This window comes from Pseudomonas sp. 2822-17, from assembly GCF_002742485.1.
Classification (GTDB): Bacteria; Pseudomonadota; Gammaproteobacteria; order Pseudomonadales; family Pseudomonadaceae; genus Aquipseudomonas; species Aquipseudomonas cyclaminis.
The window spans coordinates 228081-284818 of record NZ_LJRZ01000738.1; the positions used below are offsets into that span (position 1 = coordinate 228081).

Below are 56738 nucleotides of genomic sequence, written 5' to 3' on the forward strand. Positions count from 1 at the left end.
GGCGCTGATGGCCGTGGGCTCGGTGATGGACAGTTTCTCCAGCAACCTGACCCGGCCCCAGAACCTGTATGTCAGCCAGTTCCTGCTGGGCTTTGGCGGCACGTTTTTCCTGGGGCCGACCATGGTGCTGGGCACCAAGAACGTACTGACCAACCCACGCAACCTGGTGAGTTTTTCGGTGATGTTCGGTATTTGCCAGAACCTCGGCGGCCTGATTGGCGCGGCGCTGCTGGGCACGTTCCAGATCGTGCGCGAGAAGTTCCACTCCAGCATGATTGTCGAACACCTGACCTTGCTTGACCCGCGTGTGGCCGCGCGGGTGCAGAGCGGTGGTTCGGCCTACGGCGGCGTTGTGGCCGACCCGGAACTGCGCAACCTCATGGGCATTCGCAGCCTGGCCACGGCGGCGACGCGCGAAGCGAATGTCATGGCCTACAACGATGTCTTCATGCTGATCGCGATCATCGCGATCCTGACCATGCTCTGGATCTTTATCCGCAGTCTGTGGCTGATGAGTACTACTCAAGCAGCCCCTCCCGTTCAACCCAGCGGCGCACCTTCATGACCGAACCATCAACGACCACCACCACCGCCATCGCCTCCACCCCGGAAGGCAGCACGCCGCCCGGCGCCGTACCCACCGAGCTGCGGCCACTGCGGGTGCGCATCCTGTCGTCCCTGGGGTTTGCCGCGATTGCCATCGTCGGCGTGTTGATCGTGCTCTACGCCTGGCAATTGCCGCCGTTCAGCAGCGCGGTGGAAACCACTGAAAACGCCCTGGTACGCGGCCAGGTGACGATCATCGGCCCGCAACTCAGCGGCTATGTGTTCGAAGTGCCGGTGCAGGACTTCCAGTACGTCAAGGCTGGCGACCTGTTGGTGCGCCTGGATGATCGTATCTACAAACAGCGCCTGGACCAGGCCCTGGCGCAACTGGCGGTGCAGAAAGCCGCGCTGGCCAATGTGGTGCAGCAGCGCAACAGTGCCGAAGCGACCATCAAGTTGCGCCAGGCTGCGCTGGTGGATAGCCAGGCCCAGGCGCGTAAAAGCACGGCGGATCTGCGACGCAACGAGGAGCTGATCAGCGACGGTTCGGTGTCCCGGCGCGAGCTGGACGTGACCCGTGCGGCCAATGCACAGACGGTTGCCGCCGTAGCCCAAGCCCAGGCCAGCCTGGAAATCGCGCGCCAGGATTTGCAGACGGTGATCGTCAATCGCGGTTCTTTGGAGGCGGCGGTGGCGAGTGCCGATGCGGCGGTCGAGTTGGCGCGCATCGACCTCTCCAACACGCGCATTACGGCGCCCCGCGACGGCCAGTTGGGCCAGATTGGCGTACGTCTGGGGGCCTACGTCAACTCCGGCGCGCAACTGATGGCCCTGGTGCCGAAACAGCTGTGGGTAATCGCCAATATGAAAGAAACCCAGATGGACAACGTGCAGGTCGGCCAACCGGTGACCTTCACCGTGGATGCGCTGAACCACCGCAGGTTTCACGGCACGGTGCAGCATATTTCCCCGGCGACAGGGTCGGAGTTCAGCCTGTTGCAGGCGGACAACGCGACGGGCAACTTTGTGAAGATTGCCCAGCGCGTGCCGGTGAGGATTACCGTGGACCCGGATCAGGCCGAGAGTGAGCGGCTGCGGCCTGGGTTGTCGGTGGTGGTGAGTATTGATACGGCTGGGCGTCTGAAAAACTCTCCACCGTGACATCACTGACACAACACCAATCAAAACTGTGGGAGGGGGCTGTCAGGCCGCCATCGGGGGCAAGCCCCCTCCCACATTTTGAATGTATTTCAGGTTGAAATTGAGTTGGACCGACTGATTGTGTTCCAGCAGTTTCAGGCCCGGTCGCCCCGGCAGGTGATGAGCATTCACCGGGTGACTCACCGGTTCAATGCAAAAGAACCCCAACCCCGGCGGGCAATACAGCAGGAAGTAATCGGCGCCGGTGGCCTGGCATTCCAGCGTATAGCCCAGCTCTGGCTGTTCAATTCGGCAGTGCCCGTCCCACTGGCAAAAGCCGTTGTCCACGAGGCTTTCAGGCAACTCGTTCAATACCCGAAAATCCCACTCGGGCGGCACTGCCGCCAAGCCTGTCGGCAACTTTGTGCCGTCACTCAACCACACCTGCGCCGCCGTAGCCTGTAACCGTGTGTCAGGCCGGCGCGGGAAGTAGGGATGCAGCCCAAGCCCATGCCACGCCGCTTTTTCGGCCAGATGGGTCACGCGCAATGCGATGCTCAGTTCGCCGTTGCTCAACCGGATCCGCTGCTCGGCGCGGTAGGCGAACGGCGTTTCACACCGCAGCTCCAACACCACTTCCTGCGCCGTTTGACTGACGACGTGCCACGGCTGCTGCCAGGCCGAGCCGTGAATCGGAAAGGGATCTTTGGGGCTGTTGGGCGCCAGGGCCAGCCAGCCGTCGGGGGTCTCGAACCCTCCATTGGCAATGCGGTTGGACCAAGGCACCAACGGGTAACACCCCAGCTTGCCAGGCAGCTCGCTGTGCGGGTCGTTAGGCCGCAACAACGGTTGCCCGCTGGCGCGCACGGTCCAGTTGACGAGGCTGCCGCCCACGGCCGGGTCAAGGCTGAGGTGGGTCAGGTCATCTTCAAGCTCAATCATTACAGCACCACGCTCGGCAGCCACAGCGACAACGCCGGGATGTAAGTAACGGCGATCAGCACCAGGAACAGCACCGCATAGAACGGCAGCAGCGCCTTCACGGTTTTCTCGATCGTGGTCTTGCCCACTGCCGCGCCGACAAACAGCACCGCGCCCACCGGCGGGGTGATCAGGCCGATGCCCAGGTTCACCAGCATGATCATGCCGAAGTGCACAGGGTCGACGCCGATATTGAGCACCACCGGCAGCAGGATCGGCGTGAGGATCAGGATCAGTGGCGCCATGTCCATCACCGTGCCGAGCAACAGCAGCATGGCGTTGATGCACATCAGGATCACATAGCGGTTGTCCGACAGGGTCAGGAACAGCGTGGTGATTTTCGCCGGGATCTGCATCAGGGTCATGATGTAGCCGAAGCTGGCGGCGAAGGCGATCAGGATCATCACGATGGAAATCGTGCGCACCGTGCGGTGCATCAGCTTGGGCAGTTCATTCCACTTGTAGTCGCGGTAGATGAACATGGTCACGAAGAATGCCCACAGCACCGCAATCGCGGCGGACTCGGTGGCCGTGAAGATGCCCGACAGGATGCCGCCGAGGATGATCACCATGGCCATCATGCCCCAGAGCGCTTCGCCGGCGATCTTCAGCGCTTGCTTCAACGGGATGACTTCGCCTTTGGGGTAGTTGCGTTTCTTCGCGAAAATCAGGCACAGCACCATCAGGCACGCGCTCATCAGCAGCCCCGGCACCACGCCGGCCATGAACAGCGAGGCGATGGACACGGTGCCGCCTGCCGCCAGGGAGTAGAGCACCGAGTTGTGGCTGGGCGGGGTGAGCAAGGCCTGCACCGAGCCGCTGACGGTCACCGCCGTGGCAAATTCCCGTGGGTAGCCACGGCGTTCCATTTCCGGAATCAGCACCGAGCCCACCGAGGCGGTGTCCGCCACCGACGAACCGGAGATCGCGCCGAAAAATGTTGAGGCCATGATGTTGACCAAGGACAGGCCGCCGCGCACAAAGCCCACCAGCACCCCGGCAAACGCCACCAGCCGGCGCGACATGCCGCCCCCCGCCATGATCGCCCCCGCCAGCACGAAGAACGGAATGGCCATCAGCGAAAATTTGTTCACGCCGCCGGCCACCTGAATCATCAGGGCCTGGAACGGGATGTCGATCCACCACGCGCCGATCAGCGCCGACAAGCCCAGGGCGTAGGCCACCGGCATACCGATCAGGATCAAGGCGATAAAGCTGCCCAGCAGAATCAATGCGTCCATATCAGGCAGCCCCTTCGCTTTCTTCAACCAGGTCAAAACGCACCACGCGCCGGTTGCTCTGGTCACCGAGCAGGAGTTTTTCCAGCACAAAAACCAGGGTCAGCACGCCACCGATGGGGATCGGCATATAGGTGATGCCCACGCGCAGGGTGGGGATGGCGCTCATGAACTGGTTCCAGGTGGACAGGCACAGCTTGGTGCCCCAAATGGTCATGAACAGGCAGATGGTCGCCATCAGCAGTTGCGAAAAAATGCCGACGATTCGGCGTTGGGTGGGCGGCAGGCGGTCAGTGACCATCGCCACCGACATGTGCGCACCGGCACGGTAACTGGCGGCCGCGCCGATAAAAGTGAACACCAGCATCAACAGGATGGCGGTGGGCTCCGGCCAGCTTGAGCCGGTGCCAAGGATGTAGCGGGCGAAGATGCCCCAAGGGATGATCAGTGCGACCCCGAGGACCGCGAGGCCGGCGACCCAGATGCAGGTCATGTAGATGCGGTCGTTGATGCGCAGCAGCAGATTCTTCATGGCGTTCACCGTAACCGGGCGCGTCGATGCCGACCGCGCCAGGCCTTGTCAGGGAGGAGGGCGTTACTGAACGGCGTCGATACGCTTGATGATGTCGGCGTACGACGCGCCGTACTTGGCACGTACCTCTGCGGTGGCGTCATAGAAGGGCTTTTTGTCGACGGTGATGAACTCGACACCGGCCTTCTTGAGTTTTTCCTCACTGCTGGCGGACTTGGCGTCCCACAGCACGCGCTCATCGGCCTGGGCGGCCTTGGCGGCTTTTTTCACCATGTCCTGCTGGGCGGGGGTGAGTTTGTTCCAGGTGATTTTCGACATCACGATGGGCTCGGGCAGGATCAGGTGTTCGGTGAGAGTGTAGTACTTGGCGTTCTGGAAGTGGTTGTGCTCAAGCATGGTCGGCGGGTTGTTCTCCGCGCCGTCGATGACCCCGGTCTGCAAGGCGCTGAAGATCTCGCCGGTGTCCATGGCAATGCCGTTGGCGCCCATCGCGTTGAACGCGTCGATGAACAATGGGTTGCCCTGCACGCGGATTTTCATGCCCTTGAGGTCTTCGATCTTGCGCACGGGTTTCTTGGTGTAGAGGTTGCGCGTGCCGCCGTCCATCCAAGCCAGGGCCACCAGGCCGAACTCGGAGTCGGTGATCTTCGCGAGGATCTCATCGCCGATCTCGCCGTCGATGACCTTGCGCATATGCGCCTGGTCACGGAACACGAACGGCAGGTTGAACACGTTCACGTCCGGCACCACCGGCCCGACGATGCCGAGGCTGACGCGGGTCATCTGCACGGCGCCGACCTGGGCCTGTTCGACCACTTCTTTCTCGGAGCCCAGCACGCCGCCGGGGAAATATTTGAAGGTCAGTTCGCCGTTGCTTTCCTTGGTCAGGGCCTTGCCCATGTTCTCTTCGGCGACCACGGTGGGGTAGCCGGCGGGGTGGATGTCGGCGAATTTGATTTCCAGCGCGTGGGCGGCGCTGCTGAGGGTGAACACTGCGGCGGCGAGCAAGGTGCGTTTGAAGTCCATGGGGGTCACTCCTGTCTTGTTATTTTATTGTTGTATTCAAGGCACAGCGATGCAGCTAGAGGGTGAAGCTGGGCTCCGGCAAACCGGTGACGCCGGGGTTGAGGGCGAACACACCGCCGGCCACCGACTGTTCACTTTGATCATCACGGATCGAGGTGACGAACAACGTGTCCAGGCGACTGCCGCCGAAGGCGCACATGGTGGGTTTTTTCACCGGAACGCTCAGGGAGCGATCCAGGCGACCGTCCGGGGTGAAGCGGTGGATCAAGCCGGCGTCGTTGGCGCAGATCCAGTAGCAGCCATCTGCATCCACCGCTGCGCCGTCCGGGCGGCCGAGGTGGTTGTGCATGTCCACAAACACGCGGCGATTGGACGGCGTGCCGGTGTCGATGTCGTAGTCGAAGGCCCAGATCTGTTGCACCAGCGGGTGCGAGTCCGAGGCGTACATCGTGCGGCCATCGGGGCTGAAGGCCAGGCCGTTGAGGGTGATAAACCCATCCAATTGAGCATGAGGCGCTGAGCCTGACGCGTAGCGGTAGAGGATGCCCTCGGCCGCATTCAGGCCCATGTTCAACACCATGCTGCCGGCCCAGAAGCGGCCCTGGCGGTCACAGCGGCCGTCGTTGAGGCGCATGTCCGGGCGCGGGTGTTCGACACTGGCCAGAGGCATGGTGTCGAGGCTGCCGTCATTGTGTGCGGTAAGTTGGAAAAAGCCGGTTTCCATGCCCGCGACCCAATTGCCCGCCGTGGTGCGGGCGATACAGGCGAGCATCTGCGGGGCTTTCCACGCCGCGACATGGCCGCTGCTGGCGCTCCAGCGCTGCAGGCCGCCGTTGGGAATGTCCACCCAGTACAGCGCGTTTTCTTCAGGCACCCACACCGGGCATTCGCCCACGGCATTGCGGGCGTCGACGATCAAATCAGCAGTCATGGCAACTCATTCCCTTGGGTTGATGTGAACTCAGTCACCGAACGGCCCGGCCGCGCAGAACGCGCCGCCCTGATAGACCTTGGCCGGGTCATCGGCGGCCACGGGCGGCTGGGCTTCGACCTGGGCGCGAAACACTTCGGACGTGTCCTTGGGCGCAAACCCCAGGTGCGCGGCGTGGCGGTTGTCCCACCAGGTGCCCTGGTTATCCGACATGCCGTAGACCACGGTGTGGCCGACGTTCGGCGTGTACAGCGCGCGTTCGAGCAGTTGGGTGAGGTCGTCGAAGCTCAGCCAGGTGTGCATCATCCGGCGGTTCTGCGGCTCCGGGAACGACGAGCCGATGCGGATGCTCACAGTCTCGATGCCATAGCGGTCGAAGTAGAAACTGGCCATGTCTTCGCCGTAGGATTTGGACAGGCCGTAGTAGCTGTCCGGGCGGCGTGGCGAGTGGGCGTCGATGGTTTCGGTCTGTTTGTAGAAGCCGATCACGTGGTTGGAGCTGGCAAAGATCACACGTTTGACGCCATGGCGACGGGCGGCTTCGTAGATATGAAAGGTGCCACTGATGTTGGCACCGAGGATCTCTTCAAAAGGACGCTCTACCGAGACACCGCCGAAGTGCAGGATGGCGTCGACGCCTTCCACCAAGTGATGCACGGCTTGTTTGTCGGCGAGGTCGCAGGGCTGGACTTCTTCCGAAGCATCGGCAGCCGGGGCCATGGCCGCGATATCGGACAGGCGCAGGACATGTGCGTAGGGGCGCAGGCGCTCGCGCAGGACTTTGCCAAGGCCGCCGGCGGCGCCGGTGAGGAGCAGGCGGTTGAAAGGAGCGTGGGTGGTCGTGGTCATGGGGATTCCAGATTTTTTGTTGTAGGTTGTCGTATGACTATGCCGAAGTATTGTTAGGGAGTCCCCAGGTTGTCAACGTTCTTGCGGACAGAGCGCGGAGTAAAATGTGGGAGAGGGCTTGCCCTCGATGAGGGCATGCCAGTGAGTGCATCTGTTAGTGACCCACCGCCATCAGGAGCAAACCCCCTCCCACCGGGGATTTCCTGGGGCTGGGAGGCTGAGTTCTACAACAGCGAGATTGGATAGCTGATAAAGATCCGGTTCTCATCAAACTCGTTGGTGCTGAAATCCCGACGCATGGTCGAGTTGCGCCACTTCACGTTGAGGTTCTTCAGCGCGCCGCTCTGCACGGTGTAGGCCAGCTCCGACTCGCGTCCCCACTCCTTGCCGTCGGTGATCGCGCCGGTGTGTACGTTGCTGCCGCTGATATAGCGGTTCATCAGGGTCAGCCCCGGCACGCCGAGCGCCACGAAGTTGAAGTCATGGCGCACCTGCCAGGATTTCTCCTTGGCGTTGTCATAGCTGGCGTTGTAACTGTCGTTGGCCAGGGTGCCGCCGCTGGTGCCGTTGACGCGCATCCACACGCTGTCGCCGGTGAGTTTTTGCAGGCCCACATAGAAGGTGTTGCCGCCGTATTTGGCCGAGAGCAGGGCGAAGGTGGTCTTGTTGTCGAGGTCGCCGGCCAGGGCGCTGCCGTCTTCCTTGCCGCTGAAAAAGCCGAGGTTGGCGCCCAGGGTCCAGTCGCCTACAGGCTGGCTGTGCGTGAGGTTGACGTAGCGTTGCTGGTAGATATCGCTCAGTTCGGCGTACCACAGGCCGACCTGGGTGCGCTTGTCATTGAAGCTGTATTCGCCGCCGCCGAAGTTGAAGCGGTCGGAGGTGAACGCCGCTTTGCCGTTCATGAACATGTCTTCCATGCTCGCGTCGTTGCGCGGGCTGTTGCCACGGAACTGGCCGCCGTAAAGGGTCAGGCCGGCGATCTCGTTGGACGTCACCTGGCCGCCGCGAAAGGTCTGGGGCAGGGAGCGCCCATCGTCGGAACGCAGGATCGGTAGCACCGGCATCCATTCGCCGACCTTCAATTCGGTCTTCGACAGCCGGGTTTTCAACGCCACACCCAGGCGCCCGAAATTATCCGCAGGGCGACCGTCATCATGGATCGGCAACAACTGCGTGCCACCGGTGCCTTTACCGCCGTCGAGCTTCTGGGAATACAGGCCCAACACATCAAGACCGAAGCCCACGGTGCCTTGGGTAAAGCCCGACTTGGCATCGAGAATGAAACTCTGCGTCCACTCTTCGGCCTTGCCCTGAGCGTTCGCCGGGTTGGTGAAGTTACGGTTGAAATAGGCGTTGCGCAGGTTGAGCGTGGCCTTGGCGTCGTCGACAAACCCTTCGGCCTGGACAGTGAGGGGGAGGGTGAAGGCCAGGCTGCCGAGTCCGATAAGACCGAGACGCGCAGACGAATTGCGGGCGAATTGACTCACAGTGATGCTCCCTTTCTGTTTGTTGTTTTTATTATTTGTTATACGTCGTCGTACAACATTGGAGCGGATATTTGCGGGGATTTCCCGAGGTGTCAAGGGGAAGTTATACGATGACAACGAGGGTGCCGACCTAAAGCGGGCAGAGTCAATGTCGTTTCAGCCAGCCAGCAGCATCGGCGGCAAGGTGCCCAGGAGTGAAACGGCGGCCACTGCGCAAACACCCAGGAGCCATTCCAGCATCACGCTGGCCCTCAAGCTGCCCAGCCGTTGTTCGCAGCTATCAAGGCGTAAGCGGTTCAGCAACGCCAGCGCCAACATCCCCAGCACCAGCATCACCTTGATCAACAGAATCAAGGCAAAACCACTGAACAACGGCGTGGGCCACAACTGCCCGGTCAGGACGCGCACATTGATCAGGCCGGTCACCAGCAAGCCCGCGACCAGGCCGTAACCCACGCCACTGAAACGACGCAGGACGGGCGCCAACTCAAAACGCTGTGATTGCCGGAGGATCAAGACCAGCAGCAACAGCCCGCCCAACCACGCGCCCACACACATCAGATGGACCACCTGGTTGAGGATCAACAACTGCCCGCTCAGCCCATCGAGCATGGCGCCATGGCCGACCGGTGCCAGGGTTATCAGCAACAGCGTGATCAGCGGCAGGCGAGGGGCCCTCCACGGGGTCATCAGGCTGATGATCAGTAAGCCGTTCACGATCAGATGCCAGGTCCACACCTGGCCAAAAAAGGTCTTGCCCAGCACCAACTGCACCGTCGACGGTTCCAGCGCCGCCGACCATGAGCCCGCCATGCTGACAGTAATCAACAGTAACCAGATCGCCCCCGACGCGAGGGCCGTCCATGCCAGCCCACGGGTGATGCGCAGCAATTGCCGGTCCAGCGCCGGCTGCGGTTCAGCGCCGAGGAGCCAGGGCCTGAACGCGCAGGCCCCGAACATCAGCAACACGACGATGAAATGCACAAAGCGGCACAGCACCAGCAGGGTCGCCATGGATTACTGGCCAACCTTGAAGCTGTATTCGCCGTTGCTCTTGTGGGTGTCGACCGACACGGCATTCCACACCACTTTGTAGTTACCGGCCGCGAGTGGTGCGGCCGGGGTGACCACCAGGACTTTCTTGTCGGTGCCTTCGGTGTCCAGGCCTTTGATCGCGATTTCGGTGCCGTCCTTGCTCAGGGACACCTTGGTGAAGGTCGCCTCGATGCCTTCGCTGAAGGTCAGGCGCAGATCGGCGGGGGCTGTCACCGTGCTGTCTGCCGCCGGCGTGGAGCTTTTGAGGTGAGCATGGGCGAACGCCGCCGAGGCGCCCAGCAGGGATGCGAGCAGGGCGACGGTGGTGAGGGTTTTCTTGATCAACATTGTTCAATACCAATCAATGGGTAGGAGTGGGCAGTGTACGAAGTTTCGGCTTGGCCTGTCGCCCCGATCTAGAGCGGGTGGTAGTCTTTGGCGTATGTCTTTGTCAGGGAGCCCTTATGGGCAATCACAAGATCGGAATTCGTAGGGCCAACGTCGAAAAAATCCTGCTGGCGGCGGAGAAAGTCTTCGCAGAGAAAGGCTACGGCAGCACCGCCATGGCCGACATCGCCGAAGAAGCGCAACTGCCGCGCTCGAACCTGCATTACTACTTCACCACCAAAAGCGAGCTGTACAGCGCCGTGCTGTTCGACCTGCTGGACGTGTGGAAACAGGATGCCCTGAGCTTCGAAACCTTCGATGACCCACGGGTCGTGCTCAGCAGCTACATCCGCGCCAAGATGCAGCGCTCACGCACACGGCCGTATGGCTCCAAGGTCTGGGCCAACGAAATCATCCACGGCGCGCCGACACTCGGTGAGGCGCTGGACGAAAGCCTGTACGACTGGGCCAAGATGAAGGAAGCGAAAATTCGTCAATGGGTGGAAGACAAACGCATCCTGCCGGTGGAGCCGTCGAGCCTGCTGTACATGATCTGGGCTTCGACCCAGCACTATGCCGACTTTGACCATCAGGTGAAGATTCTGAATGATCACCAGCCGTTGTCGGACCTGCAGTTTGAGAAAGCGATCCAGACCGTGACGGGTGTGATTTTGCGCGGGATTGGGTTGGAGCCTTGAGTCTTGTGGTGAGGCTGATGGCCCTATCGGGGATAGGTGTCTACACAACTTTCCGTGGATGCTGAATCTATGGCAAACGGGCTGTTGTGGTGAGCGGGCTTGTCCCGCGCTGGGCTGCGAAGCAGCCCCATCAAACCCACCGCGTTTTTTCAGAAAAACCAAGTTGCCTGGTTTTGGGGCTGCTGCGCAGCCCAGCGCGGGACAAGCCCGCTCACCACAGAGTTATGTATAAGCCTTTGAGAGTTGTGTAGATCCCTATGCCTATCGGGGGCAAGCCCCCTCCCACATGTGACCGCATTTAGCCAATTGTGTGGGAGGGGGCTTGCCCCCCATAGCGATCTAAAGGACTACACAGCCTCCCTGTAGGGATTCCTCGGATCCTGGGTCCAATTCAAAAACGGCTTGCCCGTGTCGATGGGCACCATCTCAATGCAGTCCGCCACCGGGCAGGTGATCTGGCACAGGTTGCAGCCCACGCACTCATCATCGATCACCTCGTATGCATGCGTACCATCCGCCTGCTTCAAGCTGGCGATGGCCTGGTGTGACGTATCCTCACAGGCAATATGGCAACGCCCGCACCCAATACACGCGGCCTGGTCGATCTTGGCGATCACCTGGTAGTTGATGTCCAGGTACTTCCAGTCCGTGGTATTGCCCACAGCCCGCCCGGAAAAGTCCTGCAAGCTGGTGTAGCCCTGGCTGTCCATCCACCGCGACAGCCCGTCCTTCATCTCTTCAACGATACGAAACCCGTGCAGCATCGCCGCCGTACACACTTGCACCGCGCCGCAACCGAGGGCGACGAATTCTGCCGCGTCGCGCCAGTTGCCAATGCCGCCAATGCCGCAGATCGGCAGGCCTTGCGTCTGCGGGTCGCGGGCGATTTCCGCAACCATGTTCAGGGCAATCGGCTTGACCGCCGAGCCGCAGTAGCCGCCGTGGGTACTTTGCGTACCGACGACGGGCAGGGCAACCATGCGCTCCAGGTCCACGCTGGTGATGGAATTGATGGTGTTGATCAGCGACACCGCATCCGCCCCACCGCGATACGCCGCCCGCGCCGCCACCCGGATGTCGGTGATGTTTGGCGTGAGCTTGACGATCACCGGCAGTGAGCAGTAGGTCTTGCACCAGCGCGTCACCTGTTCAACATATTCCGGCACCTGGCCTACTGCTGCGCCCATGCCGCGCTCGGGCATGCCGTGGGGGCAACCGAAGTTCAGTTCGATACCGTCACAGCCAGTGGCTTCCACCAGCGGCAGGATGTTTTTCCAGGACTCTTCGACACACGGCACCATCAGCGACACGATCAACGCGCGGTCGGGCCAGTCCTTTTTCACCTGGGTGATTTCCCGCAGGTTGATCTCCAGGGAGCGGTCGGTGATCAGCTCGATATTGTTGATGCCCAGCACTTCACGGTTGGCACCGTAGTGCGCCGAGTAACGTGACGACACGTTGACCGCCGCCGGGTCTTCACCCAGGGTTTTCCACACCACGCCGCCCCAGCCTGCCTCGAAGGCGCGGACCACGTTGTAGGCCTTGTCGGTGGGCGGCGCGGAGGCCAGCCAGAACGGGTTGGGGGCTTTGATACCGGCGAAGACAATCGAGAGATCGGCCATTACGCGGCCTCCACAGTCAGCATGAGTTGGGCGTGCATGGCTTCGGCGGCCAGCTTGCCGTGTTGCACCGCTTGTACGGTGAGGTCCTGGCCGAGGCTCACGCAATCACCTCCCGCATACACGCCGGGAATGCTGGTGCGCAGCTGTTCGTCGACAAAGATTCGCTCGCCCACGCGATGCAGTTGCTGGGCCAGTGGATCGTGTAACGCTGCGCCGTCAAACCCTTGCCCGATGGCCTTGAAGATCGCATCGGCAGCCAGTTCGAAGCTCTCGCCGGTGGGGTGCAGGCGGCCGTTTTCCATGTGTGTGCGCTGGAAGCGCATCCCGCGTACATGGCCCTGATCATCGAGCAGCACTTCTTCAGGCTGGGCCCAGGTCAACAGGCGCACCTGATTGGCTTTGGCGATGTCCTGTTCATGGTGCGTGGCGCCCATGTCCGCCAGGCCGCGACGGTAGACGAGGTTGACATCGCGGGCGCCGAGGCGGGCCATTTGCACGGCCATGTCGATCGCAGTATTGCCAGCGCCGAGCACGATGCAGCGGTCGGCCAGTGGCAGTTGGGTCAGGTCATCGGCCTGGCGCAGTTCGCGGATGTAGTCGGTGGCGGCGAGCAGGCCGGGGGCGTCTTCGTGGGGTAGCCCCAACTGTTTGCTGGCGGCGAGACCCAGGCCGAGGAATACCGAGTCGAATTGCTGGTGCAGTTCGCTCAAGGTGAGGTTATCGCCCAGACGCTGGCCGTGGCGGATCTCGATGCCGCCGATCTGCAGGAGGAAATCCAGTTCCTTCTGGGCAAAGTCATCCACCAGTTTGTATTTGGCGATCCCGTATTCATTCAGGCCGCCGGCTTTTTCGCGGGCTTCGAAAATCACCACGTCATGGCCATGCAAAGCGGCGCGATGGGCGCAGGCCAGGCCGGCCGGGCCGGCGCCCACCACGGCGATGCGCTTGCCGGTCGTCGCGGCGCGCTGGAAGGGGTGTTCGCTGAAGTGCGCATTGTCGATGGCGTAGCGTTGCAGCAGGCCGATCAGCACGGGGGCGCATTCTTCGCTGTTGTTGCGCACGCAGGCTTGCTGGCACAGGATTTCCGTCGGGCAGACCCGTGCGCAGCTGCCACCGAGGATGTTGGCCGAGAGGATTTTCTGCGCCGCGCCTTGGACGTTTTCGGTGTGGATGTTGCGGATGAACGACGGAATATCGATGTCGCTGGGGCACGCGTTCACGCAGGGCGCGTCGTAGCAGTACAGGCAGCGCGAGGCTTCCAGTTGGGCCTGACGGGCGTTCAGGGGCGGCGCCAGGTCGGTGAAGTGGCTGGCGAGGGTTGCGCCATCCTCATGGGGATGGGGGAGGTGGGTCAGGGTCTGGATCACGGTGGTGGCCTCACGGTTATTGAGGTGCTGCCTCTGATGGGCATTGTTTTTTTGTTGCCTGTGCTGGCCTCATCGGGGGCAAGCCCCCTCCCACATTTGACCGCGTTTTTCCAATTGGAATGAGATCAGTGTGGGAGGGGGCTTGCCCCCGATAGCGGTCTCAGCGCTTCACAGCAACCGGCCTGGCATGCTCAGCCCGCTTGCTCAACTGCTCGAACACCGACGGATACGCCGGCCGTTCCACATAACGTCCGGCACCGCGCTCGGCGCGCAGGTCGCCATCGGCCCAGACCAGTTTGCCCTGGCTGATGGTATGGCTCGGCACGCCGCGCACGGTCTTGCCTTCGAAGATGTTGAAGTCGACGTTCTGGTGGTGGGTCTTGGCGGAAATGGTCCGCGTACCCTCGGGATCCCACAGCACCAGATCGGCATCGGCACCCACACGGATGGCGCCTTTGCGCGGGTACAGGTTGAAGATCTTCGCGGTGTTGGTGGAGGTCAGCGCAACGAATTCCTGCATCGACAGGCGCCCGGTATTGACGCCTTCGTGCCATAGCAGCGCCATGCGGTCTTCGATACCGGCGGTGCCGTTGGGGATCTTGCTGAAATCGTCTCGGCCGGCGGCTTTTTGCTCAGCGCAGAAGCAGCAGTGGTCCGTGGCGGTGGTGTGCAGGTTGCCGGATTGCAGGCCATGCCACAGGGCTTCCTGATGCCCGCGTGGGCGGAACGGCGGGCTCATCACATAGCCGGCGGCGGTTTGCCAGTCGGGGTGCTGGTAGACACTGTCGTCCAGCAACAGGTGGCCGGCCAGCACTTCGCCGTACACCGCCTGGCCTTTGCCACGGGCATAGGTGATTTCATCCAGCGCTTCCTGGGTGGAGACGTGCACCAGATACAGTGGCGTGCCAATGGTCTCGGCGATGCGGATCGCGCGGCTGGCCGCTTCGCCTTCCACCTGGGAGGGGCGCGACAGTGGGTGCGCTTCCGGCCCGGTGATGCCCTGGGCCATCAACTTGCGTTGCAGGTGATACACCAACTCGCCGTTTTCCGCATGCACGGTGGGCACTGCGCCTAGCTCAAGGCAGCGTTCGAAGCTGGCGACCAGGGTATCGTCGGCCGCCATGATCGCGTTCTTGTACGCCATGAAATGCTTGAAGCTGTTGATGCCGTGATGGCTGACGAGCTCGGCCATTTCCTCACGCACCTGTTCGCTCCACCAGGTGATCGCGACGTGAAAACCGTAGTCGGACGCCGATTTTTCGGCCCAGCCGCGCCACTGGTGAAACGCTTCCATCAAGGACTGCTGCGGGTTGGGAATCACAAAATCAATGATGGACGTGGTGCCGCCGGCCAGACCCGCTGCCGTGCCACTGAAGAAGTCTTCACTGGCCACGGTGCCCATGAAGGGCAATTGCATGTGGGTATGGGGGTCGATGCCGCCGGGCATCAAGTATTGGCCGCTGCCATCAAGTATCTCGGTGCCGGCGGGAATCTCCAGATCCGTGCCAACGGCGCGAATCAGACCGCCTGCGCACAACACATCGGCGCGGTAACTTTCATCATGGGTAATAACGGTGGCGCCACGGATCAACAGCGACATGTCGAGTTCCTCAAAGGCTTGACCGGCTTGTGCCGGTTCTAAGTGTTGTAATGCTGTCGCCGAGCGGTGGTTAATTCCTGTCATCGGTGACAGGAATAGAAACTAGCCCGAGTTTTTCGATAGGGCAAGAATATTTTTTATAAGCTTATTAATTTTATATGTAATTGATTTATAAGGATAAAAAATCAATGTCACCAAAATGTAGCGGGCTCTCACCATTTTGACGCACTTGACAGGTTCTCAATATGAGCAACATTTCTTATTGCAAATCAGACGCTTGAGATATGCCTCTTGACGGGCCACGGAAATAAAAATAATTGTGTTGCACCAGATTGAGTCCTGACAGTTCGGGCAACTTCCACGTTATCCAGCCTGAGTCGCGTGGCAAGTACCCTAGGTTCAATCGGAAAGCTGATTAACATCAGTCAGTTATATAAGCGGTAAGGGTATGGCGGCGGTTTTCGGCACGGTTATTGAGTGCAGGAACGGCTGGCCGGGCCCGTGATGTCATGTTGTTTACGAGGTACTCCGGCCACCTGCATCAACCCTGCAGGTGAGCAACAATAATTCGAAAAAACCGTGGAGCGGCCATGCAACAGAACAGATCGCAAGTTATTGAGCGCAACGGCCTGTACGAACTCGACGCCGGCCCCGACGTCCTCGACAGCCCTCGCTACAACCACGACATGGCACCTACCCAGGTGCACGAACGCACTTGGAACAAGTGGCACATCACCGCGCTGTGGGTCGGCATGTCGATCTGCGTGCCCACGTATACATTGGGCGGCGTGCTGACTGCTTACTTTGGATTATCAGTGGGCGAGGCGCTGGTCGCGATTCTGCTGGCCAATATCGTGGTGCTGATCCCGCTGACGCTTAACGCCTTCCCCGGCACCAAGTACGGCATTCCGTTCCCGGTGTTGTTGCGCTCGTCCTTTGGCATCCTCGGCTCCAACGTGCCGTGCTTGATTCGAGCGCTGGTGGCCTGTGGTTGGTTTGGTATCCAGACGATGTTTGGCGGGCTGGCGATTCACCTGTTCCTGGGCTCGATTTTCGAGGGGTGGAAGTCCCTCGGCGGTACCGGTGAAGTGATTGGCTTCATGATCTTCTGGTGCCTGAACTTGTGGGTGGTGTTGCGCGGCGCCGAGTCCATCAAGCGCCTGGAGACCTTGTCCGCACCGCTGCTGGTGGCGGTGGGGGTTGGCCTGCTGGTCTGGGCCATGCCGAATGTGTCGATCAGCGAATTGATGGCGATCCCGCCCAAGCGCCCGGAAGGGGCGAGCCTCACCGGTTATTTCATGGCGGGCCTTACCGCGATGGTCGGCTTCTGGGCCACCTTGTCGCTGAACATTCCCGATTTCAGCCGCTACGCCAAAAGCCAGAAGGACCAGATCCTCGGGCAGATTTTCGGCCTGCCGCTGACCATGTTCCTGTTCGCCGCCCTCGGCGTGATCATGACCGCCGCGTCGGTGAAACTGGTGGGCGTCAGCGTGTCCGACCCGGTGACCCTGATCGGGCATATCCAGAGCCCGGTCTGGGTCGCTATCGCCATGGCGCTGATCATCATCGCGACCTTGTCCACCAACACGGCGGCGAACATCGTCTCGCCGACCAATGACTTCCAGAACATCGCGCCCAAGCTGATCAATCGCACCACGGCGGTGATCCTCACCGGGTTCGTGGGGCTGCTGCTGATGGCCCATGAACTCCTGAAAAAGCTTGGGCTGATCGTCTCCGATGTGAGCTTGGAAACGGTCTATTCCAACTGGTTGCTGGGCTATTCCAGCCTGCTTGGCCCCATCGCCGGGATCATGGTGGTGGACTACTTCATCACCCGCAAACAGCAGCTTGACCTGGCGGGGCTGTACCGCGACGACGTGTACCCGGCATGGAACTGGAGCGGCTTTGTCGCCTTTGGCGTGCCGGTGGTGCTGACCTTGCTGTCGTTGGGCAGTGACGCGTTCAGCTGGTTCTACAGCTATGGCTGGTTTACCGGTTCGGCGTTGGGCGGGGTGTTGTATTACGGCCTCAATGCCCGGCGTGGAGCCAACCCAGTCGTTGTCAATTCATAAGAAATACAAGCCTGAGGAGATCCCCATGAACGCTGCCCTCGACGTTCTGCAATCGACCCACCTGCATATCAACCGCGACCGCTTGTGGCAGTCGCTGATGGACCTGGCCAAGCTCGGCGCCACCCCCAAGGGCGGCGTGTGTCGCCTGGCCCTTACCGACCTCGATCGCAAGGCCCGCGATCTGTTTGTGCAATGGTGCGTAGACGCCGGTTGCACGGTGACCGTCGACGGCATCGGCAATATCTTCGCGCGCCGCCCTGGCCGTAATCCCGACCTGCCGCCGGTGATGACCGGCAGCCATATCGACACCCAGCCCACGGGCGGCAAATTCGACGGTTGCTTTGGCGTGTTGGCCGGCGTGGAAGTGCTGCGCACCCTCAATGACCTGAACGTGGAAACCGAAGCACCGCTGGAAGTGGTGGTGTGGACCAACGAGGAAGGCTCGCGCTTCCCGCCGTGCATGATGGGCTCCGGCGTGTTTGCCGAGAAATTTACCCTCGCCGAAACCCTGGCCAAGGTCGATGCACAGGGCGTCAGCGTGGGTGATGCGCTGAATGCGATTGGCTATGCGGGCACCCGGCCCGAAAGTGGGCACAAGGTCGGTGCGTATTTCGAGGCGCATATCGAACAAGGGCCGATTCTGGAGGATGAGAAGAAAACCATCGGCGTGGTCCTTGGCGCCCTCGGGCAAAAATGGTTTGACCTGAAACTGCGCGGCGTTGAGGCGCATGCCGGGCCGACGCCGATGCACCTGCGCAAGGATGCGCTGGTGGGCGCAGCAGCGGTGGTGGCGGCGGTGAATGCGGCGGCGCTGGGGCATCAGCCCCATGCGTGCGGGACCGTGGGTTGCCTGCAAGCGTACCCGGGATCGCGCAACGTGATTCCTGGCGAAGTGCGCATGACCCTGGACTTCCGTCACCTGGAACCGACGCGGTTGGATTCGATGATTGCCGAGGTGCGCAAGGTGATTGATGACACCTGCGCCAAGCATGGCCTGAGCTTTGAAATGGAGCCCACCGCAGATTTCCCACCGCTGTATTTCGACAAAGGCTGCGTTGACGCCGTGCGCGATGCGGCGAACGGGCTGGGTTTGTCGAACATGGACATCGTCAGCGGGGCAGGGCACGACGCGATCTTCGTCGCAGAACTGGGCCCGGCAGGGATGATTTTTGTGCCGTGCGAGGGGGGTATCAGCCATAACGAAATCGAGAATGCCGCACCGGATGATTTGGCGGCGGGGTGTGCGGTGTTGTTGCGTGCGATGGTGGCCGCTTCTGCTGCAATCGCCAGCGGCAAGCTAGCGGCCTGAAATGCGGGAAAGAATGTGGGAGCGTGCGGGGCGACAAAGTAAGCCTAGATTGTAGGAAAAAAATGGCTCTGGTGATCACGTGCAAGGCGCGTCCTACTCTGTTGTACGAAGTTTCTGTTGCTGCGTTGTGTGCTCTACAGCTTGCTCTTCCAGTGTTAGTTTCCGCCGGGAAAATTTACTGCAAAGGAAGCATGTAATGCCAAATCCAATGCCGCCACCCGGTGTATCGCTCAATGAAAATATGGCCACGGCCTTTCATAAAAAGAATGTGCTGAAGGCTGGGTCAGCATTTATGTACTCTTGGTTTTATACTCAAGTCCGAAATCGTGGCCCTTGGGATTACAAACAGATTTCCAGAGAATATGAAGCGTTTGGGAACTTTCATTATGGCGCTGTTGGGATAGCTGCCGGTTTCAGCGAAGAAGTGCTTTTGCGAGCCGCGGGCCTTGCCCAGAATAGGGCAGGCTCGGGCAATCCTGAGTTTGGTAAATGGTGGGCAGACGCTCCATTCGGTGACGATCCAATCGACCAATATTGGATCAAGGAAGGAATCAGGTATGCCCGGTTCAGGAACTACTAAAAGATCGCTGTATTCAGTTGTTACGACAATCCTGCTGCTGCTTTGCCTGGTTTACATCGGCGGCAGCTGGCTTCTTTCGGCGGGCCGCCCGCAACTGACTGAAGTGGTGCTCAGAGCGCCTCTGAACGCTGATGCATCGATCTACGGCGTCAAGGATGACCGTGGTGGCGCAACGGTTCCGTTCAGTTATCGATACTACGTTTACCGAACTTTAGCCAGCGACCGTGAAGTGTTGTCCGCGCTCAAAGAGGCGACTCCGTTTCTAATTACTCGTGACGCATCGGCCAAGGTTGTCACTCAGGGCAGCGAGATTATTGTCTCGGTCACGGGGGAGGTATCTGACTACCACAGCAGTACCTTGTATCGACATGCCGATGGCCGTGACTTCACTCCAGTCAGCGTTTTCCTCAATAGTCGGCCATAAACTTGATAATCTTGGCGGTCAGTCCGAAAGGGCTTGCTAGCGATAGGGCGACTCGATCTCGAACCTATACCCAGATCGCATCCCACAACGGATAGTCCCCAATCCGCTCGACCAAACCTGCCCGCAATGGATTGGCTACCACATACCGGGCCATCTTCACCAAATCATCTTCCTTGCGCAGTGCTCGGTCGTGAAGGCTGCCTTGCCAAAGCCGGCCCTTGCGGCCGCTTGCGCCGTTGACGGACCGCGTGCTTTTGGATTTCACCTGCCGCATCAGATCCGCCAGCGAGCCTTTGCGTAGTTCGATGAGCCAATGAAAGTGGTCCGGCATGATCACCCATGCAAGGGACTTCGCCAGCCCTTGGTACTGCGCGAGGCGCAACTGCCAGACCACCAGGCGACCGAGGTGGAAGTCGTTGAATATCGGGATGCGTTCGTGGGTGTTGGTGGTGATGAGGTAGATGCGGTCTGGTTCGCTGAAGCGCCCGATGCGCAGGCGGTGTGAAGCGGGTAGGTCAGGCATTCCTTGGCCTCTCTTTTGGGGTGTTTCAAGAGGCTAGGTTGGAGGACAAGGGATTGGTCGGCAGGCTTTTGGCAGGATGTGTCTGGAAGGCCGCCATCGGGGGCAAGCCCCCTCCCACATTGGATCTGCGGTGTTCATACAATGTGTGTCTGGCGCAGGACAGTGTGGGAGGGGGCTTGCCCCCCGATTGCGGTATTTGACCCACCGCCGTCGGGGCCAGCTCTCCCTCACATTTGCCAACCGCCGCCGAGTGCGGTCAAAAGCCCCACACTCGCCTGCAACTGCCGAGTCTGCACCGCCTGTAACGTCCTCTGCGCCTGCAACGCCGCTGTCTGCGCCGTCACCACATCCAGGTAACTCACCGCGCCGGCCTGATAGCTGTTCATTGCCAGCGCCTGGGTGTGCTGCGCCGCATCCGCTGCCGCTTGCTCATCCTGGGCCTCCTGCTGCAAATCCCGCAGTCGCGCCAGGTTGTCTTCCACCTCGCGTATGGCCTTCAACACCTGGCTGCGGTATTGCGCCGACGCCTCTTCAAACTCGGCTTTGGCCTGGCGTTCATTGGCGCTCAAGCGTCCGCCGTCGAAGATCGGCACATTCATCAGCGGCCCCAACGCCCAATAGCGATTGCCAGCGGACAGCAGGTTGCCAACGCCTTGAGTCTGCCCGCCAATCAAGCCGGTCAAACTGAAGTCCGGGTACCAGGCGGCCTTGGCCACGCCGATGTTGGCGTTGGCGGCAAATACTCGACGCTCTGCCGCTGCAACATCCGGGCGCCGTTGCAACAACTGGCTCGGCAGTTGTGATGGAATCTGCGGTAGCGCGATCAACTGCCGGCTGGGCGGCAGTGAAAAATCACTCGCCGGCACGCCCACCAGTTCTGCGATGGCGTGCTCGGTAAGGTTACGTTGCCCCTGTACTTCATCCCGCTGCGACTTGGCCTCGGCCAGTTGGTTCTGCGCACGGGTCAGGTCCAGTTCCGACGCGATCTGGCCTGCGTAACGACTGCGCGTCAGTTGCAGCGCTTGGCTGTAATCCTCCAGCGAGTTATTGAGAATCCGGTCCTGTGCATCCAGCCCATTGAGCTGCACATACAGGGCCGCCAGTTGATGTTGCAGGCTCAGTCGCGCCACGGCCAGGTCATCGCCGGACGCTTGCACCTGGGCATCGCCCGCCGCGACCTGATTGCGGATTTTGCCCCACAGGTCCAAGTCGTAGCTCAGGGCAAACCCAGCGGTGTTGCTGTTGTACACCGAAGGCTGCGTCGTGCCTCGCAGCGGTCGTGAGTCCGATTGGCGTTGGCGCAACGGCTGCGCACTGGCGGTGATCTGCGGGAACAGTCCGGCGTGCAGTTGGCTGGCATAGGCCTGGGCTGCATCGAAGTGCGCCAAGGCCGCCGCGAGGTCCGGGTTGGCCGTGAGCAGTTGCTGTTGCAGGTTATCCAGTTGCGCGTCGTGGTAGAGCGCCCACCCTTGTGGCACCCGTTGATCGGCCGGTTGCGCGCTGTGCCATGGGCCATCGCGGGTCTGCTCGCGATACCCTGCGGGCAGGTCGATTGACGGCACTTTGTAGGTGGGCGCCATCGAGCAGCCTTGCAAGGCCACTAGCATCAGTGCCGCCAGCGGTTTAAGCCTTGGGCGCATGGGCACCTCCAGCCGCTTCGGCCAATTGCACGGCGTCGCCTTCGCGCAGGGCGTCTGGCGGATTGTCGACTATGCGGTCGGCAGGTTTCAGGCCCTGGTCGATCACCAGGCGTTCGCCCAGGTCGAGGCCAATGTGGATGGTTTGCAGGTGCACATGGTTCTGTCCATCCAGTAGCGCGACTTGGGTGCCTTGGGCGCGGAAGATCAGCGCGCTGGCCGGGATACTGACGCCATGGGTGTCGGCCGGAATCGGCAGCGTGGCTTCGGCGTAATCACCGGGCAGCAGCTGGTCGTCGGGGTTGTCCACCACGAACTGCGCGAGCAGGGTGCCGGAGCGGCGATCGATGGCGGTGGAGTCGCCAATCAGCCGCGCCTTGAAGTGCTCGCCGGGGTGTTCGGGCACGGTGAGCCGGGCTTCCAGGCCGGGGTGGATCACTGCCGCGTAGTTCTGCGGCACGGGGACGTAAAGGCGCAACTGGTGCGTATCGGCGATGTTGAATAACTCCGGATCACTGTCGCTGTCGGCCTTGATCAACTGGCCGATATCGGTGTTGCGCGCAGTGATGGTGCCGGCGAACGGCGCGCGAATGGTCTTGTAGCTTTCCAGCGCTGACAGGCGTGCGTAGTCGGCAGCAGCGGCTTGGACATTGGCGTTGGCGGCCGCGGCGTTGGAGGTTTTTTCATCGGCTTCCTGGCGCGACACGGAGTGGCTCGCCAGCAGGTTTTGCCAGCGCGTCGCGGTGGTCGCCGCGAGGCGTGCGTTGGCCTGTTCCTGCACCAGGCGTGCGTGGGTTTGCGCCAGCTGTTGATCGAGGTCCGGGCTGTCGATTTCGCCGAGAATTTGTCCGGCTTTGACTTGGCTGCCGATGTCCGCCTTCCAGTCCTTGAGGTAACCGCTGACCCGCGCATGAATCGGCGCTTTGCTCCACGCCTCCAGGTGCGCAGGCAGGCGCAAGGTATCACCGGCCACGTTCTGTTGGGGTTGGAACACCATCACTTGGGGCATGGCGGCGGTCTCGGTCCAGGCGGTCACCGATTGCTCGTGTAGCGTGCGGGCATGCAGGCCGTTGGCGACCAACAGGGCGGCCAGGGTCAGGCCGCCGACACCCATGAGCATCAGGCGCTTGCGCGAGGGTTTGTGATCAGGCGACATGTGGGGTTTCTCCTGCAACTGCGCGAGTAGGGTGACGCCCGTGGACAAGGCTGAAGACCACGGGAACAAACAACAGGGTGGCGACCGTGGCGAAGATCAAGCCACCGATCACCGCTCGACCCAGCGGGGCGTTTTGCTCCTCGGACAGCGCCAGGGGTAACATGCCGATGATCATCGCCAGGGCCGTCATGCACACCGGGCGAAAACGTGTGTAGCCGGCTTCCAGTGCGGCTTTCAACGCATCGCCATGTTCGGCCAGGCGCTCACGGCAGAAACTCACCACCAGGATCGAGTTGGCGGTGGCCACGCCCATGCACAGGATCGCGCCGGTCAAGGCGGGCACCGACAGCGAGGTGCCACTGAGGAACAGCATCCACACAATCCCCGCCAATGCTGCCGGCAACGCGGTGATGATCACGAACGGGTCGGCCCAGGATTGGAAATTGACCACGATCAGCAGATAGATCAGCACCACCGCACCGAGCAGGCCGAAGCTCAGGCCGCTGAAGGCTTCATGCAGCGCGTCGATCTGCCCGTGCAGGCTGATCGACGCGCCCTTGGGGCGCAGGGCCGCGGTGTCATCCAGCACCTTTTGCACGTCGCGGGCCACGCCACCGAGGTCGCGGCCTTGCACGTTGGCGTACAGGTCCAGGGTCGGCTCGATGTTGTAGTGGGTCACCACCGCCGAGCTTTGCACGCGAGAAATGGTAGCCACGCCGCCAAGGATTTGTGATTGGCCGTCGGCGCCGGTCACTGGCAAGGCTTCCAGCGACGGCAGGCTGTCGAGGCGATATTGCGGGGTGGCGGCGACGATGGAGTACGACACGCCGTTGGCCGGGTTGAGCCAGAAGGTCGGCGCGGTTTGCGAGCTGCCGGCCAGCGACGCGACCATGCTGTTGGTCACGTCGCGCTCGGTAATGCCCAGGCCGTTGGCGCGCAGGCGGTCGACATTCACTTGCAGCGACGGGTAGCCGGTGGATTGCTGGATACGCAGGTCGGCAATGCCCGGCACATGTTGCAGGCGGCGCTCAAGCTCTATGGCATACGCACGGTTTTCGGCATCGTTGCGCCCGGAAATTTTCACGTCCAGCGGGGCGGGTTCGCCGAAGTTGAGGATCTGGCTGCTGATGTCGGCGGGCAGGAAGGCGAAGTGGCTGCCGGGGAAGCTTTGCGGCAGCGCTTCACGCAGTTTTTTCACGTAGTCGGCGGTGGGCGCGTGGTGTTGTTTAAGGCTGACCTGGATGTCGCCATCCTGGGGGCCGATGGTGCCGCTGCTGCTGTAGGCCATGTCGATGCCGCTGAGCGGGATGCCGATGTTGTCGACGATGGTATCCAGTTCTGCGGCCGGGATTACTTCGCGGATCCGCGCTTCTATGCGGTCGAAGGCGGCGGCACTTTCCTCGATGCGCGTGCCCAGCGGCAGGCGCACGTGAAGGGCGAGAGCGCCGGCGTCGGTGGCCGGGAAGAAGTCCTGGCCCAGGCTTGGCAGCAGCAGGAACGACGCCAGCACGCAGGCCAGGAAGCCGATGATAAAGCGCTTGCGATGACCCAGTGCCAGGGTCAACAGGCCGTGGTAAGTGTCGCGGGTATTCGAGAAATGGCGCTCGAAACCCTGCTGGAAATTCAGCACTGCTTGCAGCGCGCGATTACGTGGTTGGGTGTGCTGCTCGCCCTCATGGTGATTGATGAAGTCGTCTTCCGGATGATGCCCGGCACCTTGCTCCGGCGTGTGTGGCTTGAGCAGGAACATCGCCAGCGTCGGCACCAAGGTGCGCGAGAGGACGAAGGAACTGGCCATGGCAAAAATCACCGCAAGGGCCATCGGCCGGAACAGGTAACCGGCGATGCCCTGCAGCATGAACATCGGCACGAACACGATGCAGATGCACAGCAGCGACACAAACGCCGGGCCGACAATTTGCGCGGCGCCGTCGAGGATCGCGGTCTTCACCGCCTTGCCTTGTTCCAGGTGCCAGTTGATGTTCTCGATGGTCACCGTGGCGTCATCCACCAGAATCCCCACCGCCAGCGCGAGACCGCCGAGGGTCATGACGTTGAGGGTTTGCCCGCTGACAGCCAGCAGCGCGATTGCCGAGAGCACTGCCAGGGGAATCGAGGCGGCAATGATCAGGGTCGAGCGCCAGCTGCCGAGGAACAGCAGGATCATTGCACTGGTCAGCAGTGCGGCGATGATGCCTTCCTGGGCCACGCTGCCCACCGATTGTTTGACGAATACCGAGGCGTCGCCCAACAGGGACGTCTTGAGCGACGGTGGCAGCGTCTCATTGATGCGCGGCAGCATTCCACGGATACCGTCGATGATCGACAGGGTGGAGATGCTGCCGTTCTTCAGCGCCGGCATCAGCACGGCGCGATGGCCGTCGACACGCACGATGTTGGTCTGCGGGGGCGAACCGTCGCGCACGTGGGCGACCTGGCCGATGGTGATCAACGCGCCGTCGACGGTCTTGATCGGCAGGTCGTTGAGTTCATCGATGGCCTTGGGGCTGTTGTTGAGCAGGATCGTGTATTCGTTGGGGCCGAGCTTGGCGGTGCCCACCGGGATGATCTGGTTCTGCAGGGCCAGGGCATTGCCCACGTCCTGCGCCGACAGGCCTTTAGCCGCCAGCGCCTGCGGGTCAAGGTCGAGGGTAATCTGCCGCTGCTTGCCACCCATCGGCGTGGGCATCGCCAGGCCGGGCAGGGCGCTTAACGGCAGGCGAATGTTGTTCTGCACCAGGTCGCGGATCCTGGCTTCCGACAGGCTCGGGCTGGAAAAGGCCATTTGCAGGATCGGCACCGTGGACGCGCTGTAGTTGAGGATCAGCGGCGGCGTGATACCCGGCGGCATCTGCTTGAGTACGGTTTGTGACACGGCGGTCACTTGGGCATTGGCGGTGCGAATATCGACGCCGGGTTGGAAGAATATTTTCACGATGCCCATGCCGGGCAGGGATTGCGATTCGATATGTTCGATGTCGTTGACGGTGGTGCTCAGGGAGCGTTCGTAGGTGTAGATCACCCGGCCGGCCATGGCGTCCGGCGACAGGCCGTTGTACTGCCAGACCACGGCGACCACAGGGATACCGATATCGGGGAACACGTCCGTGGGGGTACGCAGGGCCGCCATCGGCCCGATGATGCAGATGAATATGGCCAACACGATAAACGTGTAGGGCTTGTGCAGTGCGGTCTTTACCAGCCCGAGCATGCGTGAACCTCCGAGGGAGCAGGATTGCAAACCCCGGCAGTCTTGCCCGACCCACCTAACACGCACCTTTCAGCCAGGTGAAGGAACATTTAGGTACGGGCTGAAGATCGTTTCATATGGATTCATTTGTTCTACACAGGGCTGCTGGCCAAGCTTGTCACCCATCGGACACATCGTCTTTTTTGGAGCCTGCCATGTCACTTAAACCACTGTTGTTGATCCCTGCTCTAGGTGCCGTATTGCTGTTGTCGGCGTGCGCCGGCCCGATCCCCAAGGCGGACCCGAGCGAGGCCTGGATTGGTCTGAGGGAGGAGGCGCCGAATGATTTGCTGGCCGAGCGCGTGGACGGCAAGCGCGTGGATGACGGGCGCTATTTCGAAGTGACGCCGGGTGATCATCGTCTGGACGTGACGCTTTACGAAGAGGAGCCGGGCGACGACAACCAGCGGGACTGCCAGGGCCGGGTCGAGTACCAGGGCTTCAAGGCGGGTGAACACTACACGCTGGTGGAGTCGAGCCTGGGCACGACCGTGCGCGCATCCTTGAAGGATGGTCACGGCAAGGAAGTCGCGGCGACTCAGGACTTCAATTGCATGCCTGGCTAGGCGTGGTGTATCGCAGCCTTCAGCGGCTTGGCCGGTTTGACGTGGGGATGATGGTGCCGACGGGTAATGCGTAACACCCCCCACAACATGGCGCCGGCTACCGCCAGCCAACCGCAGATCAACATCACAATCGTTGTTGCAAGGCTCATTCAGGCCTCCTTTTACCCCGCAGGGGGCACACACAGTCTTCTCAATGGACAGTCTAGCTACCCGGCGGTTGCCTGCTATTGACCAATGGTCGTGTTCGTCCAACTTGTTTGCTCTATCCCAGGCGCCTGACCCCGGTTTTGGGCTATACCCGCGTGGCGTGGCGCCCTATGATCAGGACCCTCACCGGCAGTTGATCAAGAGAGTACAAAATTGCGGTTACGGTTGAACTTTAAATCATCCCTGTTGCTGGCCTGCGCCATGGGCCTTGCGGCCTGTTCCGGGCATCCGTCGAAACTGCCGGGCTTGCCGGAGCGCGTCGAACTCAATGGTGTGCCGACCTTTCGCAGCGAGGCTTATCAGAGCGGACCTACGGCGTTAGCCAGCATGCTGTCGCAACAAGGCATTGTCATGACACCGGGCTTGCTGGATAAACCACTGCGGTTACCGGGCGGCGAAGCGGACCTGGAGCGCAACATGCAGGTGCTGGCCCGTGAGTACGGGCTGATGGTGTATCCGCTGGATGCCAGGCTGACGGCCGTACTGGCGCAGGTGGCGGCGGGTTATCCGGTGATGGCGCGCGTCGGCGGCGGGCTGTGGTCGGATGCGCACTATGTGGTCGTGGTGGGCTTCAATCAGCAGAAAAGCACGGTGCTGCTGCGCTCGGGCATGGACCGGCGCTTGTTGATGAGCTTCAGCGACTTTGAATCGAAGTGGGCAAGCGCGGGGCACTGGGCGATCCTCACCCAGCGTCCGAGCCAGTTGCCGGCGAATGTGGATACCCAGCGCTGGCGCGACGCGGCGAATGCCACGGCCCAGGCCGGGCAGGAACGGGCGGCGGCGCAGGCGCTTAAAGTGTTGTCAGAAAGAAAGTAAAAAAAACGGCGCTCGATGCGCCGTTTTTTTATGCGCGGGTTATCGACGCACTTCTGCGGCGTTCGGGCGGTTCTTCAGATTCTTGTCGGCCTTGTAGCGCAACGCCACGTCCGGCACCGAGCCGCCTTTGCCGGTCTCGACCCAGCTGCGAATACGGCTGGCATCGGCGAAGTGGGTGAATTTGCCGAACGCATCCAGGATCACCAGCGACACCGGGCGATTGCCCATGCTGGTCACCAGCACCAGGCAATGGCCAGCCTGGTTGGTGAAGCCGGTCTTGGTCAGCTTGATGTCCCAGTTGGCGCGGTTGATCAGGTGGTCAGTGTTGGAGAAACCCAAGGTGTAGTTGGGCTTGCGGAACGCAACGGTCTTTTCCTTGGTGGTGCTCAACTGGCTGAGCAGCGGGTAGTGGCGTGCGGCAGCCAGCAGCTTGCTGAGGTCGCGGGCGGTGGACACGTTGTGGATCGACAGGCCAGTGGGCTCAACATAGTGAGTGCTGGTCATGCCCAGCGCCTTGGCCTTGGCGTTCATCGCCGCGATAAACGCCGGGTAGCCGCCCGGATAATGGTGGGCCAGGCTGGCGGCGGCGCGGTTTTCCGAGGACATCAGGGCGATCAGCAGCATTTCCTTGCGCGGCATTTCGCTGCCGATTTTTACGCGGGAGAACACGCCTTTCATTTCTGGCGTGTCCTTGATGTTGATGTCGATGTACTCGTCCATGTTCTGCTTGGCTTCAAGCACGATCAGGCCGGTCATCAACTTGCTTACCGACGCAATCGGCACCACTACATCGGGGTTGCTGGCATAGATGACTTTATTGGTTTGCAGGTCGACCAGCATGGCGCTGCCGGACGCGATCTGCAGTTTGGACGGATCGCGCGGTGCCTGGGTGGATTCAGCGGCGTGCGCAAAGGTGCCTGTGAAAGCGAAAAATAGGCTGACGATAGAAAGACGAATTTTCACGCGGATGAACTCGCTAAAAAGTAGGAAATACCGTTGAGTAACGGTTTTTTTGATAAATGCCGTTACATTTTAGGAGTATGGACGATGGACTGTCGAATGTTCTTCTAAAACCAGACGAAAGTGCTTAAAAAATAAGAAAAAACAGGTTTTTTTTCGGGCAATAAAAAGCCCTGCGATAAGGCAGGGCTTTTTCAGTACGCCTGGTTATTAACCGTGCAGGGTTTCTGCGGCGTACAGGGTATTTTCCAGCAGGCAGGCACGGGTCATCGGGCCAACGCCGCCGGGCACCGGGGTGATCCAGCCGGCGCGGGGCAGGGCAGTTTCATACACCACGTCGCCTACCAGCTTGCCGTCTTCCTGGCGGTTGATGCCCACGTCGATAACAATCGCGCCTTCCTTGATCCACTCACCCTTGACCAGGCCCGGCTTGCCGGCGGCCACGACGACCAGGTCAGCGCGACCGACGTGGCCGGCCAGATCCTTGGTGAAGCGGTGGGTCACGGTCACGGTGCAGCCGGCCAGCAGCAATTCCATGGCCATTGGGCGGCCGACGATGTTGGAGGCGCCCACGACCACGGCATCCAGGCCATAGAGGTCGACACCGGTGCTTTCCAGCAGGGTCATGATGCCCTTTGGTGTGCACGGGCGCAGCAGCGGGATGCGCTGGGCCAGGCGGCCGACGTTATATGGGTGGAAGCCGTCGACGTCTTTGTCCGGGCGGATGCGCTCCAGCAACTTGGACGCGTCCAGGTGCTCGGGCAGTGGCAGTTGCAGGAGGATGCCGTCGATCGCCGGATTGTCGTTGAGGCCATCGATCAGGTCGGTGAGCGCCTCTTGGGTGGTGGCGGCAGGCAGGTCGTAGGCCTTGGATATAAAGCCGACCTCTTCGCAGTCTTTACGCTTGTGCGAGACATAAACCTGAGAGGCAGGATCGCTGCCGACCAGGATCACCGCGAGGCCCGGCGTGCGCAGGCCTTGCTGGCTGCGCTCGGTGACTCGTTTGGCGATCTGCTGGCGCAGGCTGGCGGCGATTGATTTGCCGTCGATAAGTTGTGCAGTCATTACGCGTGATTAACCATCGAGAGGGGGAGGAAAAGTGCGCGCATTCTCGCACGCCACGGCGCGAGGGCAAAGGCGCTTGGTCTGCAAATTGGCCTAACCCCTTAAATAAAATGAATTTTTTTCAAAAAAGATTTGACGGGTTTCCAGGCCCTCTATACTATTCGTCGCACTTGTCGGGCACAGCCTAGCACTGGTTAAGAAGGTCGAGCAGAATTGTAGTACTGCGAGGCTGGAAGCACTTAGTTTGTAATCCTCCAAGAGTACAGATTAATAAGGCGCCCGTAGCTCAGCTGGATAGAGCATCCGCCTTCTAAGCGGATGGTCGCAGGTTCGAGTCCTGCCGGGTGCGCCATTAGGCAGCTTTGGCACAAGTAGTGTTATATGGTGGGCGTAGCTCAGTTGGTAGAGCACGGGATTGTGACTCCCGTTGTCGAGGGTTCGATCCCCTTCGTCCACCCCATATTTTGAAAAGGCGCCAGATTAATCGTCTGGCGCCTTTGCTTTAAGAGCTTCAAGCGCGGATGTGGTGGAATTGGTAGACACACTGGATTTAGGTTCCAGCGCCGCGAGGCGTAAGAGTTCGAGTCTCTTCATCCGCACCAATTAAAGCTTTGCCAGGCCGTCAGGCGAGGTAAGGTTCAACAAAGAAGATGTTCGAGTTCTTTGTTAATGCAATATGGTGGGCGTAGCTCAGTTGGTAGAGCACGGGATTGTGACTCCCGTTGTCGAGGGTTCGATCCCCTTCGTCCACCCCATATTTGAAAAAGCGCCAGATTAATCATCTGGCGCTTTTTTTTGCATCCGAAAAAGCTGGGGCTCGTTTCTGCGGGCATTTGCGGGCATTGAGCCGCGTGAGGATTCGCGGATTCCGGGTGTCAAGAAAAAAACAAGCATTCTCAATGCCTTGGCGTTAGAATCGTTGCCGGTTTTGAACGTGTAGAACTGATGCTCGGCTATATAGAGGTCAGCACCGCTATTAAATAGCGATAACGGCGCAGTACCTGAAAAAGGGCTGTGCCGTTTTTGTTTGAGCGTTTCGAGTTTCCAAGGCAGGGCGCTTCGTCGTATTTGTGTTTCGCGATGCTGCGGCCGGCCTGTCGGTCTTGCTTGCAAGGTCGGCGGTCAGGGTTTGTTTGCGCACCCTTCTATATATAGAAGGGCTGGCGCAGAGCCCTGGCTTGATGAGCTGTATTTGCTAATGGGCGCAGGTGCATGCGTGCACTTGAACCTACAAATGGCCTGCTGTTTTTTTACCCGTTTCCAGTAGGGTGACTTCTTGAGTTTGACCCTCTAGAATGCATGCCCTTGATTCTGGGGTCGGAAACGGCCGGCTAACGTCTGTGCAACGAGGAATATTCATGCAAGTTTCTGTTGAAAATACTACTGCTATTGAGCGCCGCCTGAGCATCACCGTGCCGGCAGAGCGTATCGAAACTGCGGTCAACAAGCGTCTGCAGCAGACTGCCCAAAAGGCCAAAATCGCTGGTTTCCGTCCGGGCAAAGTGCCAATGAGCGAAATCAAGCGCCGTTTTGGTGCCGATGCGCGTCAGGAAGCGGTAGGTGACGTGATCCAGGCTTCCTTCTACGAAGCCGTTGTTGAGCACAAGCTGAACCCGGCTGGTTCGCCTTCGATCGAGCCTAAGTCCCTGGAAGCTGGCAAGGACCTGGAATACGTTGCCGTATTCGAAGTGTTCCCAGAGTTCGAAGTGGCCGGTTTTGACGGTATCGAAATCGAGCGCCTGAGCGCCGAAGTTGCTGATTCCGACCTGGACAACATGCTGGAAATCCTGCGCAAGCAGAACACCCGTTTCGAAGTGGCCGATCGTGCCGCCCAGAACGAAGACCAACTGAACATCGATTTTGTTGGCAAGGTTGACGGCGAAGTATTCGCTGGCGGCTCCGCCAAGGGCACTCAGCTGGTGCTGGGTTCCAACCGCATGATTCCTGGTTTCGAGGACGGCCTGGTTGGCGCCAAAGCCGGCGAAGAGCGTGTTCTGAGCCTGGCTTTCCCTGCTGACTACCAGAACCTGGACCTGGCTGGCAAAGCTGTCGAGTTCACCGTGACTGTCAACAGCGTTTCCGAGCCTAAGCTGCCCGAGCTGAACGAAGAGTTCTTTGCTCAGTTCGGTATCAAGGAAGCCACTCTCGAAGGTTTCCGCACCGAAGTTCGCAAGAACATGGAGCGCGAGCTGCGTCAGGCGATCAAGTCCAAGGTCAAGAACCAGGTCATGGACGGTCTGCTGGCCGCCAACCCGATCGAAGTGCCTAAGGCTCTGCTGTCCAACGAAGTGGATCGCCTGCGCGTTCAAGCGGTTCAGCAGTTTGGTGGCAACATCAAGCCTGACCAACTGCCGGCCGAGCTGTTCGAAGAACAAGCCAAGCGTCGCGTTGTGCTGGGTCTGGTCGTGGCCGAAGTGGTCAAGCAGTTCGACCTCAAGCCTGACGAAGACCGCGTTCGCGAAATGATCCAGGAAATGGCTTCGGCCTACCAGGAGCCTGAGCAGGTTGTGGCTTGGTACTACAAGAACGACCAGCAACTGAACGAAGTACGTTCGGTTGTGCTGGAAGAACAAGTTGTGGATACTGTTCTGCAGAAGGCTAAGGTGACCGATAAAGCGGTCTCTTACGAAGAAGCAGTCAAGCCGGCGGAAGCAGCACAAGCCGACTGATTGTCCAACTCGTTGGAAATTCAACCATAAGCCAGCCTCGCGCTGGCTTATGCGTTTTCAAGACATGACTATTTGGGAGTAACTGCAGAGCATGTTCCGTAATTCCTATATTCAGCAGAACTCTGATATCCAGGCCGCAGGCGGCCTGGTCCCGATGGTTGTCGAGCAGTCCGCTCGTGGCGAACGCGCCTACGACATCTACTCGCGCCTGCTCAAGGAGCGAGTGATCTTTCTGGTGGGCCCGGTAGAGGACTACATGGCCAACCTGATCTGTGCGCAGCTGCTGTTCCTTGAAGCGGAAAACCCGGACAAGGACATCCATCTCTACATCAACTCGCCGGGCGGTTCGGTAACAGCAGGCATGTCGATCTACGACACCATGCAGTTCATCAAGCCGAATGTCTCGACGACCTGCATTGGCCAGGCCTGCAGCATGGGCGCGTTCCTGCTGACGGCGGGTGCCGAGGGCAAGCGTTACTGCCTGCCGAACTCGCGTGTGATGATTCACCAGCCACTGGGTGGCTTCCAGGGCCAGGCGTCGGACATCGAAATCCATGCCAAGGAAATCCTCTTCATCCGCGAGCGTCTCAACACGCTGATGGCCAAGCACAGCGGGCATACCCTCGAAGAAATCGAGCGCGACACCAACCGCGACAACTTCATGAGCGCCGAAGCCGCACGTGCATACGGGTTGATCGACGCAGTGATCGAAAAGCGCCCCGCTTAATATAAGCCGCTCAAAATAGGGCTGGTCGGCGTGTCCGATCATCGGCGGGCTTGAAAAAGCCCGCATAAGCCTTCATCTTGTGTTGCAAGCCTATCGGATTTGGATCGAACGAATGACTGACACCCGCAACGGCGAGGACAACGGCAAGCTGCTCTATTGCTCCTTCTGTGGCAAAAGCCAGCATGAAGTACGCAAGTTGATTGCCGGCCCCTCGGTCTTTATCTGCGACGAGTGCGTCGACCTGTGCAATGACATCATCCGTGAGGAGGTGCAGGAAGCCCAGGCCGAAAGCAGCGCGCATAAATTGCCTTCGCCTAAAGAAATCAGCGGCATCCTTGATCAATACGTGATTGGTCAAGAGCGTGCAAAGAAGGTTCTGGCCGTAGCGGTGTACAACCACTACAAGCGTCTGAACCAGCGTGACAAGAAAGGCGACGAAGTCGAACTCGGCAAGAGCAACATCTTGCTGATCGGTCCTACAGGCTCAGGTAAAACCCTGCTTGCAGAAACCCTCGCTCGTCTGTTGAATGTTCCGTTCACCATCGCCGACGCCACCACCCTCACCGAGGCTGGCTACGTGGGTGAGGACGTTGAGAACATCATTCAGAAACTGCTGCAGAAGTGCGACTACGACGTAGAGAAAGCCCAGATGGGTATTGTCTACATCGACGAAATCGACAAGATCTCGCGCAAGTCTGACAACCCGTCGATCACTCGGGATGTTTCCGGTGAAGGCGTGCAGCAGGCCCTGTTGAAACTGATCGAAGGCACGGTAGCTTCCGTACCGCCACAAGGCGGCCGCAAGCACCCGCAGCAGGAATTCCTTCAGGTAGATACGCGCAACATCCTGTTTATCTGTGGCGGTGCATTCTCCGGGCTGGAAAAAGTTATCCAGCAACGTTCTACCCGGGGCGGTATCGGTTTCAGTGCAGAAGTGCGCAGCAAGGAAGAAGGCAAGAAGGTGGGCGAGTCCCTGCGTGAAGTCGAGCCTGACGATCTGGTCAAGTTCGGTCTGATCCCCGAATTCGTTGGCCGTTTGCCGGTCCTGGCCACGTTGGACGAGTTGGATGAGGCTGCTCTGATTCAGATCCTCACCGAGCCGAAAAACGCCCTGACCAAGCAATATGCCAAGCTGTTTGAGATGGAAGGTGTGGACCTTGAGTTCCGTACTGACGCACTCAAGTCGGTAGCCAAGCGAGCGCTGGAGCGCAAGACCGGTGCACGTGGTCTGCGTTCTATCCTTGAAGGCGTGTTGCTCGACACCATGTATGAAATCCCCTCGCAGTCCGAGGTGAGTAAAGTGGTGATCGACGAAAGCGTTATAGAAGGTAAGTCCAAGCCACTGTATATCTACGAAAACAGTGAGCCGACTGCCAAGGCTGCGCCAGACGCGTAAGCGTTTCGCAGTTTCGGTACAAACAAGGGGCCCCTAGGGCCCCTTTGTTTTTTGCGCGAGTTTTTATCCTGACGCGTTTACTGCGTTTAACTGCTGGCAATAAGCTTGTTTTTTTTGCATGCAGCCCCCATCTTGGTTTCAAGCTTATTTTTGAACTGTCATAGAGGCGAAATCATGAAGACAACCATTGAATTGCCTCTCCTGCCGTTGCGTGATGTCGTCGTCTATCCGCACATGGTTATCCCGCTGTTCGTGGGGCGCGAGAAGTCTATCGAAGCCCTTGAGGCAGCGATGACGGGCGACAAGCAGATCCTGCTGTTGGCCCAGAGAAATCCTGCTGATGATGATCCAGGCGAAGACGCCCTGTATCGCGTCGGTACCATTGCCACCGTTCTGCAACTGCTGAAACTGCCTGATGGCACCGTCAAGGTGCTGGTGGAAGGCGAGCAACGTGGGGCGGTAGAGCGTTTCATGGAGGTGGATGGTCACCTGCGCGCCGAAGTGGCGCTGATCGACGAAGTCGAAGCCCCTGAGCGCGAATCCGAGGTTTTTGTACGCAGCCTGCTCTCGCAGTTCGAGCAGTATGTGCAGCTGGGCAAGAAAGTCCCGGCTGAAGTCCTGTCTTCCCTCAACAGCATTGATGAGCCAAGCCGCCTGGTCGACACCATGGCCGCGCACATGGCGCTGAAGATCGAGCAGAAGCAAGACATCCTCGAAATCATCGAGCTGTCGGCCCGTGTTGAACACGTGCTGGCGTTGCTGGATGCGGAGATCGACCTGTTGCAGGTTGAAAAGCGCATCCGTGGTCGTGTGAAGAAGCAAATGGAGCGCAGCCAGCGCGAGTACTACCTGAATGAGCAGATGAAGGCCATTCAGAAAGAGCTCGGCGACAGCGAGGATGGCCACAACGAAATCGAAGAGCTGAAAAAGCGCATCGATGCCGCCGGCCTGCCGAAAGACGCCCTGACCAAGGCCAATGCCGAGCTGAACAAGCTCAAGCAGATGTCGCCGATGTCCGCTGAAGCCACTGTGGTGCGTTCGTACATTGACTGGCTGGTGCAGGTGCCGTGGAAGGCTCAGACCAAGGTGCGTCTGGACCTGACCCGTGCCGAAGAAATTCTCGACGCCGATCACTATGGCCTCGAAGAAGTCAAAGAACGGATCCTCGAATACCTCGCCGTGCAAAAGCGTGTGAAGAAAATTCGTGGTCCGGTGTTGTGCCTGGTTGGTCCTCCTGGGGTCGGTAAAACCTCCCTGGCCGAGTCGATTGCCAGTGCCACCAACCGCAAATTCGTACGCATGGCCCTCGGCGGTGTGCGTGACGAGGCGGAAATCCGTGGTCATCGCCGGACTTACATCGGTTCGATGCCAGGAAGATTGATTCAAAAGATGACAAAAGTGGGAGTGCGCAATCCGCTGTTCCTGCTCGATGAAATCGACAAAATGGGCAGCGACATGCGTGGCGATCCGGCATCGGCGTTGCTGGAAGTGCTCGACCCTGAACAAAACCACAACTTCAACGACCATTACCTGGAAGTCGACTACGACTTGTCCGACGTAATGTTCCTGTGCACCTCCAATTCCATGAACATTCCACCGGCCTTGCTGGACCGGATGGAGGTGATTCGTCTGCCGGGCTACACCGAAGACGAGAAGATCAATATCGCGGTCAAATACCTCGCGCCCAAGCAGATTTCGGCCAACGGCCTGAAGAAGGGCGAGATCGAATTTGACATCGAAGCGATCCGCGACATCGTGCGTTACTACACCCGCGAGGCCGGTGTACGGGGCCTTGAGCGCCAGATCGCGAAGATTTGCCGCAAGGCGGTCAAAGAGCACGCGCTGGAAAAACGCTTCTCGGTGAAGGTCGTGGCCGATTCCCTGGAGCACTTCCTGGGCGTGAAGAAATTCCGCTACGGCCTGGCCGAGCAGCAGGATCAGGTAGGGCAGGTGACTGGCCTGGCGTGGACCCAGGTGGGCGGCGAGTTGCTGACCATCGAAGCCGCGGTGATTCCGGGTAAAGGCCAACTGATCAAGACCGGTTCCCTGGGTGACGTGATGGTCGAATCCATCACCGCCGCGCAGACCGTGGTGCGCAGCCGCGCCAGGAGCCTGGGGATTCCCCTGGACTTCCACGAGAAGCACGACACCCACATCCACATGCCGGAAGGGGCGACGCCTAAAGACGGCCCTAGCGCTGGCGTAGGCATGTGCACGGCGTTGGTGTCGGCATTGACCGGCATTCCGGTGCGTGCGGATGTGGCCATGACGGGGGAAATCACCCTGCGTGGTCAAGTATTGGCGATCGGTGGTCTGAAAGAGAAATTGCTTGCCGCACATCGGGGTGGTATCAAGACCGTGATCATTCCTGAAGAGAATGTTCGCGACTTGAAGGAAATTCCTGACAACATCAAGCAGGATCTTCAGATTAAACCGGTTAAATGGATTGACGAGGTCCTGCAAATTGCGCTGCAATACGCGCCGGAGCCCTTGCCGGATGTGGCCCCGGAGATAGTTGCCAAGGACGAAAAACGAGAGTCTGATTCCAAGGAAAGAATTAGCACGCATTAATGTGAATAAGCCTGGTGGCTTCCTTGACAGCTTTTTAGAGCCCTTGTTATAAAGCGGCTCTTAAGTGTCTGTAGGCCATTCAGCACTGATTTTTGCTGTTTACCAAAAAACTTAGAATCATACTCAATAGATATATAAGGGGACTTAGAGTGAACAAGTCGGAACTGATTGATGCTATCGCTGCATCCGCTGATATCCCGAAAGCTGCTGCTGGCCGTGCGCTGGATGCAGTAATCGAATCCGTCACTGGCGCTCTGAAGGCCGGCGACTCCGTGGTACTGGTAGGCTTCGGTACTTTCTCTGTGACTGACCGCCCAGCTCGCACTGGCCGCAACCCACAGACTGGCAAAGCACTGGAAATCGCTGCTGCCAAGAAACCAGGTTTCAAAGCCGGTAAAGCCCTGAAAGAAGCCGTCAACTAAGCTTCGATCAAGCCTTTGCTACCCGGGTCGGACGCAGGTCTGGCCTGGCAGCGGAGCGGCAGCTGACCCACCTATCCATTGGGTCGCCACGCCGGGGGTGCAGGTTCAACCCCCCGTCCGCTCCGCCAGTTACGAGAAGGCGCATCCTCGGATGCGCCTTTCTTCTATCCGGACTCTACCCACGCTCCACGGTTGCCAATTTTTGAAGTTCAACCGTTTCTGGGGGACGCATGCTGCAAAATATCAGGGACAATTCACAAGGCTGGATTGCCAAGACCATTATCGGGATCATCGTCGCATTGATGGCGTTCACCGGTATCGAGGCCATTTTCCAGGCTTCGGGTAATAACAAGCAGGACGTGGCCAAGGTCAACGGTGAAGAAATCACCCAGACCGAGCTGAGCCAGGCCGTCGACATGCAACGTCGCCAGCTGATGCAACAGTTGGGCAAGGATTTCGATGCTTCGCTGCTGGACGAAAAACTGCTGCGCGAAGCGGCCCTCAAAGGCCTGATTGATCGCAAGCTGCTGCTGCAAGGCGCCGCCGATTCCAAATTCGGTTTCTCTGAAGCTGCATTGGACCAAGTGATCCTGCAAACGCCGGAATTCCAGGTCGACGGCAAGTTCAGCGCCGAACGCTTTGACCAGGTGATCCGTCAGTTGGGCTACAGCCGTCTGCAGTTCCGTCAGATGATGACCCAGGAAATGCTGATCGGCCAGGTTCGCGCAGGCATTGCCGGCAGCGGTTTCGTCACTGATGCCGAAGTGCTCGCATTCGCCCGTCTGGAAAAACAGACCCGCGATTTCGCCACCGTCAACATCAAGGCCAACCCTGCGGCGGTGAAACTCGCCGACGACGAGGTCAAGGCTTACTACGACCAGCACGCCAAAGAGTTCATGACCCCGGACCAGGTGGTCATCGACTATCTGGAATTGAAGAAGTCTTCCTTCTTCGACCAGGTCAACGTCAAGGACGATGAGCTGCAGGCTGCCTACGAGAAGGAAACCGCCAACCTCGCTGAACAGCGTCGTGCCGCGCACATCCTGATTGAAGTCAATGACAAGGTCACCGAGGCGCAAGCCAAGGCCAAGATCGAAGGCATCCAGGCGCGCCTGGCCAAGGGTGAGAAGTTCGAAGCCCTGGCCAAGGAGTTCTCCCAGGACCCAGGTTCGGCCAACAATGGCGGTGACCTCGGCTTTGCCGGCCCTGGCGTTTATGACCCGGACTTCGAAACCGCGCTGTACGGCTTGAAGCAAGACCAGGTGTCGGCGCCAGTGCGCACTACCTTCGGTTTGCATCTGATCAAGTTGCTGGGCGTTGAGGCGCCTGAAGTGCCATCGTTCGCCAGCCTGAAAGACAAGCTGACCCGCGAGCTCAAGGCACAGCAGGTTGAACAGCGTTTTGTCGAAGCGACCAAGCAATTGGAAGATGCGGCATTCGAAGCGTCGGACCTGGCTCAACCTGCCTCCGACCTGAAGCTGACCGTGCACACCTCCGCGCCGTTTGGCCGTGAAGGTGGCGAAGGTGTTGCGGCCAACCGTGCCGTGGTCACCGCAGCGTTCAGCCCGGAAGTGCTGGATGAAGGTGCCAACAGCACCGCCATTGAGCTGGACCCGGAAACCATCATCGTGCTGCGTGCCAAAGAGCACCGCAAACCGGCGCAACTGCCGCTGGAAAGCGTTGCCGCGGCAATCCGCACCCAGATGGCCAAGGAGCGCGCCAGCGCGGCTGCCAAGACTCACGCTGACGAGCTGATCGCCAGCCTGCGTGATGGCAAGACGCCGCTGAACCAACCGGTTGACGGCCAGGCGTGGAAAGTCACTGAAGCGGCTAGCCGCAGTGCGGAAGCGATTGATCCTGCCGTGCTGCAAGCCCTGTTCCGCATGCCTAAGCCTGCGGCCAAGGACAAGCCGACCTTCACCACCGTGACCCTGGCTGACGGTAGCCTGGCGATCGTGCGCTTGAACGGTGTGAATGAAGCTGCAGCCCCATCGGACGAAGAAAAGGCGCAATACCGCCAATACCTCGCTTCCCGTGTCGGCCAGCAAGACTTCGCGGCGTACCGCAAGCAGTTGGAAACCCAGGCTGACATCAAGAAGTTCTGATGGCGGTTTGAATAAAAAACCCCCGGCCTGAAAAGACCGGGGGTTTTTTTATGTCCACTGTTTTATCGGTGCTTGGCCACGGCCAGGAGCATCAATCCCACCACCGCCCACGGGAACGCACTGACGCCCCAGCGCTGCAGCAGGAGGCCGCCTATCAGGCCGCCGCCAGCAATTCCCAGGTTCCACACGGTCACCAGCATCGACTGCGCGGCATCCGCCGATTCCCCTGCTGATTTGGCCAGCGCTGTTTGCAGCAAAGCCGGCAGACCGCCGAACGCCAGGCCCCATAACGCGACAGCGATGTAGACCGCCACCGGCACGTCGATCCAGACCACCAGCGCCAAGCCGATCAGGCCAAACAATGCGCAACTGATCAGCAGCAGTGTGCGCAGCCACCGGTCAATCAATACCCCGGTCAGCCAGATGCTCAGCAGCGCGGCGAGGCCAAACACCAGCAGCACCCGGTCGATGTCGGTGGCAAGTGCGGCGGGCACCAGCAATGGAGCGATGTAGGTATAGAGAATGTTGTGGGCCAAGACGTAGGTAAAGGTCACCCACAACACAGGGCGGATGCCGGGCAATGCAAGTACTTGGCGTAATCCCAGGCGCTTGCCCGTCGGTTGACCCGCGAAGTCGGGCAGTTGCCAGCGAGCCCATATCAGCAGCACCAGCGTGAGGCCGGTCATGATCGCAAAGCTCAGTCGCCAGCCAACGGCCGCACCGAGCCAGGTTCCCGCTGGCACGCCCAGGGACAAGGCCAGTGGTGCGCCGAGCATTGCCACGGCGATTGCCCGGCCTTGCAAATGTGGCGCGACCATTCGGCTGGCGTAACCCGCCAATAGCGCCCAAAGCAGCCCGGCAAACACCCCGGCAAAAAAACGCGCCACCAGCGTCAGCCCATAGTGGCTGGAGAAGGCCGTTACGCTGTTGACCAAGGCAAAGCCGCCGATGGCGATCAGCAGCAGCGGGCGTCTGCGCCAACCTCGGGTCAGCAGCGTGAGTGGGATGGCTGCCAATAACGATCCAAGGGCGTAGAGGGTGACCAGTTGGCCAACCAGTGCTGGCGACACGCCGAGGCCTTCGCCCATCTGCGGTAGCAGCCCGGCGGGCATGGCTTCGGTGAGGATGGTGATGAATCCCGCCGAGGCCAGGGCCAGCAGGCCGCCCAAAGGCAGGGATTCGTGTCGGGCTGTGGCGGCGGCATCAGCCAGTGAAGCGTTAGAGCTCATAGCGCTGTTTCCATACGAAAGGGCAAGCCAGCAGAGTAGGGGGCTGTGACTGATGGAAAAACAGGCTAAGGTTCCGAACTTATCGGACGTGGATGTCCGTAATCAGCTGAGGCAGGATCATGGACAGTTTGGGCAGCCTGTCGGTATTTGTGCAGGTGGCGGAGACCCGCAGCTTTACCGTCGCCGGGCGGGTATTGGGTGTGTCGTCTTCGGCCGTGGGCAAAAGCATTGCGCGGATGGAAGAGCGTCTGGGTGTGCGGCTGTTTCATCGCAGTACACGCAGCATTACCCTGACGGGAGAGGGCGCGCTGTTCCTTGAGCGTTCACGGCGGATTCTGGCCGAAGTCGAAGCGGCGGAGCGCGAGTTGACCGAAGCCAGTGCGACGCCTCGGGGCAAGTTGCGCATCAGCGTGCCACAAGTGCGCGGCCTGCTGATGCCGGTGCTCAGTGACTTCATGCGTGCGTACCCGGATATCGAGCTGGATGTGGATTTTTCCGACCGCATGGTGGACGTGATCGAGGAAGGGTTCGATGCGGTAATTCGTACCGGCAAGCCGGAAGATTCGCGCTTGATGGCCCGTCATCTGGGGCATTACCAACTGGTGCTGGTGGGCACGCCGGCGTACTTCGTGCAGCACGGCACGCCGCAACAACCCGAGCATTTAAATGGACACGCCTGCCTGCGTCACAAGTTCTGCGCCACCGGTAAGCTGGAACCCTGGCCGTTGCGCCTGGAGCCCGGTGCTGGCGAACTGACGTTGCGCACTTCGCTGGCCAGCACCACTATCGAGTCGCTCAACCATGTGGTCCACGAAGGGCTGGGGATTGCTTGCCTGCCTGACTACATGGTCAACCAGGCGGTGCGCGAGGGACGACTGCAACGGGTGCTGGATGATTATCTGGAGCACCGTGGCAGTTTCTGGATGTTGTGGCCATCAAGTCGCCATGCTTCGGCCAAGTTGCGCGTGCTTATAGATCATATGTGCGCAGGGCTTTTTCCCACAGTCGCCATGCTGTAGCCCTGTGACGTTTTACCGACAGGAATGTGCGCGCCAAGGCCTCGTTCTGTTGCACAATACCGCCCGGACTGTTTTCTTCAGGATTATCGATGTCGACATCATTTCACTTGCGTAGCCTCGGGCTGGCGCTGGTGTTGGCGGGCGCCGCGGGCTGCTCGTCACCCAAACCCGCTATTTATGAACATGAGAGTTTCGACGACTCCGGCACGTTTTCCAGGGATTACCCGGTCAGTGATGCCGCGGCGTGCGAAGCGGCGCGGCGTGCCTTGCTGAGCCAGGGCTACATCATCACCAGCAGCGATCCCAAGGTCGTCGTCGGTAACAAAAGCTTCCAGCAGACCGGCGAAACCCATCTGCAGATCAGCTTCAACGTGGTGTGTGCCGATGATGGCAAAGGCACCAACCATTCGACGATGTTCGCCAACGCCCTGCAGGACCGTTACGCGCTGAAGAAGGTCAACAACTCCGCGAGCCTGGGTGTGGGCGTACTGGGATCGGTATCGATGCCGATCGGCTCCACCGATGACTCGATGGTCAAGGTGGCCAGTGAGACGGTGTCCGCGCCGAAGTTCTACGAGCGTTACTTTGCGCTGGTGGACGTGTTCCTGCCCCAGGAAGTGAAGAAGGCCGAGCATATTCCCGAGCAGCCCAAGGCTGACCTGGGTGTGCCGGAGCCCAAGGCGGCACCGCTGGTCGAGAAGGTCGAGGCGCCAAAGGAAGAGCCTGCTGCGTCAGACCCGGTGGCACCACCGGCAGAGCCTGCGCCCATTGCGCCGCAGGAAGAGCCGGCACCGACGCCAACGCCAGCACCGACCCATCCGGACCTGCCGGCACCGACCGAAGCCATTCCGCCCCTGCCGACGCCTGCGCAGTAGATCAGACTGCTACGGGGTCGGCCTTGTCGACGTTGATCCCGTAGCGCTTGATCGCCTCACTGACTTTATCGCGACCGATCACGTTGTCATCGGCCAGTGCCTTCAAGGCTGCCAGCGCGACGAAATACCGGTCCACCTCAAAAAACTCCCGTAGTGTTTCCCGGGTGTCCGATTGCCCGAAACCATCGGTGCCCAACGCGATAAAGCGCCGTCCCGGCACGAACGGACGAATCTGATCGGCGAACAGTTTCATGTAGTCCGTCGCCACCACCACTGGCCCCGTTTGTCCGGCCAGGCATTGCTCTGCATAACTTACGCGCGGCTCACTTTCCGGGTGCAGCAGGTTCCAGCGTTCGGCCGCATGCCCGTCACGGCGCAACTCGGTGAGGCTGGTCACACTCCACACATTGCTTTGCACGCCGAAGTCGTTGGCCAGCAGTTCAGCGGCGGCGATCACTTCTCGCAGGATCGAGCCACTGCCCATCAGTTGTACCTGTGCCTGAGGGCTGGCGCTGAGCAGGTACATGCCCTTGAGAATGCCGTGTTCCACGCCCTCGGGCATCGCCGGGTGCGGGTAGTTTTCGTTGAGCAGGGTGATGTAGTAGTAAATGTCTTCCTGCTCGACGTACATGCGCCGCATGCCCTCGCGAATAATTACCGCCAGTTCGTAGGCAAAGGTCGGGTCATAGGAGATGCAGCACGGAATCACCGACGAGAGGATATGGCTATGTCCGTCGTCATGCTGCAAGCCTTCGCCCATCAGCGTGGTGCGCCCGGCGGTGGCGCCCAGCAGGAAACCGCGTGCCCGTGCATCGCCTGCTGCCCAGGCCAGGTCGCCGACGCGCTGGAAACCGAACATCGAATAGAAGATATAGAACGGCACGGTCATCAGGCCGTGGTTGCTGTAGGACGTGCTGGCCGCAATCCACGAGGAAATCGCGCCGGACTCATTCAGACCTTCCTGCATGATCTGTCCGTCCTTGCTCTCCTTGTAATAGCTCAACTGGCCGGAGTCCTGTGGGGTGTAGAGCTGGCCGACGGCGGAGTGGATGCCGATCTGACGGAACAGGCTTTCCATGCCGAAGGTGCGCGACTCGTCCGGCACGATAGGCACGATCAGCTTGCCCAGGTGCGGGTCCTTGAGCAGGGTGCCGAGGATGCGCACGAAGGCCATGGTGGTGGAAATCGCGCGCTCACCAGTGTCCTTGAGTTGAGTGGCGAAGGCGCTCAGTTCGGGGATCTGCAACGATTCGACCGCAGTGTGGCGCGCGGGTACATACCCACCCAGGGCCTGGCGCCGTGCGGCGAAGTAGCGGGCTTCTTCGCTGTCGGCTGGGGGCTTGAGATACTGAATATCAGCGAGTTGCTCGTCCGGCACTTCCAGGCCGAAGCGGTCGCGGAAGGCTTTGACGGCATCGGCGCCCATCTTCTTAAGTTGGTGGTTGATGTTCTGGCCTTCGCCGGCTTCGCCCATGCCAAAGCCCTTTACCGTTTTTGCCAGGATCACCGTGGGTTGGCCACTGTGACGCACGGCGGCGGCATAGGCGTTGTAGACCTTGTCCGGGTCATGGCCGCCCCGTGAGAGTTTCCAGATATCGTCATCGGACAGGTCCGCAACCAGTGCCAGCAACTCCGGGTATTTGCCGAAAAAGTGTTCGCGCACGTAGGCGCCGTTCTGGGATTTGTAGTTCTGATAGTCACCGTCCACGCATTCCATCATGCGTTGGCGCAACAGACCGCTTGTGTCCTTTTCCAGCAATGCATCCCAGCCGCCGCCCCAGATCACTTTGATCACATTCCAGCCGGCGGCGCGGTACAGGCTTTCGAACTCCTGGATTACCTTGGCATTGCCGCGTACCGGGCCATCCAGGCGTTGCAGGTTGCAGTTGACCACGAAGATCAGATTGTCGAGCTTCTCGCGTCCGGCCAGGGAGATAGCGGCCAGGGATTCCGGTTGGTCCATTTCGCCATCACCGAGAAATGCCCACACCTTGCGGCCCTGGTGTTGCTTGAGGTCACGAAACTCCAGGTAGCGCATAAAGCGCGCCTGATAGGCCGCCGTGATTGGCCCGAGCCCCATGGACACAGTGGGAAATTGCCAGAAGTCCGGCATCAGGCGTGGGTGGGGGTAGGACGAAATACCTTCGCCACCGGCTTCGCGGCGGAAGTTGTCCAGCTGTGCTTCGCTGATGCGGCCTTCGAGGTAGGCGCGGCCGTAGATGCCCGGCGACGAGTGTCCCTGAATGTACACCAGGTCGCCGTCGAAGCTGTCGGTGCGGCCACGGAAGAAGTGGTCGAAACCGACGTCATACAGCACAGCGGCTGACGCATAAGTAGCAATATGCCCACCCACCCCGGAGTGTTTGCCTGCGCGCAGCACCATGGCCATGGCGTTCCAACGGATAAACGCATTGGTGCGGCGTTCGATGGCCAGGTTGCCGGGGTAGGGCAACTGGCGATCCACCGCGATGGTATTGACGTAAGGCGTGGTCACCCGCCCGTAGAAGTCGCCATGCCGCGCTACGTCGAAGTCCAGCAACTGATCGATCAGGTAATGGGCACGCGGGCGGCCTTCGGCGGACAGCACCGACTCGATGGACTCCAGCCACTCGCGGGTTTCCTGTGGATCTGCGTCGCGTCCGACTGCGTTATTCGGGGTCATGTGAGGCTCCAGGATAGGCGGATTTCAAGTGGCGGGCTCCTTGTGGGAGCGCCGTCAAAAGTGGTTGCAATTGCAACTACATGGGCGAATTTAGCGCGGCATGAGCTACTATTGCAACCTTCTTGAAATCCACCGGATGGTGTTGCATGTCGTCGAAAGAGCCTGATGTATGGTTCCGTTTTGTCAGGGCCCACAGGACGGTCATCCGTGAAATCGAGCGCCGGCTGGCCGCAGCGGACCTGCCGCCGTATGCCTGGTATGACGCCTTGTGGGGCCTGGAAAGCGGCCCCGATGGCACCCGCCGCATGCACGAACTGGCCGATGTGCTGGCTATTGAGCGCTATAACCTCACGCGCCTGGTAGACCGCCTGGAAAAGGACGGCCTGGTGGTGCGTTCGCGCTCCGACGGCGATGGCCGCGCGGCATTTGCGTCGATCACCGATGCCGGCCGAGCGTTGCGCAAAAAAATGTGGAAGATCTACGAAAGTACGGTGGACGAATTGTTCCTGTCGCAGATCGAACCGGAGCAGCGCCAGGGGTTTGCAGATGCATTGGAGCGCGCCGCCGGAATGGCGATGGAGGCGGGTGTTCAAACCCGTGGCCGAGGTAAGTCCGAAACGTAATGCAGATCCAGTGTGGGAGGGGGCTTGCCCCCGATGGCAATCGCGCCTCAACACCTCAGTGCTAAATCCGAATAACGCTGCTACGTTTAATCCTGGAGTGCAGGAACGTCATGACGTCGACATTTTTTCGTCATGACGGCACTTTAGGCTGGCTGTGCAGGTCATTTACTGGCAGCCGCTTTTAATTCAAGACAAGGAGCCCACTATGGACGATTACCAGGAAGAACTGCTTGAGTACCACGCGATTGAGCTGGACCCGCTGGAACCAGCAGACGACGCAACAGAGCTGTAAGACCGACGTCAGGCGGAATGCCGCTGACTGCGGCGAAATTCCCCTGGGGTCTGGTTGTTCCAACGCCTGAAGGCCCGCTGGAACGCTTGGGCTGAGGCAAAACCGAGCAAGTAGGCGATCTCGCCGAACGCCAGTTCCGTATCGCGAATGTAGGTCATGGCCAGGTCGCGGCGGGTATCGTTGAGAATCGCCCGGAACTGAGTGCCTTCTTCGGCGAGTTTTCGGCGCAGTGTCCAGGTTGGCAGCTTCAAGCGTGCCGCCACTTCTTCCAGGTCGGGTTCCCGACCGCCATTGAGCATCGGCCCGAGCAACCGCGTAATGCGCTCGCGCAGGCTGCGGGTGCGGGTCAACTGCTCCAATTCCCTTTCACACAGTTGCAGTAGCAGTTGCCAGGTACTCGGGCAATGCTGGGGGTTGCGCAGGCCCAGGGTCGATTGACTCAGGCGCACCTGGTTGGCTTCGGCGCCGAAGTGCACCGGGCTCGCGCCCAATTGGCTGTACTGCTCGCTGTAGTCGGGGGCGTCAAACTCGATCTCGATGCGTTGCGCCTGCAGCGGTTGTTGAGCCAGGCTGGCGAGCTGATGCAGCCAGCTGGAAATGATCGAGTCCACCACAAAGCGGTTGTAGGCGTTGTAGGGGCTGATGGAATAAAAACGCAGCCAGGCGCCTTCGGCATCCTCGTGAAAACTCGATTGCCCGCGATAGTTGGCGCCATACAGTGGCTCAAAGCGTGTGAGTGTGCGGGCGGCTTCGCGGACGTTGGGCGCCTGGGCGGCGGTGACGCCCGCCAGGCCCGCCTGGCTCATGCGGCTGAGTTGACCCATGCGCAAACCCAATCCAGGGTTGCCGGTCAGTTGGATGGCCGCATGGCCCAGGCGCATATAACGTGGGATCGACAAGCGCGCGCCGGCTTCGGCGAGGCGCGCCGGGTCGAGGCCGTATTGCAGCAATAGCGGCTGCGGATCCAGGCCGTGGCTGTGGATCGCATCGGCCAGGGTATGTACGAAGCCTACCGACAGATCCCCCAGGCGCACCGGCTTCACCGCGTTACAGCCAGATATTCAGCAAGCGCGCGCCACGGGCGTCGCCGTCGGCGCTGATCTGCCCGTTGTGGCTGAGGAAGCTTTGCCCGGCAGTGCTCAGGTCCCAGAACTGCCCGCGCAGGAATACGCTTATGCCGGCGCTGGCCTGGCTGATCGGTTGCTGGCTGATCAAGGTCAGGCGGCGCCACGCTTCGCCTTCGCTGAGTTCCTCGGGCTTGAGGCTGATTTCCTGGGGTGTGGAGACACTTTTAAAACCACGCCATGGACGTTCCCAGGTGTCGCGGCCGAGTACAAAGGCTGGCACCGCGATCAGCTGCGCGCCTTGTTCGTTAAGCTTGCGGTAGTTGTCCGGGTACCAGCTGTCACTGCCCACCAGCACGCCGAGGCGCCCGGCCGGAGTCTCGACCACGCTGATGACATTTTCATCACCGGGCTCGATAAAGCCGCGCTCGTCGTAGATCGGGTAGAGCTGGCGTTGCAGATCGCCGACGGGCAAGCCATCCGCTGCAAACACCACGCTGGCGTTGTACAGCGCACCATGGCCGACCTGGAGTTGCCCCTGGCTCACACTCGGGTTGGGCAGGGCGATGGAGCCGGCCACCACCGTGACCCCGAACTCCTTGGCCAGGCCGCCGAACAGCACCTGGTAGTCACGCGCCATGGCCGGGGCTTTCATGCGCAGGTAGGCGTCGTTGGTGCGGTCATCGCCGGTGGCGCTGATCCAGGCTCGCAGGAACTGCAGCGGATTGCTGATCGACAACCAATGCATCGCGTCCTTCACATGCAGCGCGTGGTACACCTCGTTTTTCTCGCCAGTGAGCATCAGCCAGGTGCCGATGTGTTCAGGTAACACGACGATGGTCTTGTCGTTGATCAGGCCTTGGTCACGGGCGTTTTGCAGGTAAGCCGCGAGCTTCAGGTGCAGGCGTTCCAGGCTCTGGTAGTCGGCGGGGAACAGCTCCGGCTGGATGCCCAGCAGGTTGCCGCGATCGGCAGGCTGGCCTTCGTTGACGGCGACGGTGCTGCGCAGGTCCGACAGGTAATGCGCCACGGGGCGCTCCTGGGTCCAGACCAGATAGGCGGCGATGGCGGCAACCAGGGCCAGGGTGACGGTAAAAGCTAGAAGTTTACGCATGGGGGAACAGACAACAGACCGGGTGCAGGGTTCGCTGACTAGGGTAGGGCCCCTGCAGAGGCTTGCCAAGGGGCGCTGTGCATTTGGATCAATAAGTTGTGAGTTTCGGTCATTGAGCGGTAGGGGATGGCCTCTTAGTCTGTGGGACATAAATCGATGGCAGGCCATTCGAGCCTTCCACGTCCCGTGATGATCCGTTGTGGAGCTGTACCATGACCGCTGCTGCCTACCCGCACCTGCTGGCCCCGTTGGACCTGGGTTTTACCACGCTGCGCAACCGTACCCTGATGGGCTCGATGCACACCGGCCTGGAAGAAAAACCCGGTGGTTTCGAGCGTATGGCCGCTTATTTTGCCGAGCGCGCCCGTGGCGGCGTGGGCCTGATGGTCACCGGCGGGATTGGCCCGAATGATGAAGGCGGCGTGTACGCTGGTGCGGCCAAGCTGACCACCGACGAAGAAGCACAAAAGCACAAGATCGTCACCCACGCGGTGCACGAGGCGGGCGGCAAGATCTGCATGCAGATCCTCCACGCCGGGCGTTATGCCTACAGCCCCAAGCAGGTCGCGCCCAGCGCGATCCAGGCGCCGATCAACCCGTTCAAACCCAAGGAGTTGGACGAAGAGGGCATCGAAAAGCAGATCCAGGATTTTGTCACCTGCTCGCTGCTGGCTCAGGTCGCCGAGTACGACGGCGTGGAAATCATGGGCTCCGAAGGTTATTTCATTAACCAGTTCCTCGCCGCCCACACCAACCACCGCACCGACCGTTGGGGTGGCAGCTACGAAAACCGCATGCGCCTCGCTGTGGAAATCGTGCGCCGTGTTCGCGAAGCGGTCGGCCCGAAGTTCATCATCATCTTCCGTTTGTCGATGCTCGACCTGGTGGAAGGCGGCAGCACCTGGGAAGAAATCGTGCAGTTGGCCAAGGCCATCGAGCAGGCCGGTGCGACCCTTATCAATACCGGGATCGGCTGGCATGAAGCGCGTATCCCGACCATCGCCACCAAAGTGCCACGCGGCGCGTTCAGCAAAGTCACGGCCAAGTTGCGCGGTGCGGTGCAGATCCCGTTGATCACCACCAACCGCATCAACACCCCGGAAATCGCCGAGCAGATCCTCGCCGAAGGCGATGCGGACATGGTCTCGATGGCACGGCCGTTCCTTGCCGACCCGGAGTTCGTCAACAAAGCCGCCGCCGGCCGCGCCGATGAAATCAACACCTGCATCGGCTGCAACCAGGCATGCCTGGACCACACCTTTGGCGGCAAGCTGACCACCTGCCTGGTCAACCCCCGCGCGTGCTATGAGACCGAGCTCAATTACCTGCCGGTCAAGCAGATCAAGAAGATTGCCGTGGTCGGCGCCGGCCCGGCGGGTCTGGCTGCGGCCACGGTGGCGGCTGAGCGCGGTCACCAGGTGACGCTGTTCGATTCGGCCAGCGAGATCGGCGGCCAGTTCAACATCGCCAAGCGTGTGCCGGGCAAGGAAGAGTTCTTCGAAACCCTGCGCTACTTCAAGCGCAAGCTGCAGACTACCCACGTTGAGCTGTGCCTCAACACCCGTGTGGATGTGGCGCAACTGGCGGCTGGCGGCTACGACGAGATCATCCTCGCCACCGGCATCGCACCGCGTACCCCGGCGATTCCCGGCGTAGACAATGCCAAGGTGCTGAGCTACCTGGACGTGATCCTCGAACGCAAGGCAGTGGGCAAGCGCGTCGCGGTGATCGGCGCCGGCGGTATTGGTTTTGACGTATCCGAATTCCTCGTCCACCAGGGCGTGTCCACCAGCCTGGATCGCGAAGCGTTCTGGAAGGAATGGGGCATCGACACTCAACTGCAAGCCCGTGGCGGCGTGGCCGGGATCAAACTCGAGCGGCATGCGCCAGCGCGTGAGGTATTCCTGCTGCAACGCAAGGCCTCCAAGGTCGGCGACGGCCTGGGCAAAACCACCGGTTGGATTCACCGCACCGGCTTGAAGAACAAGCAGGTACAGATGCTCAACAGTGTCGAGTACCTGAAGATCGACGATGACGGCCTGCATATCCGCATCGGCGCCGAGGGTGAGCCAAAACTGTTGGCGGTGGACAACATCGTCATCTGCGCCGGCCAGGACCCGTTGCGCGAATTGCACGACGGCCTCGTCGCTGCCGGCCAGAACGTGCACCTGATCGGCGGTGCTGACGTGGCGGCCGAGCTGGACGCCAAGCGTGCCATCAACCAGGGCTCGCGCCTCGCCGCCGAGCTGTAAAACCCCCGAGCGGGGCGGTGTTAGACTACCGCCCCGTTTTTCATACAGTTCCCGTTCAATGGGCCCCTTCGATTGGCTTCCCTATGCACCCCTTGAACCTTTGGCGCTGGATTGGCTGAACGGCGTCGAGTTGGCCGTGCTGCGCCTGGACCGCATCGACCCGCTGATCAGCGGCAACAAGTGGTTCAAGCTCACCGAACACCTGGCCCAGGCACAACGGGCCGGGGCCAGCGGTGTTATCAGCCTCGGCGGTGCCTACTCCAACCATCTGCACGCACTGGCGGCGGCGGGCAAGCGTTTTGGCTTTGCCACCGTCGGCCTGCTGCGCGGCCATCCGCAAGACACGCCTACCGTCCAAGACTTGGAAGCGTTCGGTATGCAGCTGCATTGGCTCGGCTACGGTGGTTATCGCGCGCGCAATGAACCGGGGTTTTGGTTGCCTTGGCGTGAGCAATATCCCCAGCTGTATCCCGTGCCGGAAGGCGGCGGCGGGTTGGAGGGGGCAATGGGCTGCGGGGTGCTGGTCGAGCAGGCCCGTGCGCAATTGAGCAAGCTGGGCTGGGCCGATTACGACGGGTGGTGGCTGGCAGCGGGCACCGGCACCACGCTGGCGGGTTTGGTGCTGGCAGAGGCGGGGGCCCATCCGGTGTACGGCGCACTGGCCGTGCCGAAGGATCACGGTGTGGCGCAGAATGTGAGTGCTTTGGTGACGGGCGGTTATGAGTTGCTGGACGCCAGCCGGGGCGGGTTCGCCAAGGTCGACCCGTTGTTGCTCGACTTTATCGAGGCCACGCAACAAGCCTGCGGCGTGCCGCTGGAACCGCTTTACACCGGCAAGGCATTACTGGCCTTGAAACAGCAGATCGAGGCCGGCCACATCGCGCCCGGCACTCGCCTGATCTTCGTGCACACCGGCGGCCTGCAAGGCCGGCGAGGGTTTACAGACTAGCGCGCTTACCCGGCATCATCCGCAGCGCCGTGTTATCGCGCATCACATAATGATGAAAGATCCCCGCCAGGGCATGCAGCCCGATCAGCCAGTAGCCGATCTTGCCGAACAGCACGTGCCAGCTTTCAATCTCTTTGGCCAGGGCCTTGTTCTCGCCAATCAGCGGCGGCAATTCCATGCCATAGAACATCACCGAATGCCCCTCGGCGCTGACGATCAGCCAGCCCGCAATCGGCATGCCGATCATCAGGGCGTACAGCGCGGCGTGCATCAGGGTGGCCAGCAGGCGTTGCCATTGCGGCGGTGCCGGTAGGATTTTCGGCGCTACCCCCAGGCTGCGCGCAAACAGGCGCAGCCACACCAGCACAAACACCGTGAGACCGAACATAAAGTGCATCTCGACGATCAGCGTGCGGGCGCCGCTGCCTTTGGGGAACTGGCCGCGTAACTCTATGCAGGCGTAGACCACCGCCAGCAGCACCACCATCAACCAGTGCAGCGCAATCGACATAGTGCTGTAGCGCGTATCGGAATTTTTCCACGGCATCGCTGGGTTCCTCGTTCATCAGGGCAAGCCTCCGTTCTTTGGCGACGGAGTCCTTTTACTCTATGCCTGTTTTGAACGGTTTGCCCTACGCGAATGCCGTTGTGTTGACCTCTATCAGTGGCTTTGCGGCATTTCACCGCGTGCCAGGCGCTGGTTGATATCGGCGATCACTGCCGGCAGGTCGGTGATGGTGTCGATCAGGTAATGCGGGCGCGAGCCTTCGAACATCGCTTCGATGCGCGTGCGTTCGCTGGCCAGGGTGGTGGCATCCAGGGCTTGGAACTGTTCATGGGTCAGGCCCAGGGCGTTGCCGGAGCAGGTCAGCGCGACGGTCCACATCCCGGCGCGACGCCCTTCAAGGATGCCGGGCACGGTGTCGTCGACCTTCACGCACGCTGCTACATCGTCAATCCCCAGTGCAATCACGTTGGCCAGGGCCTGGGCTGGCCAAGGGCGGCCGTTGGGCACTTCGTCGGTGGCGACGACATGGTCGGCGACGTAGCCATTGGTGGCAGCCAGGGCGACGACCTTGTCCATTACCTGCTTGGGATAGCCGGAGCAGGAGCCGATCCTGATGCCTTGCTTGCGCAGTTGCGCAAGGGTGTCGAGGGCGCCAGGAATCAGCGCCGAGTGTTCGGCGATCTTCTCGATCTGCAACGGCATGAAGCGTTGGTAGATGGCGGTGACGTCGTCGTCAGTGGGCGTACGGCCGAACGCCTTGCGGTAACGCTCGGCAACTTGCGGCTGGTCGCAGAGGGTGCGGATGTGGTCCCACTTGCCCATGCCCATCGGGCCGCGGGCCTCTTCGATAGAGACTTGCACGTCGAACTCGGCAAAGGCCTCGACAAAAATCTGGGTTGGCGCGAAGGAGCCGAAGTCGACCACGGTGCCGGCCCAATCGAGGATCACGGCCTGGAGGGTGTTGGGGTTTTGATAGTTCATGCGGGCGCTCCAATGGATGTAAGGGTGATGCCCATGGCCTGCAAAGCCTCAGCGATTGCACTGACGGCGGCGCCCATGTCGGCGGCGTCGACGTGACCGATGCAGCCGACGCGGAAGGTCTCCACCTGGGTCAATTTGCCGGGGTACAAGATGAAGCCCTTGGCCTTGACCCGTTCGTAGAAGTCCTTGAACTGGTAGTGCGGGTCTTGCGGGGCGTGGAAGGTGACGATGATCGGCGCCTGGATGGCAGCCGGCAGGAAGCTGCGCAGACCGAGCTTGGCCATGCCGTCCAGCAGCGCCTGGCAGTTGTCGGTGTAGCGTTGGTTTCGAACAGGCAGGCCGCCTTCTTCCTGATATTGCAGCAGCGCCTCGTGCAGGGCGGCGACCACGTGGGTCGGTGGGGTGAAGCGCCATTGGCCGGTCTTGACCCTGTAGCTGTGCTGGTCGAACAGGTCCATCGCCAGGGAATGGCAGTTGCCTTGGGCGGCGGCCAGTGCCTGCTTCTCGGCGAAGACAAAACCCATGCCGGGCACGCCTTCCAGGCATTTGCCCGAGGCGGCGATCAAGGCTTCGAACGGCACGTCGCGAGCATCAATGGGCAATGCGCCGAAGGAACTCATGGCGTCGATGATCAGGCGTTTGCCGTGGTTTTTGACGACCTGGGCGATTTCCGGTAACGGATTGAGAATGCCCGTGCTGGTTTCGCAGTGGATCAAGGCGACGTGGGTGATGCCCTTGTCGGCTTGGAGCAAACGGTCCACGTCGGCGGCAGTGGTGGGCTCATCTTCAGCGGTTTCAAAGGTGCTGAAGTCGCGGCCCAGCACTTCGCAGATCTTCGCCAGGCGCTTGCCGTAGGCGCCGTTGATCAGCACCAGTACCTTGCCGTTGCGTGGAACCAGGGTGCCGATGGCCGCTTCGACGGCAAAGGTGCCGCTGCCTTGCAAAGGCACGCAGTGATGGCTGTCCGCGCCGTTGAGGACTGCCAGCAGTCGCGTGCAGACGCTGGCGGTGAGTTGGTTGAAACGGTCATCCCATGAACCCCAGTCCACCAGCATTGCCTGACGGGTGCGGCTGGATGTGGTCAGGGGGCCAGGGGTCAGCAGGATCGGCGCGGCAGTGTTCATCGCAAGTTCTCGCAAGGCATCGGGGTGTGAAGCTACGGGGCCTAAATTGCAGTTTGGCTTGTTATCAATCAAATTGTTTGTTGTTATGCGAGCTATCAGTGAGGCCGATAACCATGAACCTGTTTCAATTGCGCGCATTCGATGCGGTAGCCCGCGAAGGCAGCTTTACCCGAGCTGCGGCGCGGCTGTTTATCAGCCAGCCGGCGGTGACCGGGCATATCAAGGCGCTGGAGGAGTACTACCAGATTCCCCTGTTGCGCCGTACGGCACGGCGGGTGGAATTGACCGAGGAGGGCGCACGCCTGGCGGCGATCACCCGGGCGATCTTCGGCCTGGTGGACGAAGCGCAGGCGCTGTTGGAGGCCAATCGGCAATTGCTCACCGGCCGCCTGGAAGTGGCGGCGGACGGTCCGCACCTGGTCATGCCGATGATCGCCAGCCTGCGTGCGCGCTACCCCGGCATCACGGTCAACCTGCGCCTGGGCAATGCCCAGGAAACCCTCGCGGCCTTGCTGTCCGAGCATGCGGATGTGGCGGTGCTGACTGAAGTGGAACCGCGCAATGGTCTGCATTTGCAACCTTTGAGCGAGTCACGCATTTGCGCGTTGGTGCCGGCTGGGCATCCGTGGGCGACGCAGGCCGAGGGCATTGCGCTCAAGCAATTGCACGAAGTGATCATGGTGCTGCGCGAGCCCAACTCCATCACCCGTCGTACCTTCGACGATGCGTGCCTGGCTGCCGAGGTTCAGCCTAAGGTGTTACTGGAACTGGACAGCCGCGAGGCAGTAACCGAGGCCGTCGCCGCCGAGTTGGGTGTGGGCGTGGTGTCGTCGATGGAGGTCAGCCAGGACCCGCGGGTGCGCGCGGTGCCGATCCAGGGCGACGGGCTGCTGAACCGGCACATGCTCGGCTGCATGGAACGACGCCGGTCGTTGCGTTTGATTCAGGCGTTTTTCGAGTTGGCGCCCTGAGGGTTTTTTGGTGGAACGATGCGTTCTCGCGCTATAAACTCTGCCCCCAAAGCGCCGGCCAGTAGACGTCTCGGCGCTATGGATATCAGAGAGTGAGTCATGGGCGCACAGTGGAAAGTCAAACATAAAGAAGCGGCATCCAATGCCAAGGGCAAGATCTTCGGCAAGCTGGTGAAAGAAATCACCATCGCCGCCCGCAACGGCGCCGACACCGCGACCAACGCTCACTTGCGTCTGGTGGTGGAGCAGGCCAAGAAGGCCTCGATGCCCAAGGAAACCCTGGACCGCGCGATCAAGAAGGGCGCCGGTCTGCTCGGTGAAACCGTGCAATACCACCGCGTGACCTACGAGGGGTTTGCCCCGCACCAGGTGCCGTTGATCGTCGAGTGCGTGACCGACAACATCAACCGCACCGTGGCGGAAATCCGCGTGGCGTTCCGCAAGGGCCAACTGGGTGCTTCGGGCTCGGTCGCCTGGGACTTCAACCATGTCGGCCTGATCGAAGCCTCCCCGGATACCCCGGACGCCGATCCGGAAATGGCCGCGATTGAAGCCGGTGCCCAGGACTTTGAAGACGGCGAAGAAGAGGGCACCACCCTGTTCATCACCGAAACCACCGACCTGGACGCGGTACAGAAAGCCTTGCCGGAGCAGGGTTTCACCGTGCTGTCGGCCAAGCTGGGCTACATCGCGAAAAACCCGGTGAGCGGGTTGAGCGATGAGCAGATGGCTGAGGTCGAGGCGTTCCTGGAAGGCCTGGACAACCATGATGACGTGCAGGATATGTTCGTCGGCCTGGCTGGCTGATTGGACTTATCGCTGGACAACTGTGGGAGGGGGCAAACCCCCTCCCGCAATGTTCAGGGGTGCTGGCTGGCTGTCAGCAAGGCCTCGATTTCTTCGAAGTTCGGTCGCGCCAACACATCCGGCTGACAGCATCTTCTTTGCAGTTCCAACAGTTCACCGCTTGCCCCACCCTCAACCCGCTCCAACAACTCTCCCAGCAACACCCCGAACGCCCGCACTTCAATTCGCTGCAACGCCCGTGTCTCCAAGGTATCGGCCTTGGCATGGAACGACGCCGCGCCAAAATCCCCGAGCAGACAATCCCCTGCGTCATTCCACAGAATATTGTGGCCGTACAAGTCGCCATGGGTGATGCCGTGCCGGTGTAAATGTGC

General features: G+C 60.5%; 49 protein-coding genes and 4 tRNA genes (2 of these 53 cut by a window edge). 26 read left to right on the forward strand and 27 right to left on the reverse strand.

The features are described from left to right. A protein-coding gene (locus AOA60_RS25115; RefSeq protein WP_099586617.1) for an MFS transporter crosses the window boundary here: on the forward strand, nt 1-565 show its end. Its footprint begins 1079 nt before the window's first position; only the last 565 of its 1644 coding nucleotides appear in the window; its start codon lies beyond the left edge, outside the window; it ends in the stop codon at nt 563-565. Continuing rightward, nucleotides 562-1707 (forward strand): HlyD family secretion protein, encoded by a 1146-nt coding sequence (locus tag AOA60_RS25120; protein WP_099586618.1) that lies wholly within the window; start codon nt 562-564, stop codon nt 1705-1707. The genes AOA60_RS25115 and AOA60_RS25120 overlap by 4 nt, the downstream gene beginning before the upstream one ends. Nucleotides 1708-1749: 42 nt before the next feature. Here AOA60_RS25120 and AOA60_RS25125 read toward each other — a convergent pair whose 3' ends face one another. From AOA60_RS25125 to copC, 9 genes are all read right to left on the reverse strand, one after another. Next, the gene (locus AOA60_RS25125) at nt 1750-2628 is read right to left on the reverse strand and encodes an aldose 1-epimerase (RefSeq protein WP_099586619.1); all 879 of its coding nucleotides are present in this window, start codon (nt 2626-2628) and stop codon (nt 1750-1752) included. Beyond that, nucleotides 2628-3908, reverse strand: coding sequence for a TRAP transporter large permease (locus tag AOA60_RS25130; RefSeq protein WP_099586620.1), 1281 nt, complete (start codon nt 3906-3908; stop codon nt 2628-2630). Before AOA60_RS25130 ends, AOA60_RS25125 begins: the two co-directional genes overlap by 1 nt. 1 nt (nt 3909) lies before the next feature. Further along, the gene (locus AOA60_RS25135; protein ID WP_099586621.1) at nt 3910-4437 is read right to left on the reverse strand and encodes a TRAP transporter small permease; all 528 of its coding nucleotides are present in this window, start codon (nt 4435-4437) and stop codon (nt 3910-3912) included. Nucleotides 4438-4500: 63 nt separating this feature from the next. Beyond that, on the reverse strand, nt 4501-5463 hold the full coding sequence (locus AOA60_RS25140) for a TRAP transporter substrate-binding protein (RefSeq protein ID WP_099586622.1): 963 nt from the start codon (nt 5461-5463) through the stop codon (nt 4501-4503). A gap of 55 nt (nt 5464-5518) precedes the next feature. Beyond that, nucleotides 5519-6394: an SMP-30/gluconolactonase/LRE family protein gene (locus AOA60_RS25145; protein ID WP_099586623.1), complete on the reverse strand. Its 876-nt coding sequence runs from the start codon at nt 6392-6394 to the stop codon at nt 5519-5521. 30 nt (nt 6395-6424) lie between these two features. Next, nucleotides 6425-7243: an NAD(P)-dependent oxidoreductase gene (locus AOA60_RS25150; protein WP_099586624.1), complete on the reverse strand. Its 819-nt coding sequence runs from the start codon at nt 7241-7243 to the stop codon at nt 6425-6427. Between the two features lie 224 nt (nt 7244-7467). After that, on the reverse strand, nt 7468-8730 hold the full coding sequence (locus tag AOA60_RS25155; RefSeq protein ID WP_099586625.1) for an OprD family porin: 1263 nt from the start codon (nt 8728-8730) through the stop codon (nt 7468-7470). A 156-nt stretch (nt 8731-8886) separates the two neighbouring features. Then, nucleotides 8887-9744: a copper homeostasis membrane protein CopD gene (gene copD, locus AOA60_RS25160; protein ID WP_099586626.1), complete on the reverse strand. Its 858-nt coding sequence runs from the start codon at nt 9742-9744 to the stop codon at nt 8887-8889. A gap of 3 nt (nt 9745-9747) precedes the next feature. Further along, nucleotides 9748-10113 carry a copper homeostasis periplasmic binding protein CopC gene (copC, locus tag AOA60_RS25165; protein WP_099586627.1) on the reverse strand — a complete coding sequence of 122 codons (366 nt, stop codon included), beginning with the start codon at nt 10111-10113 and terminating at the stop codon, nt 9748-9750. Nucleotides 10114-10229: 116 nt separating this feature from the next. Here copC and AOA60_RS25170 point away from each other — a divergent pair, with 116 nt between their 5' ends. Beyond that, the gene (locus tag AOA60_RS25170; protein WP_099586628.1) at nt 10230-10850 is read left to right on the forward strand and encodes a TetR/AcrR family transcriptional regulator; all 621 of its coding nucleotides are present in this window, start codon (nt 10230-10232) and stop codon (nt 10848-10850) included. Nucleotides 10851-11197: 347 nt separating this feature from the next. On the opposite strand, the gene preA is transcribed toward AOA60_RS25170, so the two are convergent. The 3 genes from preA to hydA form a co-directional block, all read right to left on the reverse strand. Then, nucleotides 11198-12472, reverse strand: a complete 1275-nt coding sequence (preA, locus tag AOA60_RS25175) for an NAD-dependent dihydropyrimidine dehydrogenase subunit PreA (RefSeq protein ID WP_099586629.1) — start codon at nt 12470-12472, stop codon at nt 11198-11200. Further along, entirely contained in the window at nt 12472-13839 is a 1368-nt protein-coding gene (locus tag AOA60_RS25180) for an NAD(P)-dependent oxidoreductase (RefSeq protein WP_099586630.1), read from the reverse strand. The genes preA and AOA60_RS25180 overlap by 1 nt, the downstream gene beginning before the upstream one ends. A gap of 160 nt (nt 13840-13999) precedes the next feature. Then, nucleotides 14000-15439 carry a dihydropyrimidinase gene (gene hydA / locus AOA60_RS25185; protein WP_099586631.1) on the reverse strand — a complete coding sequence of 480 codons (1440 nt, stop codon included), beginning with the start codon at nt 15437-15439 and terminating at the stop codon, nt 14000-14002. Between the two features lie 590 nt (nt 15440-16029). Here hydA and AOA60_RS25190 point away from each other — a divergent pair. The 4 genes from AOA60_RS25190 (at nt 16030) to AOA60_RS25205 (ending at nt 19824) form a co-directional block, all read left to right on the forward strand. After that, the gene (locus AOA60_RS25190) at nt 16030-17511 is read left to right on the forward strand and encodes an NCS1 family nucleobase:cation symporter-1 (RefSeq protein WP_099586632.1); all 1482 of its coding nucleotides are present in this window, start codon (nt 16030-16032) and stop codon (nt 17509-17511) included. A gap of 25 nt (nt 17512-17536) precedes the next feature. After that, nucleotides 17537-18820, forward strand: coding sequence for a Zn-dependent hydrolase (locus tag AOA60_RS25195; protein ID WP_099586633.1), 1284 nt, complete (start codon nt 17537-17539; stop codon nt 18818-18820). 196 nt (nt 18821-19016) lie between these two features. Next, nucleotides 19017-19400, forward strand: a complete 384-nt coding sequence (locus AOA60_RS25200; protein WP_244643488.1) for a polymorphic toxin type 44 domain-containing protein — start codon at nt 19017-19019, stop codon at nt 19398-19400. Further along, nucleotides 19378-19824, forward strand: a complete 447-nt coding sequence (locus tag AOA60_RS25205; RefSeq protein ID WP_099586634.1) for a hypothetical protein — start codon at nt 19378-19380, stop codon at nt 19822-19824. The genes AOA60_RS25200 and AOA60_RS25205 overlap by 23 nt, the downstream gene beginning before the upstream one ends. A 64-nt stretch (nt 19825-19888) precedes the next feature. Here AOA60_RS25205 and AOA60_RS25210 read toward each other — a convergent pair whose 3' ends face one another. The 4 genes from AOA60_RS25210 to AOA60_RS25225 form a co-directional block, all read right to left on the reverse strand. Next, complete coding sequence (locus AOA60_RS25210; protein WP_099586635.1) at nt 19889-20347, reverse strand: transposase; 459 nt, start codon at nt 20345-20347, stop codon at nt 19889-19891. Between the two features lie 227 nt (nt 20348-20574). Next, nucleotides 20575-21987 carry an efflux transporter outer membrane subunit gene (locus tag AOA60_RS25215; RefSeq protein WP_099586636.1) on the reverse strand — a complete coding sequence of 471 codons (1413 nt, stop codon included), beginning with the start codon at nt 21985-21987 and terminating at the stop codon, nt 20575-20577. Next, the gene (locus tag AOA60_RS25220) at nt 21971-23140 is read right to left on the reverse strand and encodes an efflux RND transporter periplasmic adaptor subunit (protein ID WP_099586637.1); all 1170 of its coding nucleotides are present in this window, start codon (nt 23138-23140) and stop codon (nt 21971-21973) included. Before AOA60_RS25220 ends, AOA60_RS25215 begins: the two co-directional genes overlap by 17 nt. Next, nucleotides 23130-26351, reverse strand: coding sequence for an efflux RND transporter permease subunit (locus tag AOA60_RS25225; protein ID WP_099586638.1), 3222 nt, complete (start codon nt 26349-26351; stop codon nt 23130-23132). Before AOA60_RS25225 ends, AOA60_RS25220 begins: the two co-directional genes overlap by 11 nt. Before the next feature lie 194 nt (nt 26352-26545). Here AOA60_RS25225 and AOA60_RS25230 point away from each other — a divergent pair, with 194 nt between their 5' ends. Next, nucleotides 26546-26956, forward strand: coding sequence for a hypothetical protein (locus AOA60_RS25230; RefSeq protein ID WP_099586639.1), 411 nt, complete (start codon nt 26546-26548; stop codon nt 26954-26956). Here the strand turns inward: AOA60_RS25230 and AOA60_RS33105 are convergent. Next, a complete protein-coding gene (locus tag AOA60_RS33105; RefSeq protein ID WP_178075418.1) occupies nt 26953-27105 on the reverse strand; it encodes a hypothetical protein in 153 nt (50 codons plus the stop codon). The two genes, AOA60_RS25230 and AOA60_RS33105, sit on opposite strands and share 4 nt — an antisense overlap. Nucleotides 27106-27316: 211 nt before the next feature. Here AOA60_RS33105 and AOA60_RS25235 point away from each other — a divergent pair, with 211 nt between their 5' ends. Next, nucleotides 27317-27979 carry a C39 family peptidase gene (locus tag AOA60_RS25235; protein WP_099586640.1) on the forward strand — a complete coding sequence of 221 codons (663 nt, stop codon included), beginning with the start codon at nt 27317-27319 and terminating at the stop codon, nt 27977-27979. Between the two features lie 39 nt (nt 27980-28018). Here AOA60_RS25235 and pbpG read toward each other — a convergent pair whose 3' ends face one another. Both pbpG and folD read right to left on the reverse strand, forming a co-directional pair. Further along, nucleotides 28019-28942 carry a D-alanyl-D-alanine endopeptidase gene (pbpG, locus tag AOA60_RS25240; protein WP_099586641.1) on the reverse strand — a complete coding sequence of 308 codons (924 nt, stop codon included), beginning with the start codon at nt 28940-28942 and terminating at the stop codon, nt 28019-28021. A 207-nt stretch (nt 28943-29149) separates the two neighbouring features. Beyond that, nucleotides 29150-30004: a bifunctional methylenetetrahydrofolate dehydrogenase/methenyltetrahydrofolate cyclohydrolase FolD gene (folD, locus tag AOA60_RS25245; protein ID WP_095184382.1), complete on the reverse strand. Its 855-nt coding sequence runs from the start codon at nt 30002-30004 to the stop codon at nt 29150-29152. Nucleotides 30005-30279: 275 nt separating this feature from the next. On the opposite strand from folD, the gene AOA60_RS25250 reads away from it, so the two are divergent. From AOA60_RS25250 to AOA60_RS25295, 10 genes are all read left to right on the forward strand, one after another. Beyond that, nucleotides 30280-30356, forward strand: a tRNA-Arg gene (locus tag AOA60_RS25250). Between the two features lie 32 nt (nt 30357-30388). Next, a tRNA-His gene (locus AOA60_RS25255) sits at nt 30389-30464 on the forward strand. A 57-nt stretch (nt 30465-30521) separates the two neighbouring features. Further along, nucleotides 30522-30606 (forward strand) — tRNA-Leu (locus AOA60_RS25260). Nucleotides 30607-30683: 77 nt separating this feature from the next. Next, nucleotides 30684-30759 (forward strand) — tRNA-His (locus AOA60_RS25265). A 603-nt stretch (nt 30760-31362) separates the two neighbouring features. Beyond that, on the forward strand, nt 31363-32673 hold the full coding sequence (tig, locus tag AOA60_RS25270) for a trigger factor (protein ID WP_099586642.1): 1311 nt from the start codon (nt 31363-31365) through the stop codon (nt 32671-32673). A 91-nt stretch (nt 32674-32764) separates the two neighbouring features. Beyond that, nucleotides 32765-33400, forward strand: coding sequence for an ATP-dependent Clp endopeptidase proteolytic subunit ClpP (gene clpP, locus AOA60_RS25275; RefSeq protein WP_083357884.1), 636 nt, complete (start codon nt 32765-32767; stop codon nt 33398-33400). A 112-nt stretch (nt 33401-33512) separates the two neighbouring features. Continuing rightward, on the forward strand, nt 33513-34796 hold the full coding sequence (clpX, locus tag AOA60_RS25280; RefSeq protein WP_003238279.1) for an ATP-dependent Clp protease ATP-binding subunit ClpX: 1284 nt from the start codon (nt 33513-33515) through the stop codon (nt 34794-34796). A 174-nt stretch (nt 34797-34970) separates the two neighbouring features. Then, the gene (gene lon, locus AOA60_RS25285) at nt 34971-37367 is read left to right on the forward strand and encodes an endopeptidase La (protein WP_099586643.1); all 2397 of its coding nucleotides are present in this window, start codon (nt 34971-34973) and stop codon (nt 37365-37367) included. Nucleotides 37368-37516: 149 nt separating this feature from the next. Beyond that, the gene (locus tag AOA60_RS25290) at nt 37517-37789 is read left to right on the forward strand and encodes an HU family DNA-binding protein (protein WP_099586644.1); all 273 of its coding nucleotides are present in this window, start codon (nt 37517-37519) and stop codon (nt 37787-37789) included. Between the two features lie 230 nt (nt 37790-38019). Further along, nucleotides 38020-39894 carry a SurA N-terminal domain-containing protein gene (locus AOA60_RS25295; RefSeq protein ID WP_099586645.1) on the forward strand — a complete coding sequence of 625 codons (1875 nt, stop codon included), beginning with the start codon at nt 38020-38022 and terminating at the stop codon, nt 39892-39894. Nucleotides 39895-39956: 62 nt separating this feature from the next. Here AOA60_RS25295 and AOA60_RS25300 read toward each other — a convergent pair whose 3' ends face one another. Continuing rightward, entirely contained in the window at nt 39957-41123 is a 1167-nt protein-coding gene (locus AOA60_RS25300) for an MFS transporter (protein WP_099586646.1), read from the reverse strand. Between the two features lie 119 nt (nt 41124-41242). Between AOA60_RS25300 and AOA60_RS25305 the strand changes: the two genes are divergently transcribed. Continuing rightward, nucleotides 41243-42142: a LysR substrate-binding domain-containing protein gene (locus AOA60_RS25305; protein ID WP_099586647.1), complete on the forward strand. Its 900-nt coding sequence runs from the start codon at nt 41243-41245 to the stop codon at nt 42140-42142. An 89-nt stretch (nt 42143-42231) separates the two neighbouring features. Next, nucleotides 42232-43017 (forward strand): DUF2242 domain-containing protein, encoded by a 786-nt coding sequence (locus tag AOA60_RS25310; RefSeq protein WP_099586648.1) that lies wholly within the window; start codon nt 42232-42234, stop codon nt 43015-43017. A 1-nt stretch (nt 43018) separates the two neighbouring features. Here AOA60_RS25310 and aceE read toward each other — a convergent pair whose 3' ends face one another. Beyond that, nucleotides 43019-45679 (reverse strand): pyruvate dehydrogenase (acetyl-transferring), homodimeric type, encoded by a 2661-nt coding sequence (gene aceE / locus AOA60_RS25315; RefSeq protein WP_099586649.1) that lies wholly within the window; start codon nt 45677-45679, stop codon nt 43019-43021. A gap of 146 nt (nt 45680-45825) precedes the next feature. Between aceE and AOA60_RS25320 the strand changes: the two genes are divergently transcribed. After that, complete coding sequence (locus AOA60_RS25320) at nt 45826-46302, forward strand: MarR family winged helix-turn-helix transcriptional regulator (protein ID WP_099586650.1); 477 nt, start codon at nt 45826-45828, stop codon at nt 46300-46302. Nucleotides 46303-46602: 300 nt separating this feature from the next. Here the strand turns inward: AOA60_RS25320 and AOA60_RS25325 are convergent, their stop codons facing one another. Both AOA60_RS25325 and AOA60_RS25330 read right to left on the reverse strand, forming a co-directional pair. Further along, nucleotides 46603-47637, reverse strand: coding sequence for an AraC family transcriptional regulator (locus AOA60_RS25325; protein WP_099586651.1), 1035 nt, complete (start codon nt 47635-47637; stop codon nt 46603-46605). A gap of 4 nt (nt 47638-47641) precedes the next feature. Then, nucleotides 47642-48772, reverse strand: coding sequence for a carbon-nitrogen hydrolase family protein (locus AOA60_RS25330; RefSeq protein WP_099586652.1), 1131 nt, complete (start codon nt 48770-48772; stop codon nt 47642-47644). Between the two features lie 212 nt (nt 48773-48984). Here AOA60_RS25330 and AOA60_RS25335 point away from each other — a divergent pair, with 212 nt between their 5' ends. Continuing rightward, nucleotides 48985-51024: an NADPH-dependent 2,4-dienoyl-CoA reductase gene (locus tag AOA60_RS25335; protein WP_099586653.1), complete on the forward strand. Its 2040-nt coding sequence runs from the start codon at nt 48985-48987 to the stop codon at nt 51022-51024. A gap of 58 nt (nt 51025-51082) precedes the next feature. Continuing rightward, a complete protein-coding gene (locus AOA60_RS25340) occupies nt 51083-51973 on the forward strand; it encodes a 1-aminocyclopropane-1-carboxylate deaminase/D-cysteine desulfhydrase (RefSeq protein WP_099586654.1) in 891 nt (296 codons plus the stop codon). On the opposite strand, the gene AOA60_RS25345 is transcribed toward AOA60_RS25340, so the two are convergent. From AOA60_RS25345 to AOA60_RS25355, 3 genes are all read right to left on the reverse strand, one after another. Then, entirely contained in the window at nt 51963-52520 is a 558-nt protein-coding gene (locus AOA60_RS25345; RefSeq protein ID WP_099586655.1) for a cytochrome b, read from the reverse strand. The genes AOA60_RS25340 and AOA60_RS25345 overlap by 11 nt on opposite strands. Nucleotides 52521-52634: 114 nt before the next feature. Continuing rightward, on the reverse strand, nt 52635-53462 hold the full coding sequence (phnX, locus tag AOA60_RS25350) for a phosphonoacetaldehyde hydrolase (RefSeq protein WP_099586656.1): 828 nt from the start codon (nt 53460-53462) through the stop codon (nt 52635-52637). Beyond that, a complete protein-coding gene (locus AOA60_RS25355; protein ID WP_099586657.1) occupies nt 53459-54586 on the reverse strand; it encodes a 2-aminoethylphosphonate--pyruvate transaminase in 1128 nt (375 codons plus the stop codon). The genes phnX and AOA60_RS25355 overlap by 4 nt, the downstream gene beginning before the upstream one ends. Before the next feature lie 113 nt (nt 54587-54699). Here AOA60_RS25355 and AOA60_RS25360 point away from each other — a divergent pair, with 113 nt between their 5' ends. Both AOA60_RS25360 and AOA60_RS25365 read left to right on the forward strand, forming a co-directional pair. Further along, a complete protein-coding gene (locus AOA60_RS25360) occupies nt 54700-55557 on the forward strand; it encodes a LysR substrate-binding domain-containing protein (protein WP_099586658.1) in 858 nt (285 codons plus the stop codon). A 99-nt stretch (nt 55558-55656) separates the two neighbouring features. Then, complete coding sequence (locus tag AOA60_RS25365) at nt 55657-56364, forward strand: YebC/PmpR family DNA-binding transcriptional regulator (protein ID WP_099586659.1); 708 nt, start codon at nt 55657-55659, stop codon at nt 56362-56364. Between the two features lie 53 nt (nt 56365-56417). Here AOA60_RS25365 and AOA60_RS25370 read toward each other — a convergent pair whose 3' ends face one another. Next, nucleotides 56418-56738: the 3' end of a protein kinase gene (locus tag AOA60_RS25370; protein WP_099586712.1), read on the reverse strand. 981 nt of this gene lie beyond the right edge of the window; 321 of the gene's 1302 nt are visible here — the last part of the coding sequence; the start codon falls outside the window, past its right edge; the stop codon is at nt 56418-56420.

What these genes read in the sequence shown, in the direction of transcription:
- AOA60_RS25190 (WP_099586632.1), top strand. Translation starts at nt 16,030, where the DNA reads ATGCAACAGAACAGATCGCAAGTTATTGAGCGCAACGGCCTGTACGAA.
- lon (WP_099586643.1), top strand. Translation starts at nt 34,971, where the DNA reads ATGAAGACAACCATTGAATTGCCTCTCCTGCCGTTGCGTGATGTCGTC.
- AOA60_RS25305 (WP_099586647.1), top strand. Translation starts at nt 41,243, where the DNA reads ATGGACAGTTTGGGCAGCCTGTCGGTATTTGTGCAGGTGGCGGAGACC.
- AOA60_RS25365 (WP_099586659.1), top strand. Translation starts at nt 55,657, where the DNA reads ATGGGCGCACAGTGGAAAGTCAAACATAAAGAAGCGGCATCCAATGCC.
- AOA60_RS25330 (WP_099586652.1), bottom strand. Translation starts at nt 48,772, where the DNA reads ATGCGTAAACTTCTAGCTTTTACCGTCACCCTGGCCCTGGTTGCCGCC.
- AOA60_RS25195 (WP_099586633.1), top strand. Translation starts at nt 17,537, where the DNA reads ATGAACGCTGCCCTCGACGTTCTGCAATCGACCCACCTGCATATCAAC.
- AOA60_RS25215 (WP_099586636.1), bottom strand. Translation starts at nt 21,987, where the DNA reads ATGCGCCCAAGGCTTAAACCGCTGGCGGCACTGATGCTAGTGGCCTTG.
- clpX (WP_003238279.1), top strand. Translation starts at nt 33,513, where the DNA reads ATGACTGACACCCGCAACGGCGAGGACAACGGCAAGCTGCTCTATTGC.
- AOA60_RS25300 (WP_099586646.1), bottom strand. Translation starts at nt 41,123, where the DNA reads ATGAGCTCTAACGCTTCACTGGCTGATGCCGCCGCCACAGCCCGACAC.
- AOA60_RS25140 (WP_099586622.1), bottom strand. Translation starts at nt 5,463, where the DNA reads ATGGACTTCAAACGCACCTTGCTCGCCGCCGCAGTGTTCACCCTCAGC.
- AOA60_RS25295 (WP_099586645.1), top strand. Translation starts at nt 38,020, where the DNA reads ATGCTGCAAAATATCAGGGACAATTCACAAGGCTGGATTGCCAAGACC.
- AOA60_RS25210 (WP_099586635.1), bottom strand. Translation starts at nt 20,347, where the DNA reads ATGCCTGACCTACCCGCTTCACACCGCCTGCGCATCGGGCGCTTCAGC.
- AOA60_RS25340 (WP_099586654.1), top strand. Translation starts at nt 51,083, where the DNA reads ATGGGCCCCTTCGATTGGCTTCCCTATGCACCCCTTGAACCTTTGGCG.
- AOA60_RS25205 (WP_099586634.1), top strand. Translation starts at nt 19,378, where the DNA reads ATGCCCGGTTCAGGAACTACTAAAAGATCGCTGTATTCAGTTGTTACG.
- AOA60_RS25145 (WP_099586623.1), bottom strand. Translation starts at nt 6,394, where the DNA reads ATGACTGCTGATTTGATCGTCGACGCCCGCAATGCCGTGGGCGAATGC.
- AOA60_RS25310 (WP_099586648.1), top strand. Translation starts at nt 42,232, where the DNA reads ATGTCGACATCATTTCACTTGCGTAGCCTCGGGCTGGCGCTGGTGTTG.
- copC (WP_099586627.1), bottom strand. Translation starts at nt 10,113, where the DNA reads ATGTTGATCAAGAAAACCCTCACCACCGTCGCCCTGCTCGCATCCCTG.
- AOA60_RS25120 (WP_099586618.1), top strand. Translation starts at nt 562, where the DNA reads ATGACCGAACCATCAACGACCACCACCACCGCCATCGCCTCCACCCCG.
- AOA60_RS25320 (WP_099586650.1), top strand. Translation starts at nt 45,826, where the DNA reads ATGTCGTCGAAAGAGCCTGATGTATGGTTCCGTTTTGTCAGGGCCCAC.
- AOA60_RS25200 (WP_244643488.1), top strand. Translation starts at nt 19,017, where the DNA reads ATGCCAAATCCAATGCCGCCACCCGGTGTATCGCTCAATGAAAATATG.
- clpP (WP_083357884.1), top strand. Translation starts at nt 32,765, where the DNA reads ATGTTCCGTAATTCCTATATTCAGCAGAACTCTGATATCCAGGCCGCA.
- AOA60_RS33105 (WP_178075418.1), bottom strand. Translation starts at nt 27,105, where the DNA reads ATGAGCCTTGCAACAACGATTGTGATGTTGATCTGCGGTTGGCTGGCG.
- folD (WP_095184382.1), bottom strand. Translation starts at nt 30,004, where the DNA reads ATGACTGCACAACTTATCGACGGCAAATCAATCGCCGCCAGCCTGCGC.
- AOA60_RS25355 (WP_099586657.1), bottom strand. Translation starts at nt 54,586, where the DNA reads ATGAACACTGCCGCGCCGATCCTGCTGACCCCTGGCCCCCTGACCACA.
- AOA60_RS25135 (WP_099586621.1), bottom strand. Translation starts at nt 4,437, where the DNA reads ATGAAGAATCTGCTGCTGCGCATCAACGACCGCATCTACATGACCTGC.
- phnX (WP_099586656.1), bottom strand. Translation starts at nt 53,462, where the DNA reads ATGAACTATCAAAACCCCAACACCCTCCAGGCCGTGATCCTCGATTGG.
- AOA60_RS25125 (WP_099586619.1), bottom strand. Translation starts at nt 2,628, where the DNA reads ATGATTGAGCTTGAAGATGACCTGACCCACCTCAGCCTTGACCCGGCC.
- AOA60_RS25360 (WP_099586658.1), top strand. Translation starts at nt 54,700, where the DNA reads ATGAACCTGTTTCAATTGCGCGCATTCGATGCGGTAGCCCGCGAAGGC.
- preA (WP_099586629.1), bottom strand. Translation starts at nt 12,472, where the DNA reads ATGGCCGATCTCTCGATTGTCTTCGCCGGTATCAAAGCCCCCAACCCG.
- tig (WP_099586642.1), top strand. Translation starts at nt 31,363, where the DNA reads ATGCAAGTTTCTGTTGAAAATACTACTGCTATTGAGCGCCGCCTGAGC.
- copD (WP_099586626.1), bottom strand. Translation starts at nt 9,744, where the DNA reads ATGGCGACCCTGCTGGTGCTGTGCCGCTTTGTGCATTTCATCGTCGTG.
- AOA60_RS25225 (WP_099586638.1), bottom strand. Translation starts at nt 26,351, where the DNA reads ATGCTCGGGCTGGTAAAGACCGCACTGCACAAGCCCTACACGTTTATC.
- AOA60_RS25230 (WP_099586639.1), top strand. Translation starts at nt 26,546, where the DNA reads ATGTCACTTAAACCACTGTTGTTGATCCCTGCTCTAGGTGCCGTATTG.
- AOA60_RS25170 (WP_099586628.1), top strand. Translation starts at nt 10,230, where the DNA reads ATGGGCAATCACAAGATCGGAATTCGTAGGGCCAACGTCGAAAAAATC.
- AOA60_RS25130 (WP_099586620.1), bottom strand. Translation starts at nt 3,908, where the DNA reads ATGGACGCATTGATTCTGCTGGGCAGCTTTATCGCCTTGATCCTGATC.
- AOA60_RS25345 (WP_099586655.1), bottom strand. Translation starts at nt 52,520, where the DNA reads ATGCCGTGGAAAAATTCCGATACGCGCTACAGCACTATGTCGATTGCG.
- aceE (WP_099586649.1), bottom strand. Translation starts at nt 45,679, where the DNA reads ATGACCCCGAATAACGCAGTCGGACGCGACGCAGATCCACAGGAAACC.
- AOA60_RS25150 (WP_099586624.1), bottom strand. Translation starts at nt 7,243, where the DNA reads ATGACCACGACCACCCACGCTCCTTTCAACCGCCTGCTCCTCACCGGC.
- AOA60_RS25220 (WP_099586637.1), bottom strand. Translation starts at nt 23,140, where the DNA reads ATGTCGCCTGATCACAAACCCTCGCGCAAGCGCCTGATGCTCATGGGT.
- hydA (WP_099586631.1), bottom strand. Translation starts at nt 15,439, where the DNA reads ATGTCGCTGTTGATCCGTGGCGCCACCGTTATTACCCATGATGAAAGT.
- AOA60_RS25335 (WP_099586653.1), top strand. Translation starts at nt 48,985, where the DNA reads ATGACCGCTGCTGCCTACCCGCACCTGCTGGCCCCGTTGGACCTGGGT.